Origin of the sequence: Microbacterium yannicii PS01, from assembly GCF_000304335.1 — a bacterium.
Taxonomy (GTDB): domain Bacteria; phylum Actinomycetota; class Actinomycetes; order Actinomycetales; family Microbacteriaceae; genus Microbacterium; species Microbacterium yannicii_A.
The window spans coordinates 56,408-99,505 of sequence record NZ_CAJF01000013.1; the positions used below are offsets into that span (position 1 = coordinate 56,408).

General features: G+C 69.8%; 44 protein-coding genes and 1 pseudogene (1 of these 45 running past the window's edge). 20 read left to right on the forward strand and 25 right to left on the reverse strand.

Annotated features, from left to right (window positions below):
- From dapA to WYM_RS09365, 4 genes and pseudogenes are all read right to left on the reverse strand, one after another.
- A pseudogene (gene dapA / locus WYM_RS19810) lies at positions 1-11 on the reverse strand (4-hydroxy-tetrahydrodipicolinate synthase); it reaches 966 nt to the left of the window's first position.
- A gap of 57 nt (positions 12-68) precedes the next feature.
- Complete coding sequence (locus tag WYM_RS09355) at positions 69-833, reverse strand: SDR family NAD(P)-dependent oxidoreductase (protein WP_019180571.1); 765 nt, start codon at positions 831-833, stop codon at positions 69-71.
- A 10-nt stretch (positions 834-843) separates the two neighbouring features.
- Positions 844-1,389, reverse strand: a complete 546-nt coding sequence (locus WYM_RS09360) for a dihydrofolate reductase (RefSeq protein ID WP_019180572.1) — start codon at positions 1,387-1,389, stop codon at positions 844-846.
- Complete coding sequence (locus tag WYM_RS09365; protein ID WP_019180573.1) at positions 1,386-2,225, reverse strand: thymidylate synthase; 840 nt, start codon at positions 2,223-2,225, stop codon at positions 1,386-1,388. Before WYM_RS09365 ends, WYM_RS09360 begins: the two co-directional genes overlap by 4 nt.
- 75 nt (positions 2,226-2,300) lie before the next feature.
- On the opposite strand from WYM_RS09365, the gene WYM_RS09370 reads away from it, so the two are divergent.
- From WYM_RS09370 to WYM_RS09385, 4 genes are all read left to right on the forward strand, one after another.
- Positions 2,301-2,738 carry a TlpA family protein disulfide reductase gene (locus WYM_RS09370; protein WP_019180574.1) on the forward strand — a complete coding sequence of 146 codons (438 nt, stop codon included), beginning with the start codon at positions 2,301-2,303 and terminating at the stop codon, positions 2,736-2,738.
- The gene (locus WYM_RS09375) at positions 2,731-3,381 is read left to right on the forward strand and encodes a DUF4395 domain-containing protein (protein ID WP_019180575.1); all 651 of its coding nucleotides are present in this window, start codon (positions 2,731-2,733) and stop codon (positions 3,379-3,381) included. The genes WYM_RS09370 and WYM_RS09375 overlap by 8 nt, the downstream gene beginning before the upstream one ends.
- Before the next feature lie 116 nt (positions 3,382-3,497).
- Positions 3,498-3,923, forward strand: coding sequence for an OsmC family protein (locus tag WYM_RS09380; protein WP_019180576.1), 426 nt, complete (start codon positions 3,498-3,500; stop codon positions 3,921-3,923).
- The gene (locus tag WYM_RS09385; RefSeq protein ID WP_019180577.1) at positions 3,916-4,845 is read left to right on the forward strand and encodes a TIGR01777 family oxidoreductase; all 930 of its coding nucleotides are present in this window, start codon (positions 3,916-3,918) and stop codon (positions 4,843-4,845) included. The genes WYM_RS09380 and WYM_RS09385 overlap by 8 nt, the downstream gene beginning before the upstream one ends.
- A gap of 4 nt (positions 4,846-4,849) precedes the next feature.
- Here WYM_RS09385 and WYM_RS09390 read toward each other — a convergent pair whose 3' ends face one another.
- Together WYM_RS09390 and dapB are read right to left on the reverse strand one after the other, a co-directional pair.
- Positions 4,850-5,299, reverse strand: a complete 450-nt coding sequence (locus WYM_RS09390; protein ID WP_019180578.1) for a tetratricopeptide repeat protein — start codon at positions 5,297-5,299, stop codon at positions 4,850-4,852.
- Positions 5,296-6,114: a 4-hydroxy-tetrahydrodipicolinate reductase gene (gene dapB / locus WYM_RS09395; protein ID WP_019180579.1), complete on the reverse strand. Its 819-nt coding sequence runs from the start codon at positions 6,112-6,114 to the stop codon at positions 5,296-5,298. The genes WYM_RS09390 and dapB overlap by 4 nt, the downstream gene beginning before the upstream one ends.
- Positions 6,115-6,179: 65 nt before the next feature.
- Between dapB and WYM_RS09400 the strand changes: the two genes are divergently transcribed.
- Positions 6,180-6,662 carry a GNAT family N-acetyltransferase gene (locus WYM_RS09400; protein ID WP_019180580.1) on the forward strand — a complete coding sequence of 161 codons (483 nt, stop codon included), beginning with the start codon at positions 6,180-6,182 and terminating at the stop codon, positions 6,660-6,662.
- 22 nt (positions 6,663-6,684) lie between these two features.
- Here the strand turns inward: WYM_RS09400 and WYM_RS09405 are convergent, their stop codons facing one another.
- The 7 genes from WYM_RS09405 to WYM_RS09435 all read right to left on the reverse strand — a co-directional run bounded on the left by WYM_RS09405 (position 6,685) and on the right by WYM_RS09435 (position 15,863).
- Positions 6,685-8,004, reverse strand: a complete 1,320-nt coding sequence (locus WYM_RS09405) for an ABC transporter permease (protein ID WP_019180581.1) — start codon at positions 8,002-8,004, stop codon at positions 6,685-6,687.
- Positions 8,001-8,690, reverse strand: a complete 690-nt coding sequence (locus tag WYM_RS09410; RefSeq protein ID WP_019180582.1) for an ABC transporter ATP-binding protein — start codon at positions 8,688-8,690, stop codon at positions 8,001-8,003. The genes WYM_RS09405 and WYM_RS09410 overlap by 4 nt, the downstream gene beginning before the upstream one ends.
- Positions 8,687-10,342: a hypothetical protein gene (locus WYM_RS09415; RefSeq protein ID WP_019180583.1), complete on the reverse strand. Its 1,656-nt coding sequence runs from the start codon at positions 10,340-10,342 to the stop codon at positions 8,687-8,689. Before WYM_RS09415 ends, WYM_RS09410 begins: the two co-directional genes overlap by 4 nt.
- A 1-nt stretch (position 10,343) precedes the next feature.
- Positions 10,344-11,315: a hypothetical protein gene (locus WYM_RS09420; protein ID WP_019180584.1), complete on the reverse strand. Its 972-nt coding sequence runs from the start codon at positions 11,313-11,315 to the stop codon at positions 10,344-10,346.
- Positions 11,316-11,529: 214 nt separating this feature from the next.
- The gene (locus WYM_RS09425; RefSeq protein ID WP_019180585.1) at positions 11,530-12,132 is read right to left on the reverse strand and encodes a histidine phosphatase family protein; all 603 of its coding nucleotides are present in this window, start codon (positions 12,130-12,132) and stop codon (positions 11,530-11,532) included.
- Positions 12,133-12,244: 112 nt separating this feature from the next.
- On the reverse strand, positions 12,245-13,285 hold the full coding sequence (locus WYM_RS09430) for an aldo/keto reductase (RefSeq protein WP_019180586.1): 1,041 nt from the start codon (positions 13,283-13,285) through the stop codon (positions 12,245-12,247).
- Positions 13,286-13,571: 286 nt separating this feature from the next.
- Positions 13,572-15,863: a polyribonucleotide nucleotidyltransferase gene (locus WYM_RS09435; RefSeq protein WP_019180587.1), complete on the reverse strand. Its 2,292-nt coding sequence runs from the start codon at positions 15,861-15,863 to the stop codon at positions 13,572-13,574.
- Between the two features lie 308 nt (positions 15,864-16,171).
- Between WYM_RS09435 and WYM_RS09440 the strand changes: the two genes are divergently transcribed.
- Positions 16,172-16,354, forward strand: a complete 183-nt coding sequence (locus tag WYM_RS09440) for a DUF5302 domain-containing protein (protein ID WP_019180588.1) — start codon at positions 16,172-16,174, stop codon at positions 16,352-16,354.
- 15 nt (positions 16,355-16,369) lie between these two features.
- The gene (locus WYM_RS09445; RefSeq protein WP_019180589.1) at positions 16,370-16,555 is read left to right on the forward strand and encodes a hypothetical protein; all 186 of its coding nucleotides are present in this window, start codon (positions 16,370-16,372) and stop codon (positions 16,553-16,555) included.
- 92 nt (positions 16,556-16,647) lie between these two features.
- Here the strand turns inward: WYM_RS09445 and WYM_RS09450 are convergent, their stop codons facing one another.
- Entirely contained in the window at positions 16,648-18,621 is a 1,974-nt protein-coding gene (locus WYM_RS09450) for a glycosyltransferase (RefSeq protein WP_019180590.1), read from the reverse strand.
- A 139-nt stretch (positions 18,622-18,760) separates the two neighbouring features.
- Here WYM_RS09450 and WYM_RS09455 point away from each other — a divergent pair, with 139 nt between their 5' ends.
- Both WYM_RS09455 and WYM_RS09460 read left to right on the forward strand, forming a co-directional pair.
- Positions 18,761-19,360, forward strand: a complete 600-nt coding sequence (locus tag WYM_RS09455; RefSeq protein WP_026059700.1) for a DedA family protein — start codon at positions 18,761-18,763, stop codon at positions 19,358-19,360.
- A 37-nt stretch (positions 19,361-19,397) separates the two neighbouring features.
- Positions 19,398-20,207 carry a DNA/RNA non-specific endonuclease gene (locus tag WYM_RS09460; RefSeq protein WP_019180592.1) on the forward strand — a complete coding sequence of 270 codons (810 nt, stop codon included), beginning with the start codon at positions 19,398-19,400 and terminating at the stop codon, positions 20,205-20,207.
- 81 nt (positions 20,208-20,288) lie between these two features.
- Here WYM_RS09460 and WYM_RS09465 read toward each other — a convergent pair whose 3' ends face one another.
- From WYM_RS09465 to WYM_RS09480, 4 genes are all read right to left on the reverse strand, one after another.
- Positions 20,289-20,954 (reverse strand): FMN reductase, encoded by a 666-nt coding sequence (locus tag WYM_RS09465; protein ID WP_019180593.1) that lies wholly within the window; start codon positions 20,952-20,954, stop codon positions 20,289-20,291.
- A 1-nt stretch (position 20,955) separates the two neighbouring features.
- Positions 20,956-22,179 (reverse strand): LLM class flavin-dependent oxidoreductase, encoded by a 1,224-nt coding sequence (locus WYM_RS09470; RefSeq protein WP_157525054.1) that lies wholly within the window; start codon positions 22,177-22,179, stop codon positions 20,956-20,958.
- 151 nt (positions 22,180-22,330) lie between these two features.
- The gene (locus WYM_RS09475) at positions 22,331-24,085 is read right to left on the reverse strand and encodes an alpha-glucosidase (RefSeq protein WP_051008108.1); all 1,755 of its coding nucleotides are present in this window, start codon (positions 24,083-24,085) and stop codon (positions 22,331-22,333) included.
- A gap of 35 nt (positions 24,086-24,120) precedes the next feature.
- The gene (locus WYM_RS09480) at positions 24,121-25,236 is read right to left on the reverse strand and encodes an ROK family transcriptional regulator (protein WP_019180596.1); all 1,116 of its coding nucleotides are present in this window, start codon (positions 25,234-25,236) and stop codon (positions 24,121-24,123) included.
- Between the two features lie 113 nt (positions 25,237-25,349).
- Between WYM_RS09480 and WYM_RS09485 the strand changes: the two genes are divergently transcribed.
- From WYM_RS09485 to WYM_RS09500, 4 genes are read left to right on the forward strand one after another with little or no spacing between them, the layout of a single operon-like run.
- On the forward strand, positions 25,350-27,530 hold the full coding sequence (locus WYM_RS09485) for an alpha-galactosidase (protein WP_019180597.1): 2,181 nt from the start codon (positions 25,350-25,352) through the stop codon (positions 27,528-27,530).
- 32 nt (positions 27,531-27,562) lie between these two features.
- The gene (locus WYM_RS09490; protein WP_019180598.1) at positions 27,563-28,846 is read left to right on the forward strand and encodes an ABC transporter substrate-binding protein; all 1,284 of its coding nucleotides are present in this window, start codon (positions 27,563-27,565) and stop codon (positions 28,844-28,846) included.
- A gap of 1 nt (position 28,847) precedes the next feature.
- Positions 28,848-29,786, forward strand: coding sequence for a carbohydrate ABC transporter permease (locus WYM_RS09495; protein WP_019180599.1), 939 nt, complete (start codon positions 28,848-28,850; stop codon positions 29,784-29,786).
- Positions 29,786-30,700 carry a carbohydrate ABC transporter permease gene (locus WYM_RS09500; protein WP_019180600.1) on the forward strand — a complete coding sequence of 305 codons (915 nt, stop codon included), beginning with the start codon at positions 29,786-29,788 and terminating at the stop codon, positions 30,698-30,700. Before WYM_RS09495 ends, WYM_RS09500 begins: the two co-directional genes overlap by 1 nt.
- A 4-nt stretch (positions 30,701-30,704) precedes the next feature.
- On the opposite strand, the gene WYM_RS09505 is transcribed toward WYM_RS09500, so the two are convergent.
- A complete protein-coding gene (locus tag WYM_RS09505; RefSeq protein ID WP_019180601.1) occupies positions 30,705-31,592 on the reverse strand; it encodes an alpha/beta fold hydrolase in 888 nt (295 codons plus the stop codon).
- Positions 31,593-31,640: 48 nt separating this feature from the next.
- Between WYM_RS09505 and WYM_RS19815 the strand changes: the two genes are divergently transcribed.
- The 4 genes from WYM_RS19815 (at position 31,641) to surE (ending at position 35,866) form a co-directional block, all read left to right on the forward strand.
- Positions 31,641-32,828 carry an acyltransferase family protein gene (locus WYM_RS19815; protein WP_019180602.1) on the forward strand — a complete coding sequence of 396 codons (1,188 nt, stop codon included), beginning with the start codon at positions 31,641-31,643 and terminating at the stop codon, positions 32,826-32,828.
- Positions 32,829-33,005: 177 nt separating this feature from the next.
- The gene (locus tag WYM_RS09515) at positions 33,006-34,046 is read left to right on the forward strand and encodes an isopenicillin N synthase family dioxygenase (RefSeq protein WP_019180603.1); all 1,041 of its coding nucleotides are present in this window, start codon (positions 33,006-33,008) and stop codon (positions 34,044-34,046) included.
- Between the two features lie 9 nt (positions 34,047-34,055).
- Positions 34,056-35,120, forward strand: a complete 1,065-nt coding sequence (locus WYM_RS09520; protein WP_272943140.1) for a 1-phosphofructokinase family hexose kinase — start codon at positions 34,056-34,058, stop codon at positions 35,118-35,120.
- Entirely contained in the window at positions 35,120-35,866 is a 747-nt protein-coding gene (gene surE / locus WYM_RS09525) for a 5'/3'-nucleotidase SurE (protein ID WP_019180605.1), read from the forward strand. Before WYM_RS09520 ends, surE begins: the two co-directional genes overlap by 1 nt.
- Before the next feature lie 109 nt (positions 35,867-35,975).
- Here surE and rpsO read toward each other — a convergent pair whose 3' ends face one another.
- Positions 35,976-36,245 (reverse strand): 30S ribosomal protein S15, encoded by a 270-nt coding sequence (rpsO, locus tag WYM_RS09530; RefSeq protein ID WP_019180606.1) that lies wholly within the window; start codon positions 36,243-36,245, stop codon positions 35,976-35,978.
- Positions 36,246-36,456: 211 nt separating this feature from the next.
- Between rpsO and WYM_RS19820 the strand changes: the two genes are divergently transcribed.
- Positions 36,457-37,479, forward strand: coding sequence for a DMT family transporter (locus tag WYM_RS19820; protein ID WP_237739371.1), 1,023 nt, complete (start codon positions 36,457-36,459; stop codon positions 37,477-37,479).
- Here WYM_RS19820 and WYM_RS09540 read toward each other — a convergent pair whose 3' ends face one another.
- Positions 37,480-38,046: a YceI family protein gene (locus WYM_RS09540; protein ID WP_019180608.1), complete on the reverse strand. Its 567-nt coding sequence runs from the start codon at positions 38,044-38,046 to the stop codon at positions 37,480-37,482. It abuts the gene before it with no gap.
- Positions 38,047-38,162: 116 nt separating this feature from the next.
- Positions 38,163-39,113: an AraC family transcriptional regulator gene (locus tag WYM_RS09545; RefSeq protein ID WP_026059702.1), complete on the reverse strand. Its 951-nt coding sequence runs from the start codon at positions 39,111-39,113 to the stop codon at positions 38,163-38,165.
- 110 nt (positions 39,114-39,223) lie between these two features.
- Here WYM_RS09545 and WYM_RS09550 point away from each other — a divergent pair, with 110 nt between their 5' ends.
- Positions 39,224-39,871, forward strand: coding sequence for an NAD(P)-dependent oxidoreductase (locus WYM_RS09550; protein WP_019180610.1), 648 nt, complete (start codon positions 39,224-39,226; stop codon positions 39,869-39,871).
- A 67-nt stretch (positions 39,872-39,938) separates the two neighbouring features.
- Here the strand turns inward: WYM_RS09550 and WYM_RS09555 are convergent, their stop codons facing one another.
- Together WYM_RS09555 and WYM_RS09560 are read right to left on the reverse strand one after the other, a co-directional pair.
- The gene (locus WYM_RS09555; protein ID WP_019180611.1) at positions 39,939-40,307 is read right to left on the reverse strand and encodes an FKBP-type peptidyl-prolyl cis-trans isomerase; all 369 of its coding nucleotides are present in this window, start codon (positions 40,305-40,307) and stop codon (positions 39,939-39,941) included.
- Positions 40,308-40,503: 196 nt separating this feature from the next.
- Positions 40,504-41,730 carry a PrsW family intramembrane metalloprotease gene (locus tag WYM_RS09560; RefSeq protein ID WP_019180612.1) on the reverse strand — a complete coding sequence of 409 codons (1,227 nt, stop codon included), beginning with the start codon at positions 41,728-41,730 and terminating at the stop codon, positions 40,504-40,506.
- A 107-nt stretch (positions 41,731-41,837) separates the two neighbouring features.
- On the opposite strand from WYM_RS09560, the gene WYM_RS09565 reads away from it, so the two are divergent.
- Positions 41,838-42,701 (forward strand): fumarylacetoacetate hydrolase family protein, encoded by an 864-nt coding sequence (locus WYM_RS09565; protein ID WP_019180613.1) that lies wholly within the window; start codon positions 41,838-41,840, stop codon positions 42,699-42,701.
- Between the two features lie 67 nt (positions 42,702-42,768).
- Here the strand turns inward: WYM_RS09565 and WYM_RS21940 are convergent.
- A partial coding sequence (locus WYM_RS21940; RefSeq protein WP_019180614.1) for a DUF4190 domain-containing protein occupies positions 42,769-43,098 on the reverse strand: 330 nt, incomplete at its 5' end.

Sequence of the window (43,098 nt, forward strand, 5' to 3'; positions counted from 1 at the left end):
GTGTGCGTCATGCATTCAGGTTATCGGGATGCCGCGGGCTGCGCCGCCCGCCGACGGCCCGCCGGTGCTCAGCGGCCGCTCTCGCCGACGCGGGCGGCCAGCGACGGCGGAGCGATGCGGGCGAGGCCGGCGAGGAGCTTGTAGCGCAGCGAGGGCACCGACACCGCTGCGCCGCGCGCCGCCGCCCGCAGGGACTCGGCGACGACGTCTCGAGCGTTCAGCCACAGCCCGGCGGGCACGCCCTCCTCCCCCGGTGCGAGGCCCATCCGCTCGTGGAACTGCGTGTGGGTGTAGCCGGGACAGACAGCGGTCACAGTGACGCCGCGGGCCGCGTACCGCCCGTTCGCCCAGCGGCTGAAGCTCACCAGCCAGCCCTTGCTCGCGCCGTACGTGGAGCGCGGGATGAAGGCGGCGACCGACGCCACGTTGAGGATGCGGCCGTGGCCGCGGGCGAGCATCGCGCCGAGGGCCGCATGCGTGAGGCGCATCGGCACCTCGACGTGCAGCCGCAGATGGCCGACCTCGTCGTCGATGTCGTTGCGCTCGAAGCTCAGCGGCAGCCCGAATCCGGCGTTGTTGACGAGCACTTCGATCGGGCGCCGGGAGTCGGCGAGTCGTTCTTCCACCTCGGCCAGCCGTCGCGGCTCGAGCAGGTCGGCTGCGAGCACTTCGACCTGGACGCCGTACGCCGACCGCAGGCCCTGCGCGAGGTCGTCCAGTGCGGAGCGGTCGCGCGCCACGAGGACGAGGTCGGCGCCCTCGGCGGCGAGCTGTCGCGCGTACTCGGCTCCGAGTCCGGAGCTCGCGCCGGTGATGAGCGCCGATCTGGCCATGCGGGCCAGCCTAGGACGGACGGGCGAGGGTCAGGAAGCGATATCGGATGCCGGAGCGCGAGGTGTGCCAACCGCTCACCGGATCGGTCGCCACCGGCTGCCATCCCGAGCGGTCCGGGGCGTACGTGTCGCCCGCCACCTCGAGATCGAGCTCGGTGACCTCGAGCAGATCGGCGCGCGCGATCACTTCGCGGAAGAGCTCGCCGCCCCCGATCACCCAGATGCGTTCAGGGGCGCCCGACTGCGCGGTGGCAAGCCCCTCTTCCAGAGATGCGGCGCGCTCGGCGCCGTCCGCGGACCAGTCGGCCCGGCGTGTCACGACAATGTTGCGACGCCCGGGAAGGGGGCGGAACCGGTCGGGGAAGGACTCCCACGTCCGGCGGCCCATCACGACAGGGGCCCCGAGGGTCAGTTCCTTGAAGTGGGCGAGGTCCTCGGGCACGTGCCAGGGCATGCCTCCCTCGGCGCCGATCACTCCACCGGCGGCCTCGGCCCAGATCAGCCCGAGCGGCGCGACGACGCCTGCCGATGAAGCCGTGTGAGCCGCCTGGCTCATACCGCGACCGCGCCGCGGATCGCGGGATGATGCTGGTAGTCCTCGACCACGAAGTCCTCGAAGCGGTAGTCGAAGATCGACGCCGGCCGGCGGGCGAACCGCAGCGACGGGTACGGGTAGGGGTCGCGCGTCAGCTGCTCCCGGACCTGCTCGAGATGGTTGTCGTAGATGTGGCAGTCGCCGCCCGTCCACACGAAGTCGCCCGGCTCGAGTCCCGCTTGCTGGGCGATCATCAGCGTCAGCAGCGCGTACGAGGCGATGTTGAAGGGAACGCCGAGGAACAGGTCGGCGCTGCGCTGGTACAGCTGGCACGACAGCCTGCCGTCGGCGACGTAGAACTGGAACAGCGCATGACACGGCGCAAGAGCCATGTCGGGGATGTCGGCCGGGTTCCAGGCCGACACGATCAGGCGCCGGGAGTCGGGGTTCGAGCGGATCTGGTCGAGCACCTGCGAGATCTGATCGATCTGCTCGCCCGACGCCGTCGGCCAGGAGCGCCACTGCACGCCGTAGACCGGACCCAGCTCGCCGTCGGCGTCGGCCCATTCGTCCCAGATCGTGACGCCGTTCTCCTGCAGCCAGCGCACATTCGACTCGCCGCGCAGGAACCACAGCAGCTCGTAGGCGATCGACTTGAAGTGCACGCGCTTCGTCGTGATCAGGGGGAAGCCCTGCGACAGGTCGAACCGGATCTGACGTCCGAACGCACTCGTCGTGCCGGTGCCGGTGCGGTCGGACTTGTGGGTGCCGTTCTCGAGCACATCGCGCAGGAGGTCCTCGTACGGGGTCGGGATCGGCGTCGTCACGGCTGCCACGATACCCGCGACGGGCGACATCGGGCCGGCATCGCCGCGTTCATATATTCCCGCACATGGACCTTTCCGGCCAGAAAGGGGTTACCCTGATCTGCTGTGACCCTGGTCGGAGCGCTCATCGCCCTCGCTGTGCTTCTCGCAGCGACGATAGCGGTCGGCGTGTTCCTGACCTGGCGCCAGTCGCGGCCGCACCGTCACATCACCCACGAGGTCATCGATCCCCACCGCCTGGGCGCCGACGGGCTCGGCGAGACGGCCACGCTGCTGCAGTTCAGCACCGACATGTGCGCGCGGTGCCCTTCGGTGCACCGCACGCTCTCCGACATCGCCGACGCCCGGGACGGCGTGCGCCATCTGGACGTCGACCTCACCCATCGCCCCGACATCGCCAAGCACTTCCACGTATTGCAGACGCCGACCACGCTGGTCCTCGATCGGGACGGCGTGATCCAGACCCGCTTCGGCGGCACGCCGAGCCGCGAGGTGCTCGAACTCGAGCTGAACCGCCTCACCGGACAGAACGCGATTGTCTGAGCGGACGGGCGGTCCGGACCCGCGCGGCATCGACCCGCGGGGACTCCGCTTCGCGGCAGGCATCACGTCGCTGCTGCTGCTCATCGTCGTGTTCCTGGGCCTGACCGGGCTGTCGACGGCACAGCTGAACATCGGCGACGGCTCCTCGGGCGGCTGGTTCGCCTACCAGCCGTTGTCGGGAGCGATCCACGGCATCGTCGGCGGGACGGCCGTCGATTTCGCCTTCGTCAGTGGTGGCACCGCGTGGCTGATCACTTTCGCCACTCCGGCCCACCGCTTCCTCGACCCGGCGTTCCTGCTCCTTCTCCTGGCCGCCGTGCTGTTCCTGTGGGGCATGGCCTGGCCCCGCACGGCGCCCTGGGGGGTGCTGTATCGCAAGGTCGTCGCTCCCCGCCTCTCGCGCCCGAAAGACCTCGAGGATCCGCGCCCGCCGCGCTTCGCGCAGGGCGTCGGACTCTTCGTCGCGACGTCGGGCCTCGCGCTCCAGCTCGCGGGCGTGCCGTGGGCGCTCACCATCGCGGCCGTCGCGGCCTTCATCGCCGCGTTCCTCAACGCGGCGTTCGGCCTGTGCCTGGGCTGCCGGCTCTACCTGCTGCTGCAGCGGGTGGGCGTCGTCGGTCGCGCTCGCCCCGCCTCGGCCTGACGCAGCTCGCGTGCGATCGCCCCGACGACTGTCAACCCTTCGCATCGCACCACCCCCGCCGTTAGGCTGACCGGCGAGACGCCCGGCACGCGGGCGCGACGACAGGGAGGTCTTCCATGACCGTCACGAGCGAAGCCCGCACCGCCTGGAAGGGCGGCCTTGCCGACGGATCCGGCGAGGTGACGCTCCAATCGTCGAAGCTCGGCACCTTCGACGTCAACTGGAAGGCGCGCAGTGAAGGCTCCACGTCGGTCACGACCCCCGAAGAGCTGATCGCGGCGGCGCACTCGTCGTGCTTCAGCATGGCGCTCTCGCACGCCCTCGCCGAGAACGGGACCCCTCCCGAGTCGATTGACACGACGGCATCCGTCACCTTCAAGCCGGGCACCGGCATCACCGGCAGCCACCTGAACGTCAACGCCGTCGTCCCGGGCCTGGACCCCGAGGACTTCGAGCGCATCGCGCAGGGCGCGAAGACCGGGTGCCCCGTCTCGCAGGCCCTCGCGGGTGTCGAGATCACCCTCGAGGCGACGCTTGCCTGACCCGGGACCGCAGCCGGCGTCGCCGCGGCGGGTCGTCGTCGCGGGTGCGTCCGGCCTCATCGGCGGGGCGCTCGTCGAGAGCCTGCGGTCGGACGGCATCGCCGTGACGACGCTCGTGCGACGGCCCCCGGAGGCACCCGACGAGGTGCAGTGGCTCACCGACGATCGGCCGCTGGACCCCGCCGTCGTCGACGGCGCCACCGCGGTGGTCGGGCTCAACGGCGCGAGCATCGGACGGTTCCCCTGGACGGCGGGCTACAAGAACACGCTGCTGTGGTCGCGGATCACGCCGACCCAGGCGCTCGCGCGTGCCGTGCGCGAGCTCGGAACGGATGCCCCGGCCCTGGTCTCGGCGTCGGCCGTCGGCTATTACGGCTCTGCCCCCGGCCGTCGTCTCACCGAGGACTCCGAGCGCGGCGAGACGTTCCTGGCCGACCTGTGCGGAGAGTGGGAGGCCGCCGCCCGTGCTGCCGGCGACCATGCGCGCGTCGCGATGCTGCGGACGGCGCCCATCGTCCATCCCGACGGCGTGCTCCGCCCCTTGATGATGCTGACCAAGCTCGGCGTGAGCGGTCCGATCGGGCGTGGCACGCAGGTGTGGCCGTGGATCTCGCTCGAGGACGAGATCCGCGCCATCCGTCACGTCATCGACGAAGGGCTCGCCGGGCCGGTGAATCTGACCGGCCCGACGCGCGCGACCGCGAACGACCTCGGCTTCGCGCTGGCGATGCGGATGAACCGACCGTTCCTCGTGCGTGCCCCGGAGTGGGGCATGAAGCTCGTGCTCGGACGAGACGCCACGGAGGCCATACTGACCTCCGACATGCACGTCGTCCCCGAGGTGCTGGTGCGCAGCGGCTTCCGGTTCTCGCACGAGACCGTCGAGCAGGCCGTCGCGGCCGCGGTCCCGCCCGCGGCCTGAGCGATCAGCGCCGGCGCTGGGCGGTCTCGAGCCGGATCGCGGTGCGCACGGCCTCGCGCGCGCGCCGCCGATCCCCCGCAGCGTCGTAGGCGAGACCGAGGCGGTACCACCCGCGCCAGTCATCGGGATCGGCCTCCACCGCCGCGCGGTAGGCCGGGAACAGCGCGTCGCCGTCCTCGCGCACGATACGTCCGCTCGGTCGAAGCGCCACTTCGTCGTCGGGGGTCGTCCCCTCTGCCTCGAGGCGGCGACCGAGCTGCTGTGCCCGCACGCCGAACAGCAGCTCGCGGACCAGCGCCCAGGCCGCGAGGATCGGGAGCACGATGAGACCGATGCCCATCGCGATGCCCACCGGGTCCTCGCTCAGCAGCAGGAGCCACGCGCGCTGACCGACCAGCACGATGTACAGCGCCAGCAGCACCGCCATGACGGCGACGCCGATGCGTGCGCTCATGCGCCGGTGGTGCGGGCGACCTGGCCGGGCACGCCGCCCTCGTCGAGCGGACGCCCGTTCGGGGACGGTCGCGACGCACGGCCGATGCCGATGTCGATCAGGCTGTCCAGTCCGACGACGACACCCGCGGCGTCGCGCGCCGCGGCAAGCGCGAGACGGATGCCGGGCGCATAGGCCAGCGCGGGCTCGACGGTGTCGTGAACGAGGGTGAGCGACTCCCCTGCGCCCGAGAGGATCGTCTCCTGGCGGGCCACGACGCCGGGACGGCGCAGCGAATGAATCGGGACGCTCGCGACCTGCTGGCCGCGCGCCCGCTGATCGACATGGGGCGACTCGACCGGCCCGACTCCCTCGCGGGCGGCGGCGATGAGCTCCGCGGTCCGTACGGCCGTGCCGCTCGGCGAGTCGATCTTGGTCTCGCGGTGCGCCTCGACGATCTCGATCGACGGGAAGAAGGGCGCCGCCGCAGCGGCCAGCGCGGAGCCCAGCACCGACCCCAGCGAGAAGTTGGGGATGAAGACGGCACCGGTTCCCGCCGCGTCGACGAGAGGACGGATGAGCGCGATGCGCTCCGCAGACCATCCTGAGGTGCCCACCAGCACGTTGATGCCGCGCTCGATCGCGGCGCGGACGACGTCGATCGAGACAGCAGGGGTCGACGCATCCACCACGAGATCGGCGCCCTCGAGCTCGGAGAGCTCGGAGCGCGATGACAGTGCGGCGACGATCTCGAATCCCGGCTCGGCATCCACCACGTCGCGGATGACCCCGCCGAGCTTGCCGGTGCCGCCCACGATGGCCACGCGCGTCGTCATGGCCTCCATCCTAGGCGGGGCCGGCGCGGCGGCCTCCGCCGTCGACCTCGGCCTACGCTGGAGGAGTGGTGACTCTGCGCTCCTCGGCCGTCGATGCGGGCGACGCCCATGACCTCCTCGCCGAATACTTCCGCGATCGCACCGACGGCTTCGCCGAGCTCGACGTGGCGTACACGACGACGTTCCCCGATCCGGCCGCCTTCGAGCCTCCGGCCGGGGTCTTCGTCGTGCTCGACGACGATGACGGCGCGCCGGCCGGCTGCGGCGGCATCCGTCGCCTCGCCGCCGGACCTCACGGCACGCGGTATGAGATCAAGCACCTGTATCTGCGCCCCCGTACCCGTGGCCGAGGATGGGGCCGTCTGCTGATGGACGAGCTCGAAGCCCGTGCTCGCGGCTTCGGCGCCTGCGAGCTGGTGCTCGACACCCACGATTCCCTCGCCGCCGCGGCGGCGCTCTACGCGCGCACCGGGTTCGCCCTGATCGACCCGTACAACGACAACCCCAATGCCTCACGCTGGTACGGCAAGGTGCTCGCTTCGTCGTGACCCCGCCTGCGCCGGCGTCGCCTCAGCTGGAGCGCAGGGCGCTCACCGGCTCGATTCCGGCGGCACGACGCGCGGGCAGTCCACCGGCGATCAGGCCCACAACTGCGCCCAGCAGCGCACCGCCGACGGCGACGAGCGGGTCGACGATCGGCGTCCACTGCTGGGTGAGCGCGACGACGACGACCGCGATGACGCCGAGCGACGCGCCGATCAGCCCGCCGAGCAGCCCGATCACGACGGACTCCACGACGAACTGTCCCGCGATCTGGCGACCGGTCGCTCCGAGCGCTCGGCGCAGCCCGATCTCAGGGGTCCTCTCCATCACGGTGAGCATCGTCACGTTCGCGATGCCGAGACCTCCCGCGAGGAGCACGATCGCCCCGAGGATGAGGAACACGATGTTGACGTCGGCCTGCACGCTGTCGCCGAGCTCGGAGCGATTCGACGGCGCGGAGACGTCGAAGGAGTCGGGCTCCTCGGGATCGAGCGCGATCGCGGACTGCTCGGCGACCTGCGGGCCCGCTCCCGGCATGATGCGGATGAGAAGCTCCTGCGCGGCGCCCAGCGAGACGTCGTTGCGGGCGCTCGACATCGGTATGATCACCGCGTCCCGCAGATCCGAGCGGCGCTCCGCCTCGTCGAAGATGCCGATGACGGCATATGCCAGTTCGGCGATGAAGATCGACGGTTGACTGTCGACGCGATTGATGCCGAGCTGCTCGGCGGCGACGGAGCCGAGCACGGCGACCCGGTCGGCGCGCGCCTCGTGGCCGGAGTCGAACATGCGGCCCGTGGAGAGGCGTCCGCCGGCGACCTCCAGCAGGTCCGGCGTGGCGCCGATCAGGGCGGGCGCCGCCACGGACGGCGCGGACGGGTCATTGACGGGCACCGCGGTGATCGTCTCGGTCTCGAGCTCGACCTCGCCGATCAAGGCTGCGGACTCGACACCCACGAGACGTGCAACGCGCTCGGCGGCATCCCACGGAAGCCGCGAGGTCGCCACGCTCGAGCCCGAGCCGGTCTGGGCTGAGGCCGGCTCGACCACCACCTGCGTGGCGGCGACGGCGTCGAACTGCCGAGCGATCTGACCGGCGGCGGTCTGTGAGAATCCCAGGGTCGCCACGAGCGCTCCGATACCCAGCACGGTTCCGAGGATCGTCATCACCAGTCGGGCGGGGCGGGTTCCGATGTCGGCGGTCGCCTCGGCGAGGAGATCACCGAATGTGAATCGGTCGGCACGCGGAACCTTGGGGGTGAGCGCCGAGGTGACGGGGTCCTCAGGCTGCGACGCGCGGGCCCCGGCGGCCTCGGCATCCGTCGTCGTATCGATCGTCACGCTCACCGGACCTCCTCGAGACGACCGTCGGAGATGCGGATGCTGCGGCCTGCACGCGCCGCCACGTTCGGGTCGTGCGTGATCACGACCAGAGTCAGACCGTCGGCGTTGAGCTCATCGAAGAGGTCGAGCACCCCGCCCGTGGTGTCGCCGTCGAGATTGCCGGTGGGCTCGTCCGCGAGCACCAGGCTCGGGTGGCTCACGACAGCACGCGCGACCGCGACCCGCTGCCGCTCGCCACCGGACAGCGTGCCGGGAAGGAAGTCGACCCGGTGGCTCAGTCCCACGCGGTCGAGCACCTCGCGGGCGCGCGGCTCGCGCTCGGCGCGGGGTACGCCGCTGTAGAGCATCGGCATCAGGACGTTGTCGAGCACCGTGCGCCTGGCCATCAGGTGGAACGACTGGAAGACGAATCCGATGCGACGCGCGCGCACCGCGGCGCGCTCGTCCTCGGAGAGCGCGCCGGTCAGGTGCCCCTCGACGCGGTACTCCCCCACGCTCGGGCGGTCCAGAAGGCCCAGGATGTTGAGCATGGTCGACTTGCCCGAGCCGCTCGGCCCGACGATCGACACGTACTCGCCGGCCTCGACGCGCAGCGACGCCCCCTTCAGCGCCTGCACCTCGGGCGGGCCCGGAAAGGATCGCGTGACGTCGCGAAGCTCCAGCAGCGGCATCTCGGAGAGCAGGCTCATCGCCCGACCACGACGAGGTCCCCGGCCTCGAGATCCGCCGTATCCACCGGCCGGATCTCGACAGAGCCCTCAGCGGCCAATCCGGTCTCCACGTCGACGAGGCGCGTCTCGGCGCTGGCGCCGTCGCGCGGATCGCCGTCCACGACCTCGACGCGGCTCTCGCCGCCGGGGCCGGCCGTCACGGCCGCCAGCGGCACGAAGAGCACGTCTCCCGCGGTCGCACCCACGGGAATCGACACGCGCACATTGGCACCCTGCAGCTGCTGGATCTGCTCGGGCGTCATCGGATCGGGAGCGAAGCCGATCGTCCAGCGCCCGTCGGAGCCGTCGGCGGGCGCGAGCTCGGCGATCACCGCACGGTGCGCCGAGCCGTCAGGCAGCTCGAAGCTCGCCTCGCCGCCGACCTGCAGCAGCGTGGCGTCCGCTTCCGCGGCGGAGCCGGTCAGCTCGAGAGTCGCTCCCGAGACGGTCATCGCCGCACCCTGCAGGAGCGTGCCGCGCGCCGCGGTGACGACATCGACGCGCCGCGGCAGAGCGCCCAGGTAGAGCACCTCGCCGGCGGGCAGGAAGGGCATCGCCTCTTCGCGGGCCCGTGCCAGCGCATCCTGCGCCTGCGAGAGCTGAGCGCGCGCCCCGTCGACCGCGGCGCGCGGCCCGCGGGTGTCTGGCGGTGCCGCGATCTCGTCGCGACGGAGCTTCGCCAGCGCGAGAGCATCCTCCATGTCGGCGATGGCCAAGGGGTCGACCGGATCGGCGGCGCGGGCGGCGTCGAGCTGACGCTGGGCGCTCGCGATCTGGTTGTCCGCCTCGCGCAGGTCGACCGCCGACGCCCCGGCGCCGGCGCGGCCGAGCTCCTCCGTGGCGGCCGCAAGCGACTGCTGCGCGGCGGTGACGCCTTCGGAGGCGGCACGCACCCCCTCGGCGCTGCCTTCGGCGGCTTCCGGCGCGGCATACCCCGACCGCTCGTAGAGCGCGCTGACGGCCGCGGCGGCCGCGCCGTCGAAGACGTCGGAGGCCGGATCGCCCGCATCGATGCCGACCGCGGCCATCGCCTGCTTGAACTGCACGACGTCCGGTCCCGACATCCCGAACCGGATCGTGCGATAGGCGGGCAGCTCGCCGGGCAGGACGATGACCGGCCGGCCGGCGACCTCGAGCGCGATCGACAGCGGCCCCAGTTCGGTGCCCGCCTCGGGCACGCGCCCGGTGACGATCGCGGGGCCCGAGAGCGAGGACGTGTCGAGGGTGACCTCGACCGCGTCGGCGTAGCCGACCTCACCGCGGATCGTGACATCGTTGCTCAGCTCGCCCAGCTCCACCGGCACAGTGATGAGACCGGGCTCGGGCGGATCCGCGCGCGCAGCCGCCTCGGCAGGCGACACGACGAATCGGCCGACCAGGAGCCCCGCCACCAGGCTGACCACGGCGATGGCCGCCACGGTCCACAGCGCGCGGTTGTTCCGGAACACCCGTCCCCAGCGTGACGCCCGGCTCGCGCGCGCCTCGGCGCCGGCGACGACGTCGGCGGCGTCGGTCGTCTCGGCAGGCTCGGGGCTCAACAGCTCTGAGAAAGTCTCGCGCTGGATCGAGGCATCCGTCGCCGCGGTCTCGTCGGCAGTGGGCAGGTCAGACGGGTCGCGAGGTTCTGCCACGTCAGCGTCCCTGCTCCGCCGCCGCCTTGAGCGCGTCGAGGTCGGCCTTGTGCGCCGCGATGAACTCCTCCTCGAGCTCGTACTGGATCTCGGCGTAGGCGGCGCGGTACCCGGTCTCCTCGCGGCACTCGAGGTCGGCGAGGGCGACCTCGATCTCCTTCTCGCCGAACTCGGCGAGCTCGGGGTCGTCCTCGACCCACTCGGTCTGGTTCTCGTAGTACTCGTTGAGCTCGTCACTGAGGGTCGTCTGCGCGTCCATCTGCGCGTCGTACCCGGCGTGCCCGGCGTCGGCCATGCAGGCGCTCCACTCGGCGTCGATCTCGTCGAAGACCTCGGATTCGTGCGTCTCGGTCCAGAACTCCTCCATCGCCGTCATCAGCGGCTTGAACTCATCCGCCATCGCCGGGTTCGACTGCTCGACCTCGTGCTGCGCGTAGCCGTAGCAGCCCGCCTGCTCCCAGTCGTACTCGTAGGAGCCGTCCTCGTTCATCTGGTCTTCGGGAACCGGCGGGCCGTGGAGCACCTCGTAGTACGCCTGCTGCTCCGACTCCGACAGGCTCGTGACATAGTCCTGATTGGGATCGACCGGCATGTCGTCGGTGGGCATCGGCTCGTCCCGGCCGGGGTAGTTGACCATCCCGTAGCCGTACTGCGCCACCCACTCGCGGTCCTCGGGCTTCCACTCCTCGCCGTCCGACATGAACGTCGTGCCGTCCTGCACGACGGGGATGTACTCGAAGCCCTCTTGGGTCATGCACTCCGCGACGAGCTCCTCGCGCTGCTCCTGCTCCTTGGCGAAGCGCTCCTCCTGCTCCTCCGGCGACAGATCGCCGCCCCATACGGCCATCATGTACTTGTTCAGCGGCGAGTCCTCGGGGTCGGGCGCTGCCGAGCCGCCGGGGGCAGAGCATGCGGCCAGAGAGCCGACGAGACCGGCGACGACGAAGAGGGCGAGGGGGGCGGTTCTGCGCATGGCGGACTCCGTAGCGGGGAGGGTCGGAACGGGGAGGGTCGAGCGACGGCACGTCACCATGCCGAATCGCCACGTTACGGACCCGCTCGGACGACGGCATCATCCCGTGGGATGATTTCGGGTCCGTCCGCAGCCGAGGTCACTGAGATCTGTCCGCCATCGGGTCGCCGGTGACTTCCTCTGCCGATCCGTCGGCGAACCGTTGCGAATCGCGCTAGACGGGGTAGATCTCTGGCAGCCCGGTGCGCAGCTCGACCGGCAGATGCGCCATGTCGTTGTGAGAGAGCAGCGTCCACGGACGCCCCTGCTTCTGCGCGATCACGGTCAATCCGCAGTGGGCCTGGTTCAGCGTCATCCACCGCCAGTCGGGCGCCTGCAGCACCTCCCGGACGAACCACGCGATCACGAAGTTGTGGGTGATGAGCAGCTCGTGCACCTCGCCGCTCTTGCGCACGAGGTACTCGCTCATGGCGTCCGACATCTGCGCGCTGCCGGCCTCCACCTCAGCCTCGGTGACGGCGCCGAAGAACGGCTCGAAGGCAGACGGAGTCTCGGCGGTCATGCCGGTGGGGACGCAGTCGAAGAGCAGGGCCGTCGGCTCGGGGGTCACCGACGGCATCCGCTCGGCGACGGCACGGGCCGTCTGGCTCGCCCGTTCGAGGGGCGAATGCCACACCGCGTCGAAAGGAACGCCCGAGAGCCGATCGGCCAGCAGCGCCGCCTGACGGCGACCGCGGGGCGAGAGGGGTCCGTCGACAAGACCGTGCTCGGCATCCTGGTGTTCGCCGTGCCGCACGAGGTAGATGTAGTGCGTCACGCAGCTCACTCCGTCGGGGTCGCGCGCCCCGACGGGGCACCTCTTCCACCCTATGGCACGCTCGGATGCCGCTTCCCGGCCGACGTGGCCGATCTGCGGAAACCGGCGGCGCTCACTCGGAGGCGCGGGCGATGTCCGACAGCTGCGCGCGGCTCAGCCGCACGCCCACGCCCTGGACCAGCTCTTCGATGTGCGCGGGCGCGTAGGCGTTCACGATGGGCGCCGTGACGAGCTTCTGCGCAAGCAGCCACGCGACGGCGACAGCGGCGTCGGGCACGCCGAGCTCGCTGCCGACCGCGTCGAGGGCGCGCAGGGTTCTGCTGCCCCGGCGATTGAGGTTGGCGGCCAGCTGGGCGCCTCGAACCGAGAGCGCGCCTCGGATCCGCGTGCGCTGCCGGCCGGCGAGGAATCCGTGCTCCAGCGCGTGGGATGGCGTCACGGCCATCCCCTGCGCGCCCGCGACGAGGCGCAGATCGGCATCGAACTCGTGGCGACGCAGCACGTTGAACGGGACGTCGAGCACCGTGATGCGGGGGTATCCCGCCGACGCCAGGATGCGGGCCTCGACCAGTTGGGCGGCCGTGTATCCCATCGCGCCGACGGCGCGGACCTTGCCCGTCTCGACGAGCCACTCGGCGGTCGCGAGGGTGTCCTCGACCGCGGTCGTCGAATCGGTGCCCGCGTCGAGATAGACCACGTCGATCCGGTCTGTGCGCAGCCGTGTCAGCGATGCCTCCACCGCGCGGATCAGGTTGACGGGGCCGAGTCCCGGGTTGTCGGCGTGACCGCCCACGCGCACCGCGAGGACGATGTCGTCTCGCAGGCCCCGCGAGTGCAGCCACTGGCCGATGATGTGCTCGCTGCGCCCGCTCGAGAAGCTGTCGGAGGTGTGGACCGTGTTGCCGCCCAGTTCGGCGTACGCGTCGAGGATCGCGTGGCTCGATTCGAGATCGACGTTCCACCCGAACTCGGCACCACCGAGGATCAGCGGGAAGACCGACGCCCCGCTCTCGCCGAGCGGCACGCGCACGTTGCTGCCGACGGACGGCCCCTGCACCGGGATCGGGGCGGACGGGTGGGCCGCGCCGGTCGGGGGGCGGACGACATCCTGGCTCGTCGAGGGGAGCGTCGAGTCAACGCCGAAGTAAGCCATGTGCCACCCCCTCACGACGCCCCGGCGGGGACTCGACGTGATTTCTTCACCCGCACCCCCCGGCGCGTACTTCGAGGGTAGGGCAGTCCGGACAGGTCGCTGCGCGCCCCGGCGAACTGACGATAAACATTGCATAACGGTTTGATCACGAAGTCAGCCGCTCTCGGGCCGCTGTCCCCCGTTCGGACCACGGGCTGGGCCTCGGTCGCGCAGACGACGGATGCCCGCCCCGCTCGGTGACGAGGGGACGGGCATCCGGACAAGCGGTTCAGACCGCGAGGCTGTCTCAGGCTTCGGCCGGGACCTCCGCGGCGGGGCTGGCCGCGCCGCGGCCCTCCTCGTCGGCGGTCTCTTCCACGACCGGCTCGAGCGAGAGCTTGCCCCGGTCGTCGATCTTGGTGATCTTCACGAGCAGCTTCTGCCCGACCGAGAGCACGTCCTCGACGTTCTCGACGCGCTTGCCGCCGGCGAGCTTGCGGACCTCGCTCACGTGGAGCAGTCCGTCCTTGCCCGGGAGCAGCGAGATGAACGCGCCGAAGGTCGCGATCTTCACCACGGTGCCGAGGAACTGCTCGCCGACCTCCGGGTTGGTGGGGTTGGCGATCGCGTTGACCTGGGCACGGGCGGCCTCGGCCGACGGGCCGTCGGTCGCGCCGATGTAGACGGTGCCGTCCTCCTCGATGGAGATCTGCGCGCCGGTCTCGTCCTGGATCGCGTTGATCGTCTTGCCCTTGGGGCCGATGAGCTCGCCGATCTTGTCGACCGGGATCTGCACGCTGATCACGCGCGGAGCCGTGGGCGCCATCTCGTCGGGGCTGTCGATCGCGGCGTTGAGCACGCCCAGGATCGTCAGGCGCGCCTCGTGGGCCTGCTGCAGCGCGGCGGTCAGCACCGACGACGGGATGCCGTCGAGCTTGGTGTCGAGCTGGATCGCGGTGACGAACTCGCTCGTGCCGGCGACCTTGAAGTCCATGTCGCCGAGGGCGTCCTCGGCGCCGAGGATGTCGGTCAGCGCGGCGTAGCGCGTCTGACCGTCGACCTGGTCGGACACCAGACCCATCGCGATGCCGGCGACCGGGGCGCGCAGCGGCACACCGGCGTTCAGCAGCGACAGGGTCGACGCACACACCGAGCCCATCGACGTCGAGCCGTTGGAGCCGAGTGCCTCGGAGACCTGACGGATCGCGTAGGGGAACTCCTCGCGGCTGGGCAGCACCGGCACGAGCGCGCGCTCGGCCAGGAAGCCGTGCCCGATCTCGCGACGCTTGGGGCTGCCCACGCGACCGGTCTCACCGGTCGAGTACGGCGGGAAGTTGTAGTGGTGCATGTAGCGCTTGCTCGTGACCGGCGACAGCGAGTCGATCTGCTGCTCCATCTTGAGCATGTTGAGCGTCGTGACCCCGAGGATCTGCGTCTCGCCGCGCTGGAAGATGGCCGAGCCGTGGACACGCGGGATGACCTGCACCTCGGCGTCCAGCGGACGGATGTCGGCCAGCCCGCGGCCGTCCATGCGGACGCCCTCCGAGAGGATGCGACCACGGACGATCACCTTGGTGACCGACTTGTACGCTGCGGAGAACTCGAGCGTCGCGACGGCCGGCAGCTCGCCGGCCTCGACGGCGGCGATGAGCTCGGCCCTGACGGCGTCCTTCAGCTCGTCGTCGGCGTTGTTGCGCTCCTGCTTGTCGGCGATCTGGTAGATCGGGACGAGCTTGTCGTACGCCCGGCCGGCGACGAAGTCGTACGTCTCCTGGCTGTAGGGCAGGAAGACCGGGAATTCCTTGATCTCCTTGGCAGCGGTGTTCGCGACGGTGTTCTGCGCGGCGACGAGCTGCTTGATGAAGGGCTTCGAGGCCTCGAGGCCCTCGGCCACGACCTGCTCGTTCGGCTTGGTCGCGCCGCCCTTGATGAGGTTCCACGAGTGCTCGGTGGCCTCGGCCTCGACCATCATGATCGCGACATCCTCGTTGCCGTCGGCGTCGGTGATGACGCGGCCCGCGACGATGAGGTCGAAAACGGCCTCCTGGAGCTGGGTGACGGTCGGGAACGCGATCCACTGGTCGGCGTTGTCGCCGTGACCCGGGATGAGCGCCAGGCGCACGCCCGCGATCGGGCCGGAGAACGGCAGACCCGAGATCTGCGTCGACAGCGAGGCGGCGTTGATCGCCAGCGCGTCGTAGAACTCGCCGGGGGCGATCGAGAGGACGGTCACGACGATCTGCACCTCGTTGCGGAGGCCGTCGACGAATGACGGACGCAGGGGGCGGTCGATGAGACGGCAGACGAGGATCGCCTCGGTCGAGGGGCGGCCCTCACGACGGAAGAACGAGCCGGGGATCTTGCCGGCGGCGTAGGAGCGCTCCTCCACGTCGACGGTGAGCGGGAAGAAGTCGAAGCCTTCACGCGGGTGCTTGCCGGCGCTGGTGGCCGAGAGGAGCATCGTCTCCTCGTCGAGGTACGCGGCGACGGCACCCTGTGCCTGCTGCGCGAGGCGCCCGGTCTCGAACCGGACGGTGCGGGTGCCGAAGCGTCCGTTGTCGAGGACGGCTTCGGCTGCGGTGATTTCAGGACCTTCCAAGAGGTCTCTCCTTCTTTGTTTAGGCTCGCACGCGCGTTTCGCGCACGAGCTTGTGCGAAGGAGCAGGAACAGGCAGATCTCGGCGCGCGGCATGTCCGCGGATTCGCCAGCGCTGGTCACCAGTCGAAGATCACCCGCCGCATCCGCGTCGGGGAACCCACCACAGGGGACCAGCTAGCTGCCGGCCTGCTCCGTAGCTCATGTGTAGTTGAGCAGCTGCCCAGAGGGCAACCCGACACAGCCTATCAGCGGCGCAGCGATTCCCGGCATTGCTGGCGGGCGCCGGATGCCGCGCCTAGGGTTGGCACATGAGCACCGACGACAAGCCGGCGAGCGCGGCATCCGATGATCTGAAGCGCAAGTTCAAGGAGGCGCTCGACAAGAAGAACGCGCAGCACCGGGACGGCGAAGCGCACCTGGACGGCGATTCTTCCATCCACGGCACGCACGGCGCGGTCACCAAGCGTGAGTTCCGGCGCAAGAGCGGCTGACGAAGAGGAGGCGCCATGAGCGACTTCCGGGAGCGGAACCCCGACGACGAGCGCGATGTGCCGCTCGACGACGAAGCCGAGTTCGAGTCGCCACCTCCCACGCTCGACCCGATGGAGGCTGTCGAGGACGACGTCGACGAACTCGACGACCGAGAGCGCGATGCGGCGATCGAAGCGGGCGAGATCGACCCGACCGCCTGAGCGGAAGGCCTGGTCGCCGCGGACGGGTGATGCGGCCCGGCGCTGCGGCACCCCGGGCTGAAGCGACCCGGGTACCGCTCGAGCCCGACGGGCTATGTCGTCGGAGCGGTATCGCGGACGTCGCCGCGCCGCGGGATGAGGACGTAGTCGGTGTGCTTCGCCGTACGGCCATCGCCGGCCGTCCGCCCCCGCAGCCGGCGCCACACCCACGGCAGCGCGTCGCGCCCGAGCCAGGACCCCGGCATCGTCGGGTCGTCGTCGGCGTGGAGCGCGGCGTCGAGCTCGCCGAGCGCCTCCGCATCGGGCACGCCGAGCGCCTCCGCGGCCCGATACGCCAAGTAGCGGTGGCCGCGGGAGCGCAGGTGGACCTTGTCCTCCGCCCACAGGTCCAGGTCGCCGATCGCCGGCAGCGCCTCGAGGTCGAGGAGGATCGCACCGGTCGCGTCGGACACGCGGCGCAGCTCCGAGGCGAACGCCGCGAATCTGCGCGCGAAGATCATCGCCGCGCGGCGTCGCGGGAGGAAGGGCGTCACCAGCAGCACGTCGGCGCCCGCGTCGCGCAGTGCCCGCACCGCCGTCTCGAGCTCGCCGGCGAGCCGGCGGGGGTCCGCACCGCGGCCGACGAGGTCGTTGGCGCCCATGAAGACCGACACCAGGTCCGGACGGAGCGCGAGGGCGTGCGGCAGCTGATCATCGAGCAGATGGCGGATCCGCCGGCTGCGGACGGCGAGGTTGGCGTAACGGAACGGCGGACGATCCGTCCCCGCGTGCGCCAGCAGCTGCGCCAGGCGATCGGCCCAGCCGCGGTACTGCCCCGACGGCATGCGTGAGGCGTCGCACAGCCCCTCCGTCAGCGAGTCGCCGAGCGCGACGTACCGCGACCAACCGCGCGGTGCACCGGCGAGCGCCGCAGGCGCCGCCGGCCGGGTCGCGCCCCGCAGCAGCAGCGCGTCGTCGATGGGACGCAGCGTCCGCGCCTCCTGGTAGTGCTCGACCAGGCGCCGGCACAGCGCATCCCACGTCCGCTCGCGGACGGATTCGCGCGCCGCCGCCGCGAACGCGCGACGCTTGCCGTCATCACCCGCGAGATCGGTCACCCGCGCGCGCAGGTCGCGCAGGTCTCCCGGCCGATACAGCCATCCGTCCACGCTGGAGCGGACGAGATCGACGGGCCCTCCGGTGCCGGTCGCGACCACCGGCACGCCGCTGGCGAGGGCCTCCTGGATCGTCTGGCCGAAGGTCTCGCTCTCACCCGGGTGCACGAAGACGTCGAAGCTCGCGAGCGTGCGAGCGAGGTCTGTCCCGCCGAGGTGACCGGTGAAGTGCGCACCCGGGAGCGAACGCTCGAGTGCGGGACGCGCCGGGCCATCGCCGACGACGACGAGACGGGTGCCGGGAATGCCGCCGAGCGCCGCGAGATCCTCGACCTGCTTCTCGGGGGCCAGACGCCCTACGTAGCCGACGATCGTCTCGCCCGGCGCCACGCGTGCGCGCCACAGCTCGTCGCGCCGGTGCGGCGCGAAGCGCTCCGAGTCGACGCCGCGCCCCCAGCGGCGCAGGCGGTCGACGCCGAGCAGCTCGAGCTGTCGCTCCGATGCGCTGGACGGCGCCAGGGTGAGCGTGGCGCGGCGGTGGAGCCGGGCGACGTGGCGTCCGACGAGGGCGGAGGCCTGCGGCATCCCGTACTTCTCGGCATAGGCGGCGACATCGGTCTGATAGACGGCGACGGCCGGGACCCGCAGGGCGTCGGCGGCGGCGAGGCCCTGCCAGCCGAGCACGAACGGAGACGCCAGGTGCACGACGTCGGGGCGGAACTCCCGGAGGATCGCAGAGAGCCGGGCCGCCCGCGCGAAGACCACGCGCACGTCGGGATATGACGGCAGCGGCACCGAGCGCAGCAGCTCGGTGCGCGCGCCGTGCAGATCGGCGGTGATCTCGCCCGCACGAGGCGCGATCACCAGTGTCTCGTGACCCTCGGCCGCGAGGTGACGCAGGACGTGGAGCACAGAGCCTGTGACCCCGTTCATGTGGGGCAGGAACGATTCGGCGAGCAGTGCGACTCTCACGACTCCAGGGTGACCGGAAGGACGAGGCCGGATGCCGCGAACGGGCGCCCGCCGGAAAGTGTTCACCCGATGCACCGCCGGAGGTCACCGGACGTGCGCCGTTCGGTCGCCGTTCACCGGCGACGACTACGAAGGAGCCGTGATCGAGGAGCTGCTGACCCACGTCGCGCACAGCCCGTGGGCGCTGCCGCTGCTCTTCCTTCTCGTTCTCGGTGACGCCTTCCTCGTGCTCGTGCCGGGCGAGGCGGCGGTCACCGCCTTCGGAGCCCTGGCGGTGTCGACGGGCCAGCCGAACCCTGTCACGGTGGTGGCGGTGGCCACCGTGGCGGCTGTGATGGGCGACGCGGCGTGCTATCTGATCGGGCGGACGGTAGGTCTCGAGCGCTGGCGCTGGATGCGCACCCGGCGCGTGCGCGCGGCCTTCGCGTGGTCGCACGCGCGGCTGCAGCGGCGGGCGGCGCTGGTGCTCTTCACCGCGCGCTTCATCCCGTTCGCGCGGCTGGCGGTCAACCTGACCGCCGGAGCGACGCGGATCGCGGCACCCCGCTACCTCACGATCGCCGGACTCGCCGCGCTGGCATGGGCGCTGTATCAAGCACTCATCGGCGCCGTCGTGGCCGCGGTCGTCCCCGGCGGGCCGGTCGTCGCGGTCGTGGTCTCCGTGGCGCTGGCCCTGGCGGTCGGGCTCGCCATCGACGCGGTGCTCGCGCGGCGCCTGCGCGGGACGCGGGCCGAATGACACTGCGCATGTCGGCCGGGACCCGCAGGATGAGAAGGTGACGCACGACACGAGCGGCTACGACCCGCACTTCCTCCCGGTTCCCGTTCCGCTTCCCCGGCCTCTCGGAGACGATGTCGTGCGCGAGCTCGCCTACCCGCGCTTCACCGTGCTGATGGATCCGGTGCGGCGCCTCGCCGCCGTCACGGCCGTCAACATCGACGGCGGGTCGCTGCGCGATCTACCGCGCACCGGTGAGTGGCGGCTCGATCCTCGTATCGACGCCCAAGAGCAGGCGGGTCCGGACCTGTACGCGCGCAACGACCTCGACCGAGGGCACTTGGTCCGTCGGCGCGACCCGGGCTGGGGCGACGTCGACGAGGCCCGCCGCGCGACCGAGGCCACCTTCTTCTACACGAACGCCGCCCCGCAGGCGAGCTCGTTCAATCAGTCCGAAGAGTTGTGGCTCGGCCTCGAGGACCATGTGCTCGCGTACGCGGACGCGACGGATCAGCGCGTCAGCGTCTTCACCGCGCCGGTGCTCGACCCGGGGGATCCTGAGTACCGCGGCATCGGCATCCCGCGTCGGTTCTTCAAGGTCGTGGTCTGGGCGGCGGCGAGCGGGCGGCTCGAGGCGGCGGGATTCGTGCTCGACCAGTCCGAGCTCATCGACGTGAGCGAGGGGGCGCTCGCGGTCGCGCGGCTCGGCAGCTTCCGCACCTTCCAGGTGCCGATCGGCGACATCGAGACCCTGGCCGGCATCGACCTCGATCCGCTCGCCGAGGCCGACGTGCTCGCCGCCGCGGGCGCCCGCGGCGGAAGGGACTGGCGCCCGCTCCGAACCGTGGAGGACGTGCAGCTCGGCTGAGCACCTCTCCCATCTTTCCTCACGGAAGATCCGGCCCCCGCGAAGGATCCTCTCGGACCTTCGCGGGGGCCGCCCGGAGGGCTACTCGCCCGCGAGTCCGCCGAGCAGGTGCCCGAACGAGCGCCCCTCGCCGAGATAGCTCGCCGGGTCGAAGGGGTCGAGGTCCTCTTCGGGCTGCCGTCGCGCGATCGCCTCCGCGAGCTCACGCGCACCTCGCTCGATGCGTTCGCCGAGGGGCGCGACCTGATCGCCCGCGGCACCCCAGTCGCTCGATGCCGCGAACACGCCCGTCGAGACGGGCTCGGCGTGAAGGTATGCGAACAGGGGCCTGATGGCGTAGTCGATCGCAAGCGAGTGCCGGGCGGTCCCGGCGTTCGCGCCGATGAGCACCGGCTTGCCGGTGAGCGCATCCGGGTCGAGCACGTCGATGAACGACTTGAACAGTCCCGAGTAGCTCGTGGAGAAGATCGGCGTGACAGCGATCACGGCATCCGCCGACACCACCGTGTTGATCATCGACTCCAGCGCCGGCGGCGCGAACCCGGTGAGCAGGTTGTTGGTGATGTCGTGCGCGTAGTCGCGCAGCTCGAACACGTCGATGTCCGCCTGGATGTCGCGCGTGGCGAGCTGCTTCGCCGCGGCTGAGGCGAGCCGGTCGGCGAGCATGCGGGTCGAGGACGGGTTCGACAGCCCCGCCGAGACGACCGCGATGCGGCGCGCTGCCGCGCGAGCGCCCGTGGTGTCCATCTCAGGCTCCCTTCCGGCCGAGGCCGAACGCGGCGCCCGCGGAAGCGCCTGCGGCTGAGCTCGTCTCGAGAGCGGCGTCGCGGTAGGGGCTGTCGCCCACGAGGTTGTCGCCGCGGTTGGCTCCGGGAACGGCCTGGCGCGGGGCCTGGTCGCCGTACGCCGCCTGCACGCGGTTCGCGTGGGTCGGGGCATCCGGAACCTCCGCGGAGCGGTTCTGCTGCAGTTCGCGGCGCAGCACCGGCACCACCTCGCCGCCCAGGATGTCGAGCTGCTCGAGCACCGTCTTCAGCGGCAGTCCGGCGTGGTCGATCAGGAAGAGCTGGCGCTGGTAGTCGCCGTACGTCTCGCGCATCGCGGCGTAGCGGTCGATCACCTGCTGCGGCGAGCCCACGGTCAGCGGCGTCATCTCGCTGAAGTCCTCGAGAGAGGGTCCGTGGCCGTAGACGGGCGCGTTGTCGAAGTAGGGGCGGAACTCGCGGACCGCGTCCTGCGAGTTCGCGCTCATGAAGACCTGGCCCCCGAGGCCGACGATCGCCTGCTCGGGCGTGCCGTGACCGTAGTGCGCGTACCGCTGCCGGTACAGCGTGATCAGCCGCTGATAGTGCTCCTTCGGCCAGAAGATGTTGTTCGCGAAGAAGCCGTCCCCGTAGTACGCGGCCTGCTCTGCGATCTCGGGCGTACGGATGGAGCCGTGCCAGACGAACGGCGCGACGCCGTCGAGCGGGCGCGGCGTCGAGGTGAAGCCCTGCAGCGGCGTGCGGAACTGCCCTTCCCAGTCGACCACGTCCTCCCGCCAGAGGCGGTGCAGCAGGTTGTAGTTCTCGATCGCCAGGGGCAGCCCCTGACGGATGTCCTTGCCGAACCACGGGTAGACCGGGCCGGTGTTGCCGCGGCCGAGCATGAGGTCGGCGCGTCCGCCCGACAGGTGCTGCAGCATCGCGTAGTCCTCGGCGATGCGCACCGGGTCGTTCGTCGTGATGAGGGTGGTCGCCGTCGAGACGATCAGACGCTCGGTCTGCGCGGCGATGTAAGCGAGGGTCGTCGTCGGTGACGACGACCAGAACGGCGGATTGTGGTGCTCCCCCAACGCGAAGACGTCGAGTCCGACCTCTTCGGCGTGCGTGGCGACGGTCACGGCATTGCGGATCTTCTCCGCCTCACTGGGTGTGGTTCCGGTGGTCGGGTCCTCGGTGATGTCGCTCACCGTGAAGATGCCGAACTGCATTCCGGTCCACGTGGTGCTCTCGCTCACGATGCTTCTCCGCTCCTTCGCCGTGCGGGTTCCCCGTCGCGGTCGATCTATGCAACTGAATGTATCGAGTGCAACGTGTCGGCGCCAATGTTATTCCCGGCCGTGCCTCGGACCGCCTCGGCGCTCACCGTGCCGCGCGCAGCACCACGGCCTCCCACGGTCGCAGCACCAGCTCCGCCTCCTCGACACGGGGTGCGTCGTCGTAGTTGCCGATGACCCGGCCCGCCGTCGCAGGGTCGACGCCTTCGACACCGATGCGCTGCGGCTCCCCCGAGAAGTTCCCGGCCACGAAGAGCGTCGGCCCGCCTCCGGACCTGGTGAAGGCGTACACATGGGGATGCTCGGGTGCCACGAGCGAGAAGTCGCCGAGCCGCACCACCGGATCCTCGTGACGCAGCGCGATCAGCCGCCGGTAGTGATGGAAGACGGATGCCGGATCCCGGCACTCGACCTCGGCATTGACGGTCACATGGTTGGGGTTCACCGCGAGCCACGGCTCTCCGGTCGTGAAGCCCGCCGAGGCGGTGTCATCCCACTGCACCGGAGTGCGCGCGTTGTCGCGGCTGCCGAACGCGAGCGCCTCGACCAGCTGGTCGTCCGTCAGGCGACCGTGCGCGCGGGCCTCGGCCGCGTAGCGCAGCGACTCGATGTCGCGATACTCGGCGAGCGCGGCGAAGTGCGCGTTCGTCATCCCGAGCTCCTCCCCCTGATAGACGTAGGGGGTCCCGCGGTGCAGATGAAGGACGGTGGCCAGCATGGTCGCAGACTCACGGCGGTACGCACCGTCGTCACCGAAGCGCGACACGATGCGTGGCTGGTCGTGGTTGCACCAGTACAGCGCGTTCCATCCGGCATCCTTCAGCCCGGTCTGCCAGCGGGCCAGGGTCGCCTTGAGCTCGCGAAGATCCAGCGGCCGTCGATCGAACCTGCCACCCGGACCGTGGTCCAGCCCGACGTGCTCGAACGTGAACACCATGTCGAGCTCGCCGCGCGCCGGATCGGTGAACAGACGTCCATCCTCGACGGTGGCGCCCGGGGTCTCGCCGACCAGGAGCAGCGCTTCGCGCCGCCCCTCGAACACCTCTCGGTGCATCTCCTGCAGGTATTCGTGCAGGCGCGGACCGTTGGCCGTCAGCGGCCACGCATCGCCGTACAGGCCGTCCTTCACGACGCCGTCAGCAAGAGCGCCGCCGTCCGCCATGGTCTTGGAGATGAGGTTGATGACATCCATCCGGAAGCCGTCGATCCCGCGGTCCAGCCACCAGCGCATCATCTCGTAGACGGCATCGCGGACCGCCGGATTCTCCCAGTTCAGGTCGGGCTGCTTCCTGCTGAACAGATGCAGATAGTACTCGCCGGTGCCGGGATCCAGCTCCCACGTCGATCCGGAGAAGTAGGACGCCCAGTTGGTCGGCTCGGCTCCGGGCTCGCCCGCCGCGAAGCCGGGACGGGGCGGTCGCCACCAGTACCAGTCCCGCTTCGGACTGTCTGTCGAAGCACGCGACTCCATGAACCACGTGTGCTCGTCGCTGGTGTGGTTCACGACGAGGTCCATCACCACTCGGATGCCGCGGGAATGGAGAGCCTGGACGACCTCGTCGAGATCCGCGAGGCTCCCGAAGATCGGGTCCACATCGCGATAGTCGCTGATGTCGTAGCCGTTGTCATCCTGCGGGCTGCGGTACACCGGGGAGAACCACACCACGTCGACGCCGAGCTCCGCGAGGTGATCGATGCGCTGCAGAACGCCGCGCAGGTCGCCGATGCCGTCGCCGTCGGAGTCCTGGAACGAACGCGGGTAGATCTGGTAGACCACCGCGCTCGTCCACCACGCGGGAGCCTCGTGATCAGCGATCACAACAGGGAATTCCTCGGCCATCAGCCCTCCGGTTCTCATGTGTCGTCCACCCCGACTCAGGTCAGGCGGATCCGGTCCATCGCCGCCTGGATCGCCACGGCGGCGGCACCGCGGGCCCACGCCAGGAAGCCTGACTCGTCGACGTACAGCCGCACAGCCTCGGCGCGCGGATCCCGCTCGGCGGAGATGACCTCACGAATGCGGTCCTCGGCGATCGCGAACAGCCCCAGTCCTTCGCCCGCCAAGACGATCGAGGACTGGAGGGTCAGATTCGCCGCCAGCACGATGAGCCGCCCGAGCGCAGCGGCGGCGGAGTCGACCACCGCGACCGCGGCGGGCGCCCCCTCGCGGGCGAGCGAGAGCACCTCGTCGTAAGCGACCGGTCGCTGCAGCGCGCCCGAGACCTGCGCCGCCATCGATCCGGCGGTGAGCATGGCCTGCGAGCACCCCCGATGGCCCTCGACGCACAGCGGCCCGGCGGGGCTGAGCGGGATGTGACCCCCCATGCCGATGCCGGCGTCGGGAGTGCGGACGACCTCGCCTCCGATGACGAGGGCGTAGCCGACCCCGGCTCCGATGGTGATCACGACGAAGCCGTCCTTGCCCCGGCCGAGGCCGAACCATCGCTCCGCTTCGGCGAGGGCGATGAGGTCGTTCTCGAGCGAGACCGGCCCGCCGACCTCGCGCTCGAGAAGCGCACCGAACGGGACATCGCGCCAGCCGAGGAACGGCGCGTACTCCACGACGCCATCCCGGACCGCTCCTCCGAGCCCGACACCGGTTCCCGAGAGTCCGGTCGGCGCGAGCGCGCGGACCATGCGCGCGACCTGTCGGGCCACCTGCTCCGGGTCGGTGTCGATGAGCGGCTGAGAGTCCTCCGCAAGGACCTCCGCGCGCACTCCGGTGACGATCGCGTGCACCGTCTCGCCGGTGATCTTCACCCCCGCGAATCTTCCGATCTGCGGCGCGACGTCGAGAGGGCGCACCGGACGGCCGACGGTGCCGTCGGCGCTGTCGTCCAGCTCGATGAGGAGACCCCGATCGAGGAAGGGCTTCGCGAGCCGGGTGAGACTGGCCGGCGAAAGTCCCAGTCGCGTCGTCAGCGCGCTGCGCGAGATCGGCCCGTGGATGAGGACGGCGCGTGCGAGCGCTCGTTCGCTGGTGGTCAGCACGTCATCGTCCTCCCGTTGGTTCCATCATGACACGAATCGGCATTATTCTCCGCGCCGTTCAACGAAATCAACCCCCTTGTCGCTCCTATTAATTCCATGCTAGAACTATCCGCATGTCGATCATCGAGGCCGAGACCGACGCCGAGAAGGCACCGTCCGCGCATCCCGGCACGTCCCACGACGTGCGCATTCTTCACCTCCGTCGTGGAGGCACGAGCGTCGTCGTCGACCTGTCGGCAGCCCCGGCTCCGGCCATCGTCCACTGGGGCGAGGAGCTCCCGGAGGAGACTCCGACCTCGCTCGCGGGGCTCGCCGTCGCCGCCCGTGCTCAGCGGGTGTCCGGCGGCCTGGACTCGACCCCGGCTCTGTCCGTGCTTCCGGTCGGATCGGACGGCTGGTTCGGCACACCGGCGCTGGAAGGACACCGGAACGGCCGCGCGTTCAGCACGCGATTCGACCTTGCCGGGGTCCACGCCGACGACCACTCCGCCGTGCTCTCACTGACCGATCCGGAGGCGCAGCTGACGGTGCGCCTCGAGCTGCGACTCGGGCCCGCAGGGCTGTTCCACCAGCGAGCGGAGGTGCGCAACACCGGCGACACTCCGTACACGCTGCAGTCGCTGCTGAGCACCTTCCCCGTGCCGTGGGATGCCGAGGAACTGCTCGACACGACCGGACACCACCTGCGGGAGCGCGCACCGCAGCGTCGGGCGTTCACCATCGGGAGCCACGTGCGAGAGAGCCGTCGCGGTCGGCCTGGTGCGGACGCGACCGTGCTTCTGGCCGCCGGCCGCCCGGGCTTCGGCTTCGAGACGGGAAGGGTGCACGGCATCCACGTCGCGTGGAGCGGCAATCACCGCGTCCTGGCGGAGCGCACCGTCACCGGCGATGCGCTGCTCGCCGGCGGCGAGCTGCTGCTTCCTGGTGAAGCGGTGCTGCAGGCGGGGGCGGCGCTGACAAGCCCCTGGGTCATCGGGTCGTGGGGTGACGGATTGAACGATCTGTCGCATCGCTTCCACTCCGAGTGGCGCGGGCGTCCACAGCACCCGCGCCGGCCCCGCCCCATCACGCTGAACACGTGGGAAGCGGTGTACTTCGATCACTCCTTGGAGCGCTTGCGCGCCCTGGCGGACGCGGCGGCCGAGGTGGGTGTCGAGCGCTTCGTGCTCGACGACGGGTGGTTCCATGGGCGACGGGACGACAGCGCCGGGCTCGGCGACTGGCGCGTCGACTCGAGCATCTGGCCGGACGGCCTCCATCCGCTCATCGACCACGTCCGCGCCCACGGCATGGAGTTCGGCCTCTGGGTCGAGCCGGAGATGGCGAATCCCGACAGCGACCTTGCTCGGGCACACCCGGACTGGATCCTCCAAGGACGCACGACGCAGCCTCCCTCGGCGCGCCAGCAGCAGGTCGTCGACCTCGCGAATCCTGATGCCTATGCCCATATCTCCTCTCATCTGCATGCGCTGCTGAAGGAGTACCCCATCGCGTACCTCAAGTGGGATCACAACCGCGATCTGGTCGACCCCGGCGGTGGACCGGGGGCCGAGGCGCGCGTGCGGGCTCATACGCTGGCGGTCTACCGGCTCATCGACGAACTGAAAGCAGCTCACCCGGAACTCGAGATCGAGAGCTGCGCCTCGGGCGGCGCACGGGTGGACCTGGGCATCCTGGACCGCACAGACCGGATCTGGACGAGCGACAGCCTCGACCCTCTCGAGCGTCTCGACAATCAGCGCTACACGGGACTGGTGGTGCCGCCGGAGATGATGGGCACGCACCTCACCAGTCCGACGGTGCACTCGTCCCAGCGCACCGTCACATTGGGGCTGAGCGCCGCCGTCGCCCTGCTCGGGCACTTCGGCATCGAGTGGGACCTCACATCCGTGGATGGCGCCGCCCGCGAGAGGATCGCAGGCTGGGTGGCGCTCGCGCGGCGGATCCGTGGCCTCGTCGCCACCGGGCGCGTCGTGCATGTCGACGGCACCGAGGACGGGATGGACGTCCGCGGGATCGTCGCGGAGGACGCAGCATCCGCGCTCTTCACGGTCACGCAGGTCACGACGACCGCGGCTCATCCGCCGGGACGTGTGCGGCTCCCCGGGCTCGAACCGCACCGTGCCTACCGGGTCCACGTGATCGCGAACGACTCGGGTCCGGGGCAGTCCCCCCTGGAGTGGGCCGCGACCGACGTCGTCATGACCGGGCGTGCGCTGGCCGTCTCCGGACTCCGGCCGCCTGTGCAGTACCCCCAGCAGTCCACCGTCCTGGAAATCAGCGCGGAGCACTGAAGCTCTGTCGCGACGCGCGAGGAGGCGCATCGATGAGACCATCCCATTCACGGACCGCACGGGCGGTCGCCGGCGTCGCCCTCGCCGGCATCGCCGTCGCCCTCGGAGGGTGTGCGAGCGAACCCGGCGGCGTGACGACCCTCAACTTCTTCCAATTCAAGGGCGAGGCGCTCGCGGACTTCGACGAGATCATCACGGAGTTCGAGGCCGAGAATCCCGACATCCGGGTCGTGCAGAACCAGGTGGCCGATGCCGACACCCTCATTCGCACGCTCCTGGTGAAGGACCGCGTCCCCGACGTCATCACTCTGAACGCGAACGGGAACTTCGGCCGGCTCGCGCAGGCCGGCGTCTTCCACGACTTCTCGGACGAGCCGGTGCTGGAGACCATCAATCCCGCTGTGCAGGAGATCCTGGCCGAGCTCGGGACCTACGACGACGAGGTCAACGGCCTCGGGTATGTCAACAACGCGGACGGGGTCATCTACAACCAGGAGATCTTCGAGCAGCAGGGACTCGAGGTCCCCGAGACCTGGGACGAGTTCATCGCCGTGTGCGACGCCCTCGAGGCTGCCGGGATCCAGCCCTTCTTCGGCACGCTCGGCGACAACTGGACCGGGATCCCCTCGTGGAACGCGCTCGGGGCCTACGCCGTGCAGGACGGATTCTTCGACAAGATGCGCGAGCAGGGCGAGGACATCGGCAGCGACTCGGAGGTGTCGTTCCAGAAGAACTTCCCCGAGGTGATGGAGCGGCAGTCGCAGCTCTTCTCGTACATGCAGGACGGCTACCGCGGACGCACCTACGACGACGGCAATGCAGCCTTCGCCAATGGCGAGGCGGCCATGCTGCTGCAGGGCATCTGGGCCACCAATCCGATCCGACAGGTGAATCCCGACATCCGGATGGGGATCTTCCCGTATCCGACCGACGAGGCCGAGGAGCGCCTGCTGGTCTCGGGCGTGGACGTGGTGTTCACCATGGGCAAGGACAGTCCCCAGGAAGACGCTGCGATGCGCTTCATCGACTTCGCCTTCCAGCCCGAGATCGTAGAGCGCTTCGCGGCGTCCCAGAACATGGTGCCTTCGGTGGAAGGCGCGGAGCTCAGCGACGACCCGGCGCTCCAGTCGGTCAAGCCGTTCTTCGACGAGGGACGGATCACGGGGTTCGTCGATCACCAGATCCCGCCGAGCATCCCGCTGAACGCCATCGATCAGCAGTTCCTCTTCGACGGCGACGTCGAGGCAGCCCTTCGAACGCTCGACAGCGAGTGGCGCAAAGTCGCCGCGCGCACGATCCCCGTGACGGGAGACTGATATGGCCATCACCACCGACTCCGCACGCGCCGGATCGGCGCCGGAGGCGGGCGCTGCCGTCGCCCCTCGCGAGCGCGCACCGCGCAAGCTCGCCTCCAGCGCCTATTACTGGATGGTGTGGCCCGCGGTTATCGCGTTCGCCGCCTTCCACACGCTACCGGTGATCGTCGGCATCTTCTTCAGCTTCACCAACTACGCCGGGTACGGGACGTGGAACCTCGTCGGACTGTCGAACTACATCAACCTCTTCCGCGACGATCGCGTCCTCCAGGCCTACGGCTTCTCGTTCCTGTTCGCCCTCGTCGCGACGATCCTGACGAACGCGTTCTCGCTGGCGATCGCGCTGGGGCTGAACGCGAAGATCAAAGCGCGCAACTTCTGGCGCGGGGTCTATTTCGTGCCGTACATCCTCGCCATCCTCGTCATCGGCTACGTGTTCCAGTTCCTGTTCGCCAACTCGCTGCCGAAGATCCTCTCCGGCATCCCGCTCTTCCGCGACAACATCCTCACCAACGAGACGTGGGCGTGGACGGCGATCGTCGCGCTCGCGGTATGGCAGGCCTGCGCCTTCGCGATCATCATCTATCTGTCGGGCCTGCAGACGATTCCCGGAGAGCTTTACGAGGCCGCGGCGATCGACGGCGCGAAACCGTGGCGGCAGTTCCGGTCGATCACCTTCCCGCTCATCAGCGCCTTCTTCACGATCAACGTGGTGCTGAGCCTGAAGAGCTTCCTGCAGGTCTTCGACCCGATCGTGGCGCTCACCAACGGCGGGCCGGGAACGGCCACCGAATCGGTCACGCTCCTGATCTTCCGCGGCGGATTCACCGGCGGTGAATTCGCCTATCAGACCGCCAACGCGGTGATCTTCTTCATCGTCATCACCGTGGTCTCGCTCTTCCAATTCCGGGTCCTTCAGCGCAGAGAGGCCGACTTCTGATGACCACCACCACCAACACCCCGGCACAGCTCGAGAGCGACGCGGGTGCCCTCGATCATCGGTCACCGCGGAAGCGGTCGAGCGTCGACGACGACACGCGCAGGACGAACTGGTTCGCCACGGCGCTCATCGCCGTGTGCTCTTTGACGATCCTGATCCCGCTCTACCTCGCGGTCGTCGTCGCGCTCAAGACGCCCGACCAGCTCACACAGGGCACGGGCTTCGAACTGCCGAACCCGATCCGCTGGGAGAATTTCGCCGACGCCTGGGAGCGGACGAGCTTTCCGCAGGCGCTGGCCAACACCGCGTTCATCACGGTCGGCTCGGTGATCTTCACGCTGCTCACGAGCTCGATCGTGGCGTACGCTCTCGCGAGGAACATCCATCGCCCGTTCTTCAAGGGGGTGTTCTTCTATCTGCTGGCGGCGCTGTTCATCCCCTTCCCCATCATCATGCTTCCACTCGTGAAGCAGACGTCGATCCTCGGTATGGACAACCAGGTGGGGCTGATCGTGCTCTACACGATCTACGGGCTCTCGCTGAACATCTTCATCTACACCGCGTACATCCGATCGATCCCGATCGAGCTGGAGGAGGCTGCTCGGGTCGACGGCGCCTCGACGTGGCGCGTGTTCTGGCAGGTCATCTTCCCGCTGCTGATGCCGATGAACGCCACCGTGGGGATCCTGACGTGCGTGTGGGCATGGAACGACTTCATCATGCCGCTGGTGGTGCTCACCGACCCCGCAGCCCGCACACTCCCGCTGGCGCAGTACGTGTTCCAGGGGCAGTTCAACACCGACTACACGGTCGCGTTCGCGTCGTACCTCATGGCGATGGCACCGCTGCTCATCGTCTACATCTTCTCGCAGCGGTGGGTGATCTCGGGGGTGACCCGCGGCTCCATCAAGTGAGTGCCTACTCCGCCTGCGCGAAGACGGCGAGCATGTCGCGGACGAGCTGGTGCGGAGCGGTCTCGCACGGACTGTGGCCGGTGGCGTAGAGGGCGAGGCGCGCCGAGATGCGTCTCGCGTACGCGGCGTACTGCTCGGCGGGCCACAGGTCGTGCGCGCCGACGGCGACGAGTTTCGGGATTTCCGCGGCGCGCACCGCGCTCGTGACGTCGGGCATCGCCATCATGAGACGGACGATGTCGTCGACGCTGGACCGCCTGGTCAGCCCGAACCTCTCGCGAACGAAGGCCAGCCGGCGCGGCGGGACGCCGTTGAGGTTGTTGCGGATGCCCCAGATCAGGAGCGCAGCGCCCTGCTTCGGCGACGCGAGGCCGCTGAAACGGCCGATGCGCTTCACGCCGCGGAAGACCTGACCGGTGGCGGGTGGGGTCGACAGCAGCGTGAGGCTCGCGAAGAGCTCGGGGCGCTCGGTCAGCGCGAGCTGGGCCACGAGACCGGCGAAGGAGTACCCGAGGACGTGAGCGGGCGTCGTCCCCGACTCGAGGACGGCGAACAGATCGTCGAGGAACAGGCGGTAGTCGTACCGCGCACGGGACGGGCGGAGGTTCTCGGGGCCTGCGCCCGCGGATTCGTACTGACCGGCCAGATCGAACGCCTCCACGCGGTACCCGGCATCCGCCAGGAGCGGGAGCATGAGCGCGAAGTCCTCTTTCGATCCCGTGACGCCGGGCATCAGAACGACGCGGCCCTTCTCGGCGCTGCCGAGTGACACCCGGGCGAGGCCGCCGCTGGGCGCGGGAAAGACATCGCGCACGGTTTCTGGAGGTGAAGCGCGCCAGTCGAGGTCGGGGATGGCCCGGTCGCGCTCCCGCGCATCGTCGATCGTCGTCATCGCGCCGAAGAGACTACCGCTCGGGCGCAGGATAAGGTGGCACCGGTCATGACCGAGTCAGCGATGCCCGCCGCGGCGGCCCCTCTGCCCTCGCCCGCAACGGGCGGCGTCGCCCGTGCCCGCCGCCGCGTGCCGTTCTGGGACAACGCCCGATTCGCGTGCATCGTGCTCGTGGTCCTCGGCCATGCCGTGCAGCGCCTGACTTACGACTCCGACATCGCTTTGGGCCTGTACCTCCTGGTGTACGCGTTCCACATGCCGGCTTTCGCCATCATCTCGGGCTACTTCTCGAAATCCGACGCGCCGACACGCACGCAGATGGCGCGAGTCGTCACCGACATCCTGCTGCCGTACGTGATCTTCGAGGGGCTGTGGTCGCTGACCAAGCTGCTGGTCGAGGGGCAGGCCAGCGCGAACCTCACCGAGCCCTCGTGGACGCTGTGGTTCCTGCTCGCGCTCGGGATCTTCCGCCTGACGCTGCCCTATCTGGCTCTTCTGCGCTGGCCGCTGCTGTGGACGGTCGCGATCTCGATCGGCGCCGGCTACGTGCCGAACATCGACTCCACCTTCTCGCTGTCGCGCACACTCGGCCTGCTGCCGTTCTTCGCACTCGGCTGGTGGCTGCGCGAACACGACATCGTGGCGCGCTTCCGACTGCTCGCCCGCCGTCCGTGGTGGCTGCTGGTCTGCGGGTTCGCCGTCTTCGCCGTCGCGGGGTGGGCGGCGTGGTTCTTCGTCGACGGCTGGCGCGACATGAACCTGCGGGAGTGGCTGTTCTACGACGAGAACTACGCGGCGATCGGCGGAACCCAATGGTGGGCGGGTGGCGTGAGGCTGGCACTCATGGCGGTCGCCATCATCCTGTCCGCCGCGTTCTTCGCCCTTCTGCCCCGTGACTCGCACTGGTGGACTCACTTCGGCCAGTACACGATGTATGTGTATCTGCTGCACTCGTTCGTGCTGTACCCGTTCCGCGAGAACGGCCTGCTGCGCAATGCCGAGCCGACATGGATCTGGCTGCCGCTGGTCATCGTCGGGTCGGTGCTCATCGCTCTGGGACTCGCGACAAAGCCCGTGCGCCGGGTGTTCCGTCCGCTCATCGAGCCGCGGCCGTCCTGGCTCTTCGCCGACCCCACACTGGCACGCCGCGAGGGGCATCGCAGCGACCCGACAGGTTCCCGACGGCCACGCGAGGTCGCACGGATGCCGCGGGCCGACCCTCGACAGAACGGCTGAGGTCCGGTCGGTCAGCGCGCCGCACGGGTGTACACGTCGGCCAGGTGCAGCAGGTACGAAGGCCCCCATTATTCGCGGCGAGGATCTGCTGAGCTCTAGCCGAGCAGCGAGCACCGGGCGGCGGTAACCCGAGGCAACAATGGACAGTGGTCGGCGGCATCCGCCTACTCTCGGGGCATGACCGAGCTCACCCTGCCGATCCTCGATCTCTCCCGGCTCGACGAGGGGCCTGACGCCGCCGCCGCGTTCCGCGACGACCTGCGTGCCGCCACTCACGACGTCGGGTTCTTCTACCTCACCGGCACCGGCATCCCACCCGAGCTGGAAGCCCGCCTGCACCGTGCCGCCCGCGACTTCTTCGCTCTGCCGGAGGCCGACAAGCTCGCGATCGAGAACACTCGGAGCCCGCACTTCCGGGGGTACACCCGCGTGGGCGGCGAGCGCACCCAGGGCAGGATCGACTGGCGCGAGCAGATCGACATCGGACCCGAGCGTGACGCGGTCACCGACCCCGACGCGCCCGACTTCGCCCGCCTCATCGGCCCGAATCTGTGGCCGGCCGCGCAGCCGGAGCTGCGGGAGGTCGTGTCGGAATGGCACGACCACCTGTCGGGTGTGGCACGCCGACTGCTGCGCGCCTGGGCACTGTCGCTCGGCGCTGCCGAGAGCTACTTCGACGAGCACTTCGGCGAACCCTCGACGCTCATCAAGATCGTGCGCTATCCCGGCAAGGAGGATCCGATCCCCCAGCAAGGCGTCGGCGCCCACAAGGACTCCGGCGTGCTGACGCTGCTGTGGGTGGAGCCCGGGAAGGGCGGTCTTCAGGTCGAGCGCAAGGACGCGGTCACAGGAGAGGAGCACTGGGTGAACGCGCCCCCGGCGCCGGGAGCGTTCGTCGTCAACATCGGCGAGCTGCTGGAGTACGCGACGCAGGGGTACCTGATCGCGACGAAGCACCGTGTGATCTCGCCGGCGTTCCCCGACGACCGCATCTCGGTGCCGTTCTTCTTCAATCCGGCGCTCGACAAGCGGCTGCCCCTCATCGAACTGCCCGCGGAGCTCGCGGCGCAGGCACGCGGCGTGACCCAGGACCCCGCCAACCCGATCCATGCGCTGTACGGCGAGAACGCCCTCAAGTCACGGCTGCGGGCGCACCCTGACGTCGCCGGCATCCATCACGCCGACCTTCTCGCGGCGCGAGCGGGCAGAGCGACCTGAGTCTCAAAGATGCCGCCCGCTTCAGCGCAAGGGGTCGCGTCCACGGCGTGTCACTCTTACGGTGAGGGAATGAGCGACGTCACGATTTTCGCGCCCTCGCCCACGCTCACCGTTACCGTGGAGGAGCACGGCGCGGAGCCCGACATCCATGTCCACGCCGGTGGGCAGGGCGTCTGGCAGGCGCGCATGCTGCTGCGACTGGGCGTTTCCGTGACGATGTGCTGCGCGCTCACCGGAGAGATCGGACGAATGCTGCGTCACCTGCTCGAGGACGAGGGGGTGACCGTCACGGGCGTGGATCGGCCCGGCAAGGGGTCCGCCTACGTGCACGACCGCCGCGGCGGCGACCGACGCATCGTCGTCGAGACCGAGGGCGAGCCGCTCGCACGCCACGATCTCGACGAGCTCTACGGGGTCACACTCAGGGAGGGGCTTGCCTCGGGGCTCGTGATCCTGAGTGGTCCGGCCGGCGAGGAGGCCCTGCCCGCCGACACGTATAGGCGGCTTGCCACCGATCTGCGCGAGGGGGGTGCGAAAGTCGTCGTCGACCTGGCCAGCGACCGGCTCGACGCAGCGCTCGATGGCGGTGTCGACGTGCTCAAGGTGAGCGACGCAGAGCTTGCGGACGACGCTCTGCTCTCGGGCGACTCTCCTGCCGACATCATGGCGGCCATGCGTGCGCTGCACCAGCGGGGCGCCGATGCGGTGATCGTGTCGCGGTTTCCCGAGCCTATGCTGCTGCTCGACCGCGACGGTTTCCTCGAGATCACGTCGCCGAGCATGCAGGTCGCCGACACACGGGGCGCGGGCGACTCGCTGACCGCGGGCGTCGCAGCCGGCATGGCGCGCGGCGAGAGCGTGCGCGAGTCGATCAAGACCGGCGCCGCAGCCGGTGCCCTCAACGTCACGCGGCACGGCCTGGGCACCGGAGACCCCGGAGCCATCGCACGGCTGCGCGAGAGCGTGACCGTGCGGGAGATCATCGACGATTCCGCCGCCAGCATAGATCAGCCGGTCACGGGGCACGTCAGTCCCGACGGCCTCGCGGCGCTCGCCGATCGGGAGACGGACTGATGACGCGCGTGCTGGTCACGAACGACGACGGCATCGACGCGCCGGGGCTGCACGTCCTTGCCCGACACGCGGTGGAGGCGGGATTGGAGGTGACCGTCGCCGCCCCGGCGCGGCAGTCCAGCGGCGCCAGCGCGTCGATCATCGCGGCCGAGGAAGACGGCCGCATAGCAATGGAGCAGCGAGAACTCCCCGGCCTGAATGGCGTTCCTGCTTACGCCGTCCGGGGAGGGCCGGGCCTCATCGCCCTGATCGCCGCGCACGGCGCGTTCGGCGCTCCCGCCGAGCTCGTTCTCTCGGGCGTCAACCATGGCGCCAACGTCGGTCGAGCGATCCTGCACTCCGGCACCGTCGGCGCAGCGCTCACCGGCGGTCTCAATGGCGCCTGGGGCGTGGCAGTCTCCCTCGATGTCGGTATGAATCCCACGGAGTTCCACTGGGAGGCCGGAGCCGCGGCAGCACTCGGCATCCTGCCGTTCCTCCTCGAGCGACCGCGGGGCACCGTCGTCAACGTCAACGCGCCGAATGCGGCCAGCAACCGTGGGACCGTCGAAGCCTCACTGGCGCCCTTCGGGATCGTTCAGACGACCCTCTCCGAGCGCGGCGCCGGGCATATTCGACTCGCGGTCGAGGATCTGCCGAACACACCGGAGCCGGGCAGCGACGCCGCACTCCTCGCCGACGGCTGGGTGACCCTCACCGGTCTCGACCCGGTGTCGCATGTGCCGCTCGGGTTCACCGGGAACTGAACGGTGCTCTCGGAGCTCACCGAGCTCGGACTGAGACGACGAGAGCCGCCCCACACCGTGGGGCGGCTCTCAAGAAGTTCTCTGCGCGATTGAACGCTGGCGCGATGCCTTAGCGGCGAAGTCCGAGACGCTCGATCAGCGAGCGGTAGCGCGCGATGTCGATGTCCTGGAGGTAGCCGAGCAGACGACGGCGCTGACCCACCATCAAGAACAGACCACGACGTGAGTGGTGGTCGTGCTTGTGCTCCTTGAGGTGCTCGGTGAGGTCCTTGATGCGCTGCGTCAGCATCGCGACCTGCACCTCGGGGGATCCGGTGTCACCGGGGTGCGTCGCGTACTCTTCGATGATCGCCTTCTTAGCGTCAGATTCGAGTGGCATAGATGGGATCCCCTTTCTGCTCATTGCGCGGTGCCCGACGCCTGATGCGCGAGCTCTCTTTATCCGCGGCCGATCAAACGGCAACCTCAAGAGTCTACCAGTCGCGGAGAGGAGGGGGCGAACCGTAGCCCGACGGTCGTGGTTCGGCGGATTTCGGACGGGGCATCCCGCCGGCGCTGTCGACGTCGGGAGCCGGGCGTAGAGTCGCCGCGTGTCCACCACTCCCCTCGCCCAGAACCCCACGGACGCTGTGCCGTCGCAGCTGTCGGTAGCTGTGCAGTTCGTGCTCTGCGGGCTGATCTGGGGTTCCAGCTTCCTCTTCATGAAGGTGGCACTGGAGGGCATCTCGCCGGCACAGGTGGCCTGGTCGCGGCTGATCCTCGGCGCTCTGGTGCTCGGCTTGTTCGTCACCTTCCGGCGTGAGCGGCTCCCGCGCCGCCTCCGCATCTGGGGTCATATGACGGTGCTCGCGGTGACCTTCTGCGTCGTGCCGTTCCTGCTCTTCTCGTGGGCGCAGCAGCACGTCACCTCGGGACTGGCGAGCATCTACAACGCCACGACGCCCATCATGACCGCGATCATGGCCGCCCTGGTGCTGCGGGTCGAGAAGCTGAAGGGCCTGCAGATCGCCGGGATCGGACTGGGCATCGTGGGCGTGGTCGTGATCATCGGACCATGGCAGGGCCTGGATCTCTCGCAGAGCCTGATCGCACAGCTGGCGATCCTGGGGGCGACCGCGTGCTACGGCTTCAGCCTCGCCTACATGCGACGGTTCGTGTCGAACACCGGCATGAGCGCCCTCATGTTCTCGTTCCTCAACATCGGGCTCGCGGCGGCGATCATGGCTCTCCTGACGCCCGTGCTCGTGCTCGAGCCGGTGCGGCTGGATCCCTGGATCATCGTGAGCGTCGTGCTGCTCGGCTGCCTCGGCACCGGCATCGCCTACATCTGGAACCAGAACACCGTGCGCGCCTGGGGCCCGACCCGCGCTTCGACGGTCACTTACATCACCCCGCTCGTCGGCGTGGTGCTCGGCGTCGTGATCCTCGGCGAGCGGCTCAGCTGGAACGAGCCGGCCGGCGCTCTCGTGGTCTTCCTCGGCATCCTGCTGGCGCAGGACCGGCTGCGCCTGCGTCGCCGCGCCCGTCACGCCGAAGGGGCGGATGCCCCGGCTGCTGCTTCCCGCACTCGAGAAGCGGCCGTGCCGCGCGCATCCGCCCCTTCCGGGCGCTGATCAGTCCTGCTGCAGCGCACCCTGCAGCTCGAGGGTGATGGTGATGTCCTTGCCGACCAGCACGCCACCGGTCTCGAGGGCGGCGTTCCACGTGAGGCCGAACTCCTCGCGGTTGACGACGGCCTTGGCGGTGGCGCCGGCCTTGTAGTTGCCCCACGGGTCGACGCCGAAGCCGCCGAACTCGAAGTCGAAGGTGACCGGCTTGGTGACGCCGCGGATCGTGAGGTCGCCGTCGACGAGGAAGTCGCCGTCCTGGATGCGGGCACCGGTCGAGCGGAACTCCATCGTGGGGTGGTTCTCGACGTCGAAGAAGTCGGCGGAGCGCAGGTGGTTGTCGCGACCGTCGTCCTTGGTGTCGACCGAGGCCACATCGACGCTCGCCTCCACCTTCGCATCGAGCGGGTTGGCCGGAGCCACCAGAGTCGCGCTCTTCATGCCGAACGTGCCGCGCACCTTCGAGATCATCATGTGGCGCACGCTGAACGTCACCTCGCTGTGCGAGGGGTCGAGGATCCAGGTGCCGGTCTTGTAGCCGGGAACGTCGAGGGTGGTCGCGGTGTCGGTCATGCTTCTCGTCCTTCGTGTGGGGATCGTCGCAGGTGTGCGACGGGGCATGACATGTCCAACACCGCCTCGAGCGGGATCTATTCCCGTGAATATGAATTTCTTTCGCGGTGCCGTGCTCACGCTGCGAGAGCCCGCCGGACTCTGCCGGGGGTCTGCCCGGTCGTCCGCGAGAACGCCCGGCTGAAGGCTGCCTCCGACCCATACCCGTGCGCCGCCGCGACCACGGCCACGCTCTCCCCCGCCGCCAGCATCGCGCGCGCGGCGCGCATGCGGGTCGCGATGACGTACGACATCGCCGGCATCCCGACGACAGCGGTGAAGCGGGCGGCGAAGGCAGAGCGCGACATGGTGGCCCGACGCGCAAGCTCGACGAGGGTCCATGCGCGGCCCGGCTCCCGGTGGATCGCGGCAAGTGCGGCGCCCAGCTGCGGGTCGCGAAGCGCGGCGAGCCAGCCGGTGGCGGCGTCGGGCTCGTCGGCCAGCCACGCGCGCACGGTCTCGACCACGAGGACGTCCGCGAGTCGCGTGGCGACTGCCTCGCCGCCCGGTCGCGGATCGCGGAGCTCTCGAGTCAGGAGCGGCACGAGGGCGGCCATCACGGGATGCCGCCCCGAATCCACTCGGATGACGGATGGAAGGACCTCGAGCATGTCCTGTACCGCCGGCGAGTCGAACGCGACGACTCCGCACAGCATGGCCAGGGGCGCGTCACCGGCCTGCGGTCCGAGCCGGAGCACCGAGAACGCCTCGCCGAGCAGCGTCTGGGGCAGAAGATCGGCTCGCCCGAGGAGCGGAGCACCGGCGGAGGTCGCGACGCGGTGACCGATCCCCCGCGGTACCAGCGCGAGAGCGCCCGCGTCCAGACGCTGCGGCTCCTCGCCGTCGACCTCGAGGTACGCGGTGCCCCGCGCCACGATGTGGAAGCTCAGCGTGTCGGGAAACTGCGGCATCGACACCGCGGCTTCGCCGGCGGCCTCCGTCCAGGAGTAGAAGGCACCGCGCATCCGCAGCTGATATAGCGCCTGGGTCAGCGGATCAGCGCTCTCCCACGGCATCGGAGTTGCCACGAGGCCCCCTTGGACGATCGATCAAGAATGACGTATCTCTGACGATAGAACATCCCAGGGGTCGATGCCAGAGTCGAGGCATCCCTTCCCCACGATGAACGGAGCACACCATGAACATCCTCGTGATCGGAGCCACCGGCGGATCGGGCCGGGCCGTCTGCGACGCACTCCTCGAACGCGGCCATCGCGTGACGGCACTCGCCCGTCATGCGTCCGCGCTTCCGGCCCGCCCGGATCTGGAACAGGTCGACGGCGACGCGACCGACCGCGCGACGCTCGATGCCGTCCTCCCCGGGCACGACGCCGTGGTGGTCACCCTCGGGATCTCGGAGCCCGCCCTGCGCGTGCGGCTGCGCGGCGCCCAGGGCACTCCCGACGACGTGCGCTCCCGTGGCACCGGCGAACTCATCCGTGCGGCGCGCGCGGCCGGCGTCCGCCGCGTCGTCGTGCAGTCCTCGTACGGCGTAGGCCCCACGCGCGATCTGCTGCGGTTCATCGACCGGGCACTCTTCGCGCTCATGATCAAGCCGCAGATCTTCGACTCCGAGCTGCAGGAGAGCCTGCTGCGCGGGTCGGAGCTTGACTGGACGATCGTGCAGCCGGTCTACCTGACGGACGATCCCTCCACCGAGCACTTCACGTCGATCGACGGCAGCACCCGCGATCGAAAGGTCACGCGACGTGCGGTGGCGCAGGTGCACGCCGATCTCATCGAGCAGCGCACCCGCGTGGGCGAGACGGTATCGGTGTCGGGCTGAGCCGTCGGAACGACGAAGGGGACGGATGCCGTGAGCCACGGCATCCGCCCCCGAGAGGGCAGTCGGCTCAGCCGACCGCGATGAGGTCGATGATGAAGATCAGCGTCTTGCCGCCGAGGAAGTGACCGCCCGCGGGGCCGTAGGCCAGGTGCGGCGGGATCACGAGCTCGCGTCGCCCGCCGACCTTCATGCCCGGGATGCCGTCCTGCCATCCCTGGATGAGGCCGCGGAGCGGGAACTGGATGCTCTCGCCGCGGTTCCACGACGAGTCGAACTCCTCGCCGGTCTCGTACTCGACGCCCACGTAGTGGACGGTCACGGTGTCGCCGGGCTTCGCCTCGGCGCCCTCGCCCACGGTGATGTCGCGGATGACGAGGTCGGCGGGCGCCGGGCCCGCGGGTGCGTCGATCTCGGGCTTGGTGCGGTCGTCTGTCATGGAATCCATCCAAGCACGCCTCCCCCGAGAGCGCCTCGCGAGTTCGCCCAGAGGGGAAACCCGGCGCGGCGTCACGCGGAGCGGACCGGCCCCGAAACGGAACTCAGCGCTCGGTGCCGCGGCGATGCCTGCGTGTCAACCGAGCGCTGAGTTGGTCTGAAGCCAGGATGCCGACGGGTTCCAACGGTGTCAAGGGCTACGGAGCGAACATCGCGGCGCGGGCAGCGGCGGTCTTGGCGAGGAGCTCTCGCTCGTCGGCCGAGGCATGCGGGTCGCGTCCGGTGATGGCTCGCTGACGCGATGCGGCCAGCCCCGTCGCGTCCCGGATGAACCCCTTCATCAGACCGGTGCGGTCGCCGCTCAGCGTCTTCGCCCACGCCAGAGCGGCCTTCCGGCCCGCGGCGGTGGCGAGCATGTCGACCTCCTGCGGAGTGAACCATCCTGCCGCGGCGTAGTCCCCGAGGCGGCGACGCGTCAGCCTCGACTCCTCGCGTCGCAGAGCGATCACGCCCAGGATGAATCCCGCGAAGAGCGGCAGCTGGAGCGTCAGGTACAGGGCGAAGAAGTCGCCGAAGACGGCCGACCCGTTCCACAGGGCGTGCAGCGCGATCGCGCCGGCCACGCCGAGCAGCCAGGGCCCGATCGCCTGGCCGGGCGTCATCCCGCGCCGTGCGGCGAGACCGAGAGCGAAGCCCGTCACACTGGTGAACATCACGTGGGCGAACGGCGACAGGATGCCGCGGACGAAGAACGTGGCCGTCGTCTCGGCCGCTCCGCCCTCGATCATGGCCAGGGCGAAGTACTGGATGTTCTCGGTGAAGGCGAAGCCGGCCCCGATGAGACCGCCGTAGACGATGCCGTCCACGGGACCGTCGAAGGCGCGGCGTGCGGTCGCGAAGATGAGGAAGACGCCGATGCCCTTCGCGAACTCCTCGACGACCGGGGCCTGCACCACCGCCGAGAACGCCTGACGCAGCGTGCTGCCGTCGTTGCCTATCGCCAGCTCGATGAGCAGGTCGACGCCCAGCGCGATGCCGACGGACGCGACCGCGCCCCACGCGACGGCGAAGACCAGGAGCCCGCGCGGCTCAGGCTCCCAGCGGTCCACGATCCGCACGGCCAGCAGCACGCCGGCGAGCGGGATCAAGGCGAGGATCATGCCGATCAGCGATGCTCCGGGCCCGATGGCGTTGAGGAAGTAGCCCACCAGCCCTACGAGCACGAGCACGAGCAGGCCGACGATCCAGACGGGCGCCGTCCGCCCCGAGCGCGCAGAGACGGCGGCGACCGGCACCGGAGCAGGAGAAGTCACAGGCGGCGCGATCGTCGCCGGGACGGCGTGACGCGGCTGCGCCAGCGCCGAGTCGAACTGCGGAGGATTGAGCGAAGGCCGGGGCTGCACGGGGCCCTGATCATGCGTCATGGGGCAAGCCTAGGGCTGCAGACCGCGCACCCTGCGCGTGCGCGGGTCTCATCGCCGGAGAGCCGTTGCACGCCGCCGGCTCGGGAGCATCCCGGTAGGTTGGAGGGATGCGCTTCGCCCACGTCATACCCCCGGGAACGGACGATCCGCGGCTCATCCTGGTGGAGGGCGACGAGGCGATCTTCGTCGACGAGCTGTTCGACGGAGCGCCAACTGTGCTCGAGGATCTCATCGCTGGCGGCGACGAGCTGCTCGCGCGCGTGCGGGACGCGGCGACGCGGGGAACGCGGCATCCGCTTCAGGGCCAGCGTTACGCGTCCGCTCTGCTGACTCCCCCGGTCATCCTCGCGATCGGCCTGAACTACGCCGCGCACTCGAGCGAGCTCGGGCTGAAGACCGACTCCACGCCGACCGTCTTCGTGCTGTGGCCGAACTCGCTCGCGGGTCATGACGGCACCACGATCTGGCCCCGCACGCTCAGCGAGTCCGTCGACTACGAGGCCGAGCTCGGCGTCATCATCGGCACGCCCGCGAGGGACGTCTCCGCCGACGAGGCGCTCGACCATGTGTGGGGGTACACCGTGGTCAACGACATCACCGCGCGCGACATCCAGTACTCCGAGGCCCAGTGGTCGCGCTGCAAGTCCTTCGACGGGTTCACGCCGACCGGTCCGTTCGTCGTCACGGCGGACGAGGTCCCCGATCCGCAGGACCTGCACATCTGGACGGTCCTCGACGGACGCACGCTGCAGGATGCCTCGACGGGCCAGATGGTCCGCCCCGTTTCGACCCTGATCGCCCACCTCTCGAAGTCGGCGACGCTGCTGCCCGGAACGCTCATCTCCACCGGCAGTCCCGGCGGCGCGGGCTATTCGCGCGACCCTCAGGTGTTCCTGCGGGACCGGTCCACCGTCACCGTCGGGATCGACGGCATCGGGTCGCTCACCACGCACTGCCGCATCGTCGGCTGAGGCGGACGACAGGAACGCCGAAGGCGGACCCGCCGGAGCGGGCCCGCCTCGCGTGGAGTCCCTCAGATCAGGGGCAGGTGATCTCGGCGCCCGTGGTGGTCTCGTAGACCCCCGGCGGCAGGCCCTCGCACAGCCCCGCGATGGCGGCGGCGCCGAGCGCGATCAGCGAGATGATGACGATGATCGTGATGACGAACAGCACCGACCCGACGATGATCGCCGCGACGGCCCAGCCGTTCTTGTGCCCGGCCTTCTTGCTCTGCACGAGCGCAACGATCCCCAGGATCACGCCGATCAGCGAGGCGAAGAAGGCGACGACGAACGCGACGATGCCCAGCGTCTTGCCGGGAACCGGTGCAGCAGGGCTGCCGTAGCCGGGGGCCGGTGCCCGGGTAGG

What these genes read in the sequence shown, in the direction of transcription:
- WYM_RS09355 (WP_019180571.1), bottom strand. Translation starts at nt 833, where the DNA reads ATGGCCAGATCGGCGCTCATCACCGGCGCGAGCTCCGGACTCGGAGCC.
- WYM_RS09360 (WP_019180572.1), bottom strand. Translation starts at nt 1,389, where the DNA reads ATGAGCCAGGCGGCTCACACGGCTTCATCGGCAGGCGTCGTCGCGCCG.
- WYM_RS09365 (WP_019180573.1), bottom strand. Translation starts at nt 2,225, where the DNA reads ATGTCGCCCGTCGCGGGTATCGTGGCAGCCGTGACGACGCCGATCCCG.
- WYM_RS09380 (WP_019180576.1), top strand. Translation starts at nt 3,498, where the DNA reads ATGACCGTCACGAGCGAAGCCCGCACCGCCTGGAAGGGCGGCCTTGCC.
- WYM_RS09390 (WP_019180578.1), bottom strand. Translation starts at nt 5,299, where the DNA reads ATGAGCGCACGCATCGGCGTCGCCGTCATGGCGGTGCTGCTGGCGCTG.
- dapB (WP_019180579.1), bottom strand. Translation starts at nt 6,114, where the DNA reads ATGACGACGCGCGTGGCCATCGTGGGCGGCACCGGCAAGCTCGGCGGG.
- WYM_RS09410 (WP_019180582.1), bottom strand. Translation starts at nt 8,690, where the DNA reads ATGAGCCTGCTCTCCGAGATGCCGCTGCTGGAGCTTCGCGACGTCACG.
- WYM_RS09420 (WP_019180584.1), bottom strand. Translation starts at nt 11,315, where the DNA reads ATGCGCAGAACCGCCCCCCTCGCCCTCTTCGTCGTCGCCGGTCTCGTC.
- WYM_RS09430 (WP_019180586.1), bottom strand. Translation starts at nt 13,285, where the DNA reads ATGGCTTACTTCGGCGTTGACTCGACGCTCCCCTCGACGAGCCAGGAT.
- WYM_RS09440 (WP_019180588.1), top strand. Translation starts at nt 16,172, where the DNA reads ATGAGCACCGACGACAAGCCGGCGAGCGCGGCATCCGATGATCTGAAG.
- WYM_RS09445 (WP_019180589.1), top strand. Translation starts at nt 16,370, where the DNA reads ATGAGCGACTTCCGGGAGCGGAACCCCGACGACGAGCGCGATGTGCCG.
- WYM_RS09465 (WP_019180593.1), bottom strand. Translation starts at nt 20,954, where the DNA reads ATGGACACCACGGGCGCTCGCGCGGCAGCGCGCCGCATCGCGGTCGTC.
- WYM_RS09470 (WP_157525054.1), bottom strand. Translation starts at nt 22,179, where the DNA reads ATGCAGTTCGGCATCTTCACGGTGAGCGACATCACCGAGGACCCGACC.
- WYM_RS09475 (WP_051008108.1), bottom strand. Translation starts at nt 24,085, where the DNA reads ATGGCCGAGGAATTCCCTGTTGTGATCGCTGATCACGAGGCTCCCGCG.
- WYM_RS09485 (WP_019180597.1), top strand. Translation starts at nt 25,350, where the DNA reads ATGTCGATCATCGAGGCCGAGACCGACGCCGAGAAGGCACCGTCCGCG.
- WYM_RS09490 (WP_019180598.1), top strand. Translation starts at nt 27,563, where the DNA reads ATGAGACCATCCCATTCACGGACCGCACGGGCGGTCGCCGGCGTCGCC.
- WYM_RS09495 (WP_019180599.1), top strand. Translation starts at nt 28,848, where the DNA reads ATGGCCATCACCACCGACTCCGCACGCGCCGGATCGGCGCCGGAGGCG.
- WYM_RS09500 (WP_019180600.1), top strand. Translation starts at nt 29,786, where the DNA reads ATGACCACCACCACCAACACCCCGGCACAGCTCGAGAGCGACGCGGGT.
- WYM_RS09505 (WP_019180601.1), bottom strand. Translation starts at nt 31,592, where the DNA reads ATGACGACGATCGACGATGCGCGGGAGCGCGACCGGGCCATCCCCGAC.
- WYM_RS19815 (WP_019180602.1), top strand. Translation starts at nt 31,641, where the DNA reads ATGACCGAGTCAGCGATGCCCGCCGCGGCGGCCCCTCTGCCCTCGCCC.
- WYM_RS09515 (WP_019180603.1), top strand. Translation starts at nt 33,006, where the DNA reads ATGACCGAGCTCACCCTGCCGATCCTCGATCTCTCCCGGCTCGACGAG.
- WYM_RS09520 (WP_272943140.1), top strand. Translation starts at nt 34,056, where the DNA reads ATGCCGCCCGCTTCAGCGCAAGGGGTCGCGTCCACGGCGTGTCACTCT.
- surE (WP_019180605.1), top strand. Translation starts at nt 35,120, where the DNA reads ATGACGCGCGTGCTGGTCACGAACGACGACGGCATCGACGCGCCGGGG.
- rpsO (WP_019180606.1), bottom strand. Translation starts at nt 36,245, where the DNA reads ATGCCACTCGAATCTGACGCTAAGAAGGCGATCATCGAAGAGTACGCG.
- WYM_RS09540 (WP_019180608.1), bottom strand. Translation starts at nt 38,046, where the DNA reads ATGACCGACACCGCGACCACCCTCGACGTTCCCGGCTACAAGACCGGC.
- WYM_RS09550 (WP_019180610.1), top strand. Translation starts at nt 39,224, where the DNA reads ATGAACATCCTCGTGATCGGAGCCACCGGCGGATCGGGCCGGGCCGTC.
- WYM_RS09555 (WP_019180611.1), bottom strand. Translation starts at nt 40,307, where the DNA reads ATGACAGACGACCGCACCAAGCCCGAGATCGACGCACCCGCGGGCCCG.
- WYM_RS09560 (WP_019180612.1), bottom strand. Translation starts at nt 41,730, where the DNA reads ATGACGCATGATCAGGGCCCCGTGCAGCCCCGGCCTTCGCTCAATCCT.
- WYM_RS09565 (WP_019180613.1), top strand. Translation starts at nt 41,838, where the DNA reads ATGCGCTTCGCCCACGTCATACCCCCGGGAACGGACGATCCGCGGCTC.